Origin of the sequence: Clostridium sp. YIM B02500 (assembly GCF_022324665.1) — a bacterium.
Classification (GTDB): domain Bacteria; phylum Bacillota; class Clostridia; order Clostridiales; family Clostridiaceae; genus Clostridium; species Clostridium beijerinckii.
Genome location: NZ_JAKGTE010000002.1, coordinates 1 through 57671, shown reverse-complemented (window position 1 = coordinate 57671; position 57671 = coordinate 1). Strand labels below are relative to the sequence as shown.

The window sequence follows — 57671 nt, the reverse complement described above, 5'->3', positions numbered from 1 at the left end:
TGAAACTGCTTTATTATTAGTTTATATAGATAAACAATTTAAAAATTCAGCTTATTAGATTAACACACCTACAAGACTGCTAAAACTTTAAGTTCATATCTCCACTAGAAATCATAAATATATTTGTGGAGAAAACATTTGAAAATAAGCTGTTAAAGGTTCTTGCTGTAGGTTGTTCCATTTTAGCTTGTCAAACTGAAAGTTGGAGCATGCTAAAGTGGATACAACCTGCTGCTTAGAACCTTCAGCGATATTTCCATAGCTTTTCGGAATCAAAATATTTATGATTTCGGGAAGTTAACACATAAATATAGGTTTTAAAGTTGGGTATCTATAACATTATTTAAAGCAGTTATAGAATTTTAATTGGAGATGTATCTAAATTATGAATAACATGCTTTTAAGTCCTGAATTTTGGTTTATTGTCGGTATTCCAATTACTTTTTTACTTGGATCATTAGCTCACTTTGCATATGATTGGAGTGGTAAATCTGTTATAGTTGGTATTCTTACTCCTGTTAACGAAAGTATCTGGGAACATTTAAAACTTTCTACCTATCCTACTTTTATTTGGTATATACTAGGCATTTTGATATTTCGAGATAAAGTTAACTTGTATATCTGGGTCATATGCTCTGTTATTTCAGTTATTACTAGCTGTATTGTTATAACTTGTTTTTTCTATACCTACACAGGTGCTCTTGGAATACAATCATTATTTCTTGACATATTTTCATTATTTTTAGGACTTTCGATAGGTCAATGTTTATCTTTGCATATTTATAAATATGCAACATTAACTATGCTTCATTTTTATTTATCTATTATAATAGGTTCTTTAATAGTAATTTGCTTTACTCTTTTTACTTTTCTTCCTCCTAAATTGCCGATTTTTATGGACCCTATTACTAAGCAGTATGGAATTCATTAAAATAAATCTGCTTTATATGGATCAGCTTAATTTTAAACTGAAACTTAATTAATAAACTTATGCCCAAACTCTGATGCTTCCATAGGTTTTCCTATTAAATACCCTTGGATGAAATCACATTTAAGCTCGTTTAAGATTCTAAGCTGTTCTTTTGTTTCAATTCCTTCTGCAACAATTTTAATATCTAAACTATGCCCCATATTTATTATGGATTTGATAATAGTTAGATTTTTATAGTTTGTTTCCAAATTCATTATAAGGGATTTATCAATTTTTATTTTATCAATAGGCAATTTATTTACATAATTAAGAGATGAATAGCCTGTTCCAAAATCATCTAATGATATTTTTATTCCCATACTCTTAAATTGTTCCAATATGTTTATAATTGTTTCAAAATCCTCCATGGCCTCATCTTCAGTAACTTCTAGGTTCAGGTATTCAGGCGGCAGAGAATATGCCTCTAATATATTTTGAACGAGTGATACAAATTCAGGTTGCTTTAATTGAGAATAAGAGGTGTTTACTGATACACTAAATTCATGCGATCCAATTTCATTCCACTTTTTGCACTGTATACAAGCATTTTCTAACATCCAATTATCGATTGGTATTATTTCTCCTACACTTTTAGCTATAGGAATAAATTCTATAGGCGGAATAATTCTATCCCCTTGCTTCCATCTTATAAGCGCTTCTGAATTTAACACTTTCATTGACTTTAAATCCATAATAGGTTGATAATAAACCATAAATTCATTATTTGATAATGCTTTATTTAATTTCATCTTCATTTCTAATTTATCAATTGCTTTATGTTCCATTTTAGGTGAATATATAGCAAAGTCATAACCACCATTTTTCTTAACTTCATACATAGCTAAATCTGCATTGTTAATCAAAGTATCTGAATCTTCTCCATGCTCTTGGAATATACTTATTCCTATACTTGCTCCAAGAATTAAAGATTCTTCATTATAAGTAATTGGCTTTTTCAATTCATTTTGTATTCTTAGAGCGATTTCTTTAATGTATATATCAGACTCTACATTTTTCAATATAATTATAAACTCATCTCCACCAATTCTGCTAATTATATCCTGTGAACCTATAGAATCTTTCAATGTAGATGCTACTTTTTTAAGAACTTTGTCACCAACTTGATGTCCAAAATTATCATTTATATTTTTAAAATCATCTAAATCTATAAAAAGAATTGCAAATTTTTTATCTTTATTTTTTAATAGTTCATTAATATTTTCTAACATCATTTTTCTATTAGGAATTTCTGTGAGAGCATCATAATATACATAATGACGTATTTTTTCTTCTGCAAGTATCTTATCTTTTATTTGATCTACAAGTTTCGAATTTTTTCTTTCCAGTTTTAAAGTATATTTCTTTTCTATTTCTGCTATTCTCTTTCTTTCTGAAATATCATGTATCAAAATTACAATACCTAGTTTATCGTCATACTCATCATATATAACTGTACTTGATAATTCACATACAATGTATCCTTCATCTTTTTGTTGTAAATTAACCTCTACATTTCTCATATAACTATTTTCTATTATAGTATTAAAATCAATATTTTTATAAGATATTAAATCGCTGAACATCTTTCCTTCTAATTCTTTAAATTTATAATCTGTTATATTTGATGACGCTTCATTACAATTTTGGATTGCAAAATTCTCATCTAAAATAAATATTGGGTTCTTAACACTATTAAAAATGTATTCTGATAAATACTTCGAAGTAGTTAACATAAACCTGTGCTTACTTATTGCATAGCAAACACCACCCAAAGCTATAGTTCCACTCAAAACTGCTGAAGGAAAGACAAGAATTCCAAACATAGGTAAAATAATATCTGTTAATACCCCTATGGTAATACTTATAAAACATGTCCATAAAATAATTTTATTTTGCTTTCTTATCCTATTCTTTTTTGAATATCTCCCTCTATTAAATAGCATTACAAGACCTGATACATAAAAAATTATAGAACATATGCTGTATGCAATTTGACCAAATAAATTTGGAGCCACATCAATCCATCCATAAGGTCTTCTAATCATAGCTGAAGATGGTTCAACTATAATATTTAGCATAAATAATAATACTGCAGGAACGTGGGCTAAAATTATTATAATCCGATTGTATTTACTTTCTTTCTCATTATTTAATACAAATGCAAAATACAGCCAATAACCAGAAAAAAAACAATAACCAAAAATTGAAACAGCCCTCCAAAAAAAGGCTATATTCATATTTTCACAAGTCAGCATCATTGCATATCCAAATGCCCAAACAGCACAACACATGCTTAAATTTAAAAATATTTGATTAGCTTTTGATTTTTTGTCCATCCTGTATCCGTAAATACCTATAAACGAATAAAAAACGCAACATAACATTAATGAAATAAATAAACTAATATAAATAAAACCACCTCCGGCATAAAATATTTTAATAGATTTTTACTTTATATAATTATTGAGAAACTATAACTTAAATTTTATACGTTTCTAATAAATAATTTCATATTTCAACATTTTCTGTCATTATATCATTTTATTCTTAATTTCATAAATATTCAAGTTCTGTAAATCTATACACAATAAAAATATTCATCTTTTTACCAATAATTTTCATTTGCATACATAAGCTTCTACTAATGATTAGACTTTTTATTAGTGCATATATAAGTTCTAAATGATACACTCGCAGCTTATAAAACTATCTAACTTGCATCATCTAGTAGTTAAGGTAGGCTTTTATGAATTATACTTTTAAGAATATATTATATTCTTAAAATAAGATTACAATACATTAGATACAATAAATATAGAGGATTCCGATTTTTATAAACTTCAGCATCCTCTATTACTAATTCCATTTCTTAAATAGTATTATTTATCTTCTCAAATATATTTCACATTTTTTATTAGTGACTTGAAAACTCTCGTGAGTTTTTCCTAAACTCTGTTGGAGTCATACCCTTTTTAGCCAAAAATTGTTTTATAAAATATGTATCATATTCAAAGCCAGTGGCACGTGCAATTTCGTTTAAGCTCATATCAGTATGAGTCAATAGACTCTCAGAAACCTTTAAGCGGTATGCTAGTAAGTAGGCCATTGCTGTGCAACCACATATATCCTGAAAATTTTTATTTAGTGACACACGATTCAAATGAGCACATCTTGTTAAATCTTCCAATGTTATTTTATCAGAATAGTTTATATGTATATATTCTAAAACCAAATTAACAGGTGATTCTTCGCTATGGTGGTTTAGCTCTTCAATCAATCCAAGTATTTGTATTAAGTATTTTTTTATTCTACACACCCAAAGCGAGTCACTTTGTGCATATACTTCTGTTCCCATAATAAAAAACCACTCATATAATTTCAAATATATTTTCTCATCTACAGCATATACCCTAGTATGAATTTTATCTTTTCCCAAAAGTAAAAGACCAGTTTTTATTTTTAGATTAGTTGACAGATATCCAGTATTTTCTGAGAAATGAGCTGTATTAAAAAAATCTGGATGGAAACAAAATGATTGCGAAGATACATCTTGTTTTTCAAGAACTTGTATTTTATCCTCCATCGATAAACAAAGAATACTTGGAGCGACAATTTTTGCAGGGCGACCATTTAGTTGTAAATTCAGGCTTCCACTCGTAATAAAAGTTATAGTTAAACGCTCCTTATAAGGAAGACTTACAAAGTTTTCATTTGCAATAAATTCTATATATACAGTTCTATTCTTGTGACGATCCATTTGTGGCATAAGCATTCCTCCATTGGGTACATTAAAATAAATAATAAATTTAAATTACCATTTATATTTTCATTAATCAATAGCAAAATCTAAGACAAATGCTAAAAAAATCCCCATATCAAAAGTCGACGGCTCCACAGTCGCCTTTGAGATTTTGTTCTTGTTCTTTTACAAATAGTATAGTTAAAAGCTTCATTTATGACATTGTATCATATTTTCTAAATGGTAGACTATTATTAAGAATTAAAGAAAGTTATGCAAAATAAGTTTATTAATAACTTACTGTTCATAACTTATATGAAAGGAGAATTATTATGTCTATTAAAAAATTCAATATCCAAGTATCTGATGAGGTACTTAATGATTTAAAATACAGATTGGATCATATACGCTGGCCTGGACAGTTAGAAAACTCAAGTTGGGAACGAGGCACTAATATAAATTATTTAAAATCACTTGTTTCATATTGGAAGGATGAGTTTGACTGGCGTGCACAAGAAAAAGAATTAAACCGTTTTTCTCATTTTCGCTGTAATGTGGATGGGATAGATATTCACTTTATACACGAAAAAGGTAAAGGACCTAACCCTACCCCAATTATACTTACTCATGGATGGCCTGACAGTTTCATACGCTATCAAAAGATCATCACACTCCTTACTGACCCTGCAAGTTATGGTGGTGATCCTAATGATTCTTTTGATGTAATTATCCCTTCACTACCTGGTTTTGGTTTTTCTAGTGCTTCAAAACATAGTGGTATGAATAATTATCGTGTTTCTGAGCTTTGGGCAAAGCTAATGACTGAAAAACTTGGCTACAGTAAGTTTGCTGCTGCAGGTGGAGATATGGGTTCAGGTGTTACAAGATACTTAGCATTAAACCATCCAGAACTTCTAATAGGAATCCATCTAACTGATATTGGAATTATCAGAGATCTTATGATATCAGATGATACAGAGCCCTCAAAAGATGAATTGAATTATAAGAAAATTGCTTCAGAATGGATTTCAAATGAGGGAGGTTATATGTCTATTCAATCTACAAAACCTCAAACCATTGCCTATGGACTTTCTGACTCACCTGTGGGCCTAGCTGCATGGATCATAGAAAAATTTCTCAGTTGGAGTGATTTTAATGGGGATTTTAATAAAATCTTTACAAAAGATGAACTTCTCACTAATATAATGATCTATTGGGTCACAAATACCATAGGCTCATCAGCAAATGCATATTATGAAAATACACATTCATTGCCACCAATGGGACACATAGATGTACCAACAGGCATGGCTTTATTCCCAGCTGATGTATTGCTACCACCAAAAGAATGGGCTATGCGCAATCTAAATATCACCCGCTGGACTACAATGCCTAAAGGAGGACATTTTACGGCTATGGAAGATCCTGAACATTTTGCTGAAGAAATTCGTACATTCTTTAGAACTTATAGATAAGCCTAAACTTATTTAATTTTTCTATTGCTAAACCTCCCCTTATTCAATGATCACAAATGCTAATAAAATAGCTACTATTTTAAATATTAACATCGTGAATAGTAGCTATTTTATATACTTAACCTTATTTTTTCCAAAACTTCAGTAATTTAATACTTATCTTATCCGTCTTTATTGGCCTCTCCTCTAACCTAGTATTAACTAAAGAATAAACCACTGGAACAACTACGAATGTAAGGAAAGTAGCTGATGCAAGTCCAAATATTATGGTTACAGACATAGGTCCAAATAACGCACTTTTTGAAAATGCAAGTGGTATAAGACCTGTAATAGTTGCTACAGAACTTAGTATTATCGGCCTGAATCTTCGACTTACAGCATGCAAGCATGCTTCATCTATAGAAAGACCTTCTTTTCTTCCTTCAATTATATATTCCACAAGCAGAATACCATTTCTTATAACTACTCCAATTAAACTTATTATTCCCATTACAGCAGTTAAAGATAGCTGCATCTTAAATATGAGAAGCCCCGCTGTTACTCCTATTAATGATAGTGGAAGTGCACACATTATTATAAGTGGCTGTACAAAAGATTTAAATTGAACAAATAAAATCACATAAATTATTAGTATACACATAGCTGCAGCTATACCCAGACTTGTAAAATTCAAATCTATTTGATGTTTCTCACCATCATAAATAACATTTACGCCATCTATATCCATCTTATTTATTTCCGGACTTAATGCATTTTCTACGGTAACAGCATTATAACCAGTTTTTATATCGCTATATACTGTTACAGTTTTATCTTTCTTATAATGTTTTATTTGGTCTATCTGTGAATCAAGTTTTATAGTTGCTACTTCTGATAACAATACCTTGTTTTTTGCAAGGCTGGATTTCACTTGTAAGTTTTTTAAGTCTTCAACTGATGTAGCATTACTTTTAACTAGTATATCGTAATCACTTCCATTTTTTCTGTATACAGAAGCAGCATATCCTCTTATAGCAATGCTTATCTGCTTTTCTATATCAGATTTTAATAAACCATGCTGTACTGCCTTAGTACTATCTATATCTACTTCATATTGATAAGTCTTTTTTGCTGCATCATCTCTTACATTTGTAGTTCCTGGAATACCATTTAATTTTTCTTGTATTTGATCTGAAGCCGCATAAAGCTTATCTAAATCATCTCCTGTAAGTCTTATACGAATAGGTGCACCTGTTGGCATTGCTTGTTCCAAGAGTTTTACTGTTGCAGTACCTCCAGATATTTTACTATCTATTTGACTTTGTAAATACTCAGCTAATTCTTGTCTTGTACTGAACTTTTTGGTTTTATTTAGGTCTATATTCATCATAATTTGAGCTTTATCTTTTGCCGGTGCAAGAGGAGGTATAGTAATATAAAATTTAGGCACAGCACCACCTATGGCTGAAGTATAACTTGTAACATCTTCATCTGATTTTACTATATCTTCAACTTGTTTTACTAAATCACTCGTGCTGTCAATATTGTCCACCTTTTCATTAGCAACATCTATATAAAGAATGTCTTTATCTGCATAAGGAAAGAACTTCGTTCCTATTGAATTTAACAAACCTATGGATACTGCAAATAAACATAAACATATTATAATAATCTTTATTTTATTCTTAAGTCCGTAAGTTAAAAGTTTATGGAAAAACCTTTTGACTATACTTTCCTTCTCAACTTTTTTACTTTTTCTAAAAAATACAGATGCCATAGCAGGAGTTACAAACAGCGCTGATAAGTAAGAACATGCAATACATATCATTACTACCTGAGGCAAAGTTCTTAAAAATTCTCCTGCTCCACCAGGTATATTTAAAAGTGGTGAAAAAGCACCAATAATAATCAATGTCGATGTAAATACGGGCACAAATAATTTTTTAATACCATGAAAAGCAGCTTCATCTCCAGACATACCTTCATCAACACCTACCTGCACAACATCGCCTATTACAATGGCATCATCTACTAATATTCCAAGAGCTATAATAAGTGCTGTGGTAGACATTTCCTGGACTTTAATACCAAGAGCATTCATAGCAATAAATGACATAGCTATAGATATCGGAATTACTGCTGATACTACCATTGCATTTCTAAATCCCATTCCTATTAAAACGGTTATAACTACCAGAATTACACCATCTCTAAGGTTCTCCATAAAGAAAGAAACTGATTCATCTACCGCCTTAGGCTGAAAAGTAACTTGATCTATTTTTAAATCTGGTGGCAATTGTTTTTTTATCTCATCTAACTTTTTTGTTATATCCTTACCTATTAAAACTATATTTTTATTATCTTGAAAGTAACCGACAATTAATACGGAATTTTCTCCATTAGTAGTAAATTTATAATTTGAATCATCATCATACCCCATATAAACCTTTGCTATATCTTTAATCCTAATAGTTTGTCCAGTGTCAGTTGAAACATTTACCACTGTATCTTCTATCTCCTTAAGAGATGTAAAACTTCCAGGTGTCTCAACTTTTATTTTTCCTTCTTTTAAATTTAAAGACCCTGATGGAATATCTATATTTTGAGCTTTTAATACTCCACATATGTCTTCAAAAGAAATTGAATATTTGTTTATCTTATTTAAATCAACCTCCACTTTTACCTGATTATCTTGTTTACCCTTTATATCAAATCTTGAAATACCATTAACATTGCTTAGCTGCTTCTTTATATCATCTGCATAATTTCCCAATTGTTCATATGAATAATTATCTCCTGATACACTTAAAATCATACCAGCAGTCTCTGTAAGTTTCGTATTTATCTCACTATCTTGACATCCATCTGGGAGATCTGATTTTAAATCTTTTACCTTATCTCTCATATCACGCCATGCTTTCTCTTTATCAGCATCATTAGTTAAGAAAACAACAACTATTGAAGCATTATTTACAGAGTAAGACTCACAATAATCATAACCATCTATTTCTTCAACTTTTTCTTCAACTTTTTTTGAAACTAAACTTTCTATATCACTAGGAGAACCTCCCGGATAAATTGTTGTAATCATTGCTGCTGGAGATGAAACATCTGGCATTTCCTGCTTAGGAACAATATAATAGCAATAACATCCACTTAAAATAGCCATAGTTATTAGAAATATTACTATTTTTTTATTTTTTATAGCCGCTTTAATCAATCCCATAATTCATCCCCCTTTATTCTGCTGAAACCTGATATCCAGCTTTTATATTTTTCATCCCTTCAGTAATAAGGTTTTCTCCAACTTCTAATCCCTCTATGCATACTTCATTTTCATTTGTATCTCCTAAAGTTACATTTTTCCTAACAGCACGTCCATCTTCCACTGTATAAACATAATCTTGTCCATCATTCAAAATGCTGGTAATTGGAATCCATACACCACTCTTTTCTCCATTATCAATATAAACTTTCACAGATTGGCCTACGTAATATTTATCATTATCTATTGGATTTAAAATTTTGATTTCTGCGCTGTAAGTTCCACTTTGTTTATCAGGTGCTTGAACTATATTCATAATTTCTCCATCAGTAGTAGTGTCATCTATTTTAACTTCTGCTTTTGTTCCTACCTGTATTTTCTTTACATCATCATCAGATATTCCTGCAGTAACCACTTGATTGTCACTTCTAACTAAAATCACTGGATACCCAGCATCCTGCATTTCTCCTTCTTTGCAAAGAACATCTACTATATAACCATCTTCATCTGCTACAAGAGATGCATCTTGAACTAAATTAACCTTTGAATCATAATTAGCTTTTGCAGCATTTACCTGTGCCAATGCTGCTTGCTTATCCTCTTCCCTTGTTCCATTTTGAAGCTGTGTCAATGTTTCCTTTGCTGCATTTAACTGACTTTCACTACCATCTAATTTAATTTTAAGATCGTTAACCTGCTGCTCAGTAGCAGCCTTTATTTGAAATAATCTAACAGTTTTATCATATAAGTCCTTGCAGTAATTATACTCATCCTGAGCGTTTTTCAGTGCTATTTCAGCTTTGTTTATATCTTCAGCTTGTGCCCCATATACTGCTTTGTCATACTGAGCTTGCGCTGCATCCATTTGAGCTTTTGCTGCGTTTTCCGCCAAGTTTAAATCACTTTTATCTAAATCAACAAGGTTGTCTCCTTTTTTCACCTGTTGACCTTTTACAACATATATTTTTGAAATTTTAGCTGGACTTTTGAAGGAAAGCTTTCTTACTTCACTTCCTCCTGTTATACCCTCATATTCTAAATCACTTGAATGGCTTTGATTTTGAAGTTCTACTGTTTTTACTGGATAAGTTTTTGCATCTACTTTTTTATCATTTTTACTGCATCCACTTAATATTGTAAAATTTAAAATTACCAAACAAATAGCTATTATCTTCTTATTCATATATCCTCCTTATATTCACCATATCGTACATGAAACATGATATTTATTGAGTTCATTTTCCTGAATAATTTTTATTTATTGAAAAAATTTATTAGTTGCTTAATATCCATGGCTTTTGAATACTATCTCTCAAGTTATTATGAATATAAACAAGTTTTCTTAAAGAAGTATCCAATTCTTCACTTGCTACAACTTGTTTTTCATAATCATTTTGAAGCATTAAGCCCATATCTACTTGAGCTTTTGCAAATCTAAGTTTAGTATTTGTTGAATTAACCTGTTCCTTTAAGTTATCTATTTTATTTTCAATCTCAAGAAGCGTTGAATAATTTTGTTTTAATATATTTTTAAGATTCTTTTTTGTATCATCTAACTTAACTTTTGATTCATCGTAACTGTATTTACCATCTAGGTAAGCTTCATAATTCTTAAGATCTGCATAATACTTTAATTCTTTTTGTTCATATGCTATTAACGACAAAGCAAGCCCACCAGAATCTAATGTAGAATTACCATTCGCATCAGTTGTAACATAATCGGATTGTTTAGGTGCTATTGGTATCTCTTTATTCATAATGTCTTTTATTCCTTCATCCTTCAAATCTTTCAGATAGTCCTTAGTTAAATCTAATATTTTATCATCATATTCAAAATAGCTGTTAAGCTTATCATCTATATACTCCTCAACTGAACCATCTATTTTAAATTTTTCATAATCCATATCATAATCAAGTATGTAAGTATTCTTTAAATCTAAATCAGTTAACACTTTGAAATAATCTTTAGCATCACTTAAGGCATTTTCCTTTGCTGTTATGTCATCTTGTAGTGATTTTAATTCAACCTCAGCATCAGTAACTTGGTTTTCGGTTGCCATTCCGAGCGACAGCTTTCCTTTTAAATAAGTTAAATCATTTTTCTTCAATTCCAAGTTTCTTTTTGATTTATCTATATCAATTTGCTTTAGAACCATATCATTGTATTTATTGGTGATATCACTCGATATTTGATCCTCCATGAAATCCCTTGATTGTTTTGTCTGCTTTTCCTGCAATTCAAGTTTATCGTAAGGATAATCATATACATCACTGGAGTAATTATCTCCTGCTAAGGATTTATTAAAATCAGTGCTTTTTTCTTGAAGATCCTCTTTATTTCGATAATAGGTTATTTGTTTCGATTTTAAAGCAAATTTATCACTATTACTTATTGCCGCATTTATTGCATCAGTTAGTTTTAAAACTCTCTTATCTACATCATCATGTATACCTTGTCCAACACTTACGTTTCCCCCCCTATTAGTATGATTTTGCGCTTGTTTTGAGATATTTTCACTTTCGGTAGATGTAGATTCTGTTGCAAATACTGGTGCAGTGCTACTATTTATAATACTTACTAAAATTCCAACAGCAATCAGATTTTTTATATTTCGTCTCATTAATATCCACCTCTTCATTATTAAAATATTTAAATATAGTTTTATATTCTACACATGTATACAAACTTTACAGGTGTACAACAAATACTATATACTGTTGTATGAGGGTTATCAAGAAACAATAACCTTAAACTATATAGTTAATCTGCACAATTACATATGTGTAGATTATTTCCTTAGGAGGAACTTATGACCAATAATAAAACTCTTGATTTAAGAATAAGAAGGACACATAAATTATTATTTGATGCTTTAACACTTTTACTTTCTGAAAAAAGCTTCGATAATATCACCATTACTGATATCTGTGAGAAGGCAATGGTCCATAGAACTACCTTTTATAAACATTTTGAAGATAAATATCATTTGCTTGATTCTTTAATTAGTCAATTAGTCCAAAACTTTGAAGAAAAAAGCACTGAACAGACTCCAGTTGATAATCCAAGGCAATACTATGTAAATTTATTTAGACTTCTATTAGAACATATGCAAGAAAATATAAAGATGTATTCAGTCGGCCTATTAAATAATGGTTCCACAATAAAAGTACTTCAAAAAATAGTAGTCGGACGTACAAAATCTAGATTGGAAAGTGACGAAGCTAATGGATTAATATTTTTAATCCCTGCACCAATTCTTTCAGAATTTTATTCTTCTTCAATGGTTAGTTTAGCTATTTGGTGGCTTGAAAACAATATGCCTCTAAGTATTGATGAAATGGTTAAATATGGGGATATGTTGATTGACAAATTAGATACAACTGATAAATAGACAGGAATTCTATCTGCTAAAACAAAATCTTATTTCTTAAATGAAACTTCATCTATTGTGCAAGGCTAAAAAGCTCAAGTTAATTTAATCTTTAAACCTATATGTTTACCCATTTGGGTCTTCAATTATAAGAACATCAATTTAAATTCTAGGAGGTTTTAGTTATGGAATATATTTTACTTAAATTTGAAATTACTAAATAGCTAAAATTCCAAAGCAAAAAATAAGCTGCTTCTTTATCTTATTCCTTTTACCCTTCATTAATAAAAGCGTTCTAGTCTATTAAAAGTGCTTAACACCTTATAGAACTAGAACGCTAATTAGTAACTTATGCTATTATTCTATATTTCCGTACTTATCTTTTGCAAGCTCAATAAATTCTTTTAGTGCTTGAGATACATACCGATTTTTTTGGTATCCAATACCTAATGTGCCATGAGTTTTGTTGTACTTCAGATGATAAAGATTAACTCCAGTAATTGTACTCTTATCGAATATTAGATCCTTATTATTCATTAGAGTTTTTGGATAAAAAGTAATTCCCATCCCTTTAACTGAAAGCGCCAATACTGTTTCAATGCTTTCTGTCTCCAATATAATATTAGGTTTTATTTCTTTTTCATTAAACATTTCATCTGCAATAATTCTAACTCTATTTTTAGTATTAACCATTAGAAATGGGCAATCTTTTAGTAGTATAATGTCCATATCTTTTTCAAGTTTTTGTTTTACTTCCTTATAATTGTTAGGAAAATATTTTACTAATATATTATCTGGAACAACCATAAGAACTTCTTCATTACAAAGCGGAACCATCTCTACATTCTCAACATTAAAAGGTAACATTCCTATTATTAAATCTACGTCACCTTTTAATAACGCAGCATCTAGTTCCTTTGAGTTTCCTTCAAGTAAATGTAGATTAATATTAGGAAACTTTTCATTATAATAAGGAAGAATTTCTGGCAAAAAGGCTCGTCCTCTTGTATGTGAAGCTCCAATAAACAGATCTCCACGTTTGAAATCTTTAATATCTGCCAATTCTTTTACTGACTGCTCTTTTAAATCCAAAATTCTTGCGGCATTTTTCACTAAACTTTTCCCCGCTGGTGTCAATGTTAATGGCACTGTCCGATTAAATAATTCAACTCCCAAATCATTCTCCAATTTTGAAATATGAGAACTTAATGACTGTTGAGAAATAAACAATTTTTTTGCCGCTTTTGTAAAATTCAGCTCTTCCGCTGCTATTAAAAAATACTCTAAATTAAGAAAATTCATCATAACGTAACACTACTCTACCTTGTATTTAATATAAATATATTTCATATATTGCATCTATTTATCATCAAACGTCTTTACTTTCCTATGATACTATCTTCAAACTATATTAGTTAATCTTCTAAAATATTATATTCTTTTAAAGCTCTTTAGGAATTAGTACGCTTAATAACGCTTCTATTTTATCATATACTTCTTTTTCCTTGCAATCCAGTGTTTCCCTATAAATTTATTTAATTTAGTATTCTCCGGTAGAGATTTAAATTTATAAATAAATTTCTGTTTTAACAATTGTTCTTTCGTTCTCTAGCACATCGTTTTAGATATCATCTCTAAGTCATATTTTTTGCTTAAAGATTCTTATATACTTCTGCTAAATGCTTTGTTAACTTTGTATTTTCTTTATAATCAACCTGACAATCAATAATTACTGGCACATCTTGCTTAAAGGCTTCCTCTAAAATTGGTATTAAGTCTTCTGATTTTTCTACTCTATATCCTTTTGCATACATACTTTCCGCCATTTTAACAAAGTCTGGATTTGTGAATTCTACATAGCAGCTCTTACCGTACTGATCCTCTTGTTTCCATTTTATTAACCCATAATTTTTATCGTTAAAAATTAAAACTACAATTGGAGTACCTATACGCAGTGCTGTTTCTATTTCCTGATTATTCATCATAAAGCCGCCATCACCAACAATTGCTAAAACTTTCTTACTAGGATTTATTAATTTTGCTGCAATTGCACCTGGAACTCCTATTCCCATTGTTGCAAAACCATTAGAAATTATACAGGTGTTTGGCTCATAACAGTTATAGTGCCTTGCTATCCACATCTTATGCGCCCCAACATCTGAAACCACAATATCATGGGGTCCCATAACTTTTCTCACATCACTTAAAATTTTCTGAGGTTTCATTGGAAAACTTTCATCATCTGCATAGATTTGATGTTCATTAACCATTTTTTCTTTGATTTTTAGTGCATCAACTGGCTCTTCTTTTCTAGATGTTCTTCTCATTATATTATATAAAGCATCTGAAATATCACCAACTACTTCAACTATTGGCTGATAAAGCTTATTGATGTGTGATGGTCTTGTATCAACATGAACAATTTTAGTATCTCCATTTACATTCCATTTTGCTGGTGCATATTCTACAATATCATAGCCAATTGTAACTACTAAATCAGCATCCTCAATAACTTTATTTACATAATCTTTCTGTGGAATTCCTATTGTCCACATTGAATACAAATTATCAAAAGGAATTATTCCTTTTGCCATCATAGTATTTATTACTGGAATCTTTAAATTACTTGCGAATTCTGTAACTGCTTTTGCAGCATTATTCCGAATCGCTCCACTTCCAGCTAAGATAACTGGATTTCTTGCTTTAAATATCTCACTTGCAGCTTCTTCTATTGATGCTAAGGCTGCATATTCTTTTGGTGGAATTTTCTTTTCTAATGGTTTTTCACAAATACTTACAGGCATCTTTGAAATATTTACAGGTAAGTCTATATGACAGGCTCCAGGTTTTTCGCTTTCAGCATATTTGAAAGCAATTCTTACAATTTCATTTACTGTATCTGGTCTAACAATTTGCTTACTTCTCTTAGTAATTGGTTCAAACATTTTACAAAGATCTAAAAATTGATGCGATGTTATATGCATTCTTTCAGTTCCAACCTGTCCAGTAATTGCAACTACAGGGGCACCATCGCTATGTGCATCTGCTACTCCTGTTACTAAATTGGTTGCCCCTGGACCAAGTGTTGATAAGCATACTCCTGCTTTACCTGTTAACCGTCCATATAAATCAGCCATAAATGCAGCCCCTTGTTCATGACGAGTCGTAATAAACTTAATACTTGACCCTTCAATAGCATTCATTACTTCTAAGTTTTCTTCTCCTGGAATTCCAAAAATATATTCTACTCCTTCTGCTTCCAAGCATTTAACTAACAGCTGTGCTGTATTTAATTGAACCTTTTCATTTTTTTCTGTCCCCATAATAAACATCCTCTAATCTATATATTTTAGTATTATGCTTAATGCATTAATATTTTCTCAAACATCATACTTCAATTAAAAATATTTTTCCAACAACTTTTTTCCTATTTAATTACAATAAAATGGTTGTGATAAAATGAGGAAAATCAAATAATTTATTTAACAGCTGTTTTGTTGTAGTTGTACAATAAAAAATTTGTTTGAATAATATTTAGAATAATGATAAAATTGTTTTGGTAAATATGTTTAATCTTAAATAAATTCTTGAAAAAATTTATTTTTTATGTAAGATTATAATCAAATAGCAAGACAATGGAGTCATTTATTAAAGTGGCTCCTTTTTTATATTTATTCTTTTTAACTTACAGATGTTAATAAAAAACTTAATATAAGAATTATTTTAAGGGGGAATAGCTTATTAATCCCTCCAGATGGCAATCCAATTATTCTTTTAGCCGATAGGCGACAGCTTGGGGATATCCGAAGATCGCTCATGTTGAATCTGTGGATATACAAAAAATAGTTCAGCTGAAACCTAACGCTAAAATTACATTTAAGAAAATCACATTAAAGAAAGATGAAAAACTATATTTAAATAGAAAAAGGCAGATTACTTTGCCATCAGCATCGTAATCTACCTTTAATTTATTTTACTTTAATTAGATTAATCCATTCTTTTGTAGAAAATCTACAGCAACATCTTTAGGATCTTTTTTTAATTCATCTACTTCATAGTTTAATTCGCTCATTACATCATTATTAAGTAAATCTCCTACTTCCTCTACAAGCGGTTGTATTTCAGGATATTTCTTTAATGTCTCAGCTCGTACAACTGGAACCGCATAATATGGAGGGAAGAAGTTTTTATCATCTTTTAAAACACTTAAATCATATTTTTTTAATAATCCATCTGTTGAAAATGCATCTATAACATCACTTTCTTTATTCATTAATGCCGCATACCTAGGACTACCATCTATGCCTACAGTATTCTTAAAATTCAAATTATATTTTTTAGCTAAACCTACTAATCCATCTTCTCTATTAAGAAATTCTAAGGTTGTAGTTGCAGTAATGTCACTTGAAACTTTAGATAGGTCACTTATTGTTTTAAGATTATATTTTTTAGCAGTTTCTTTCGTTACGGCAAGTGTATAGGTATTATTAAATCCCATTTGTTTTAACACTTCTATATTATACTTATCTTTAAAATCTTTTTTTACTGTATTATAAACTTCTTCTACATCTGATATTGGTTTATACTTTAATTCATCTCCATAGGCTGTACCCGTATAATCTACAGACATATCAACATCTCCATTTTGCATAGCTGAAAATATAACCTGAGTACCACCTAATGCAAATTTACGATTAACTGAAATATCTGTTTTTCTTTCGATAAGCTCTGATAATATATTTCCTAAAATCTCTTGTTCAGTAAAGTCCTTGCTTCCAATTGTAATAACTTTTTTATTAGAAATCTTTTTAGATAATCCACTTACTGCAAAAATCCCAATAAGTACACATGCAGTGGCTGCTAATATACACTTTTGTATTTTTCTAGCTCTTATTTTTGCTTCTTTGGATTTATTATTAGCTTTTTGTAAACTGATTGGCGTAACAAGTTTTTCTACAATACTAAATAATCCATCTACCAATAAGGCTAATATACATGCTGGGATTGCTCCTGCTAAAATTTGATAATTGTTAACAGTTCTTATACCAGAAAAGACTAAATATCCTAGACCACCGCCACCAATGAAGGCTGCCATGGTCATAAGTCCTACAGCTGTAACTGCTGAAATTCTTATTCCTGACATTATTACAGGCAGCGCTAATGGAATTTGAACCTTAACTAAAACTTGAAATTTAGTAAGTCCTATTCCCTTAGAAGCCTCTAGCATATCTGGATTAATATTATCAATTCCTGTTGTTGTATTTTTTATTATTGGCAATAATGAGTATAGTACCACCATTACAATTGCTGGTGGTGTACCTATCCCTAAAAACGGTATTGCAAATCCTAGTAACGCCATACTTGGAATTGCTTGTACAACACTAGCTATTCCTAAGATTGGCTTATTTAGTTTTTTCACATAGCTTGTAAGAATTCCTAGTGGCATACCAATTATTATAGCTATCCCAACTGATAATGCTGTAAGCTTAATGTGTTCAAGCAGTAATGTAATTATCTGATCTCTTGATGTAAATATATAATTTAAAAATTCGTTCATACTAATTCACCTCTTCCATATCTAAGAACTGACTGCTTAGAGTTGTTACCAAGCTACTTTTGGTAATTATACCTTTTAAAACTCCAAGGTCATCAAGAACAGGCACTTGTCCTATTTTATGTTCCTTTACAAGTTCAAGAATATCTATAATTGAATCATCAGGCTGTACGTTTATAAATTTATTATTCATTATCTCTTCAACAGGAATATTTCTATCAGTTTTATTTTGAATCTGCTTTGCTGTAATAATTCCTAAAAGATAACTTTCTCTATCTATAACCATTAAACTATCAACTTTTGAACTTCTCATTTTTTCAATACATCTTAAAAGTGATGCATTTTTAAAACAAACAACAGGATGGTCAATCATTATATCCTTAGCTCTTATAAATTCTGGTGAAGACCATATTCTATTCTTTCCTATAAATTCACTTACAAAATCGTTTATAGGATTTTTAAGTATATTTTCAGGCGTATCATATTGCACAATCTCACCTTTATTCATTATACAAATCTTATCTGCTATTTTTATTGCTTCATCCATATCATGAGTTACAAAAACAATAGTTCTTTTTAATTTACTTTGTAAATCAATTAACTCTTCTTGAAGCTGAACTCTAGTGATTGGGTCCAAAGCACTAAAAGGCTCGTCCATTAAAATTATTTCTGGATTAGTAGCAAAGGCTCTTGCAACTCCTACTCTCTGCTGCTGCCCACCACTAAGTTCTGTTGGATATCTATCTAAAAAGTCATTGCTATTTAATCCAACCATATCCATAAGTTCAAGAGTTCTTTTTTCTATACTTGCTTTGTTTAACTTTTCAACTTTAGGAATCATCTCAATATTTTCTCTAATTGTAAGATGCGGAAACAATCCTGTCTGCTGTATTACATATCCAATATTTCGTCTAAGTTTTATCACATCTTTTGATGCAATGTCTTCTCCATTAATAAAAATCTTACCTGACGTTGGCTTAATTAACCTATTTATCATTTTTAAGGTTGTGGTCTTTCCACATCCACTTGATCCTATAATAGCAACAAGCTCTCCTCTATTTATCTTTAGTGTAATATCCTTGAGTATTGTTTTGTTTTTAAAATCTTTGCGAATATTTTTAAATTCTATCAAAAATTCCACTCCCTTTCTGTTAACAACTTTATATCTACACACAAGTTGTTACTTTTTATAGTTTTAGTAACAACTTAATTGTAATATAAGGTTGTTACTTTTGTCAAATTTGAACTTTTTTGCTTTTTGTGTTATAGAGCTTCACGTTGAAAATCTGAGATACTACAAAGAGCGAAATTAGATAAATATTGATAAACTCTTGAATCATAACATTCAATAAGCATTGGAAGTGAGCTGTTATATATTTAATTTTGATTTGGATTAAGATTTTTCACGCTAAAATTATAACGGGTAATATATTAACCATTTTTATAATCTAAATGGTTAATATATTACCCGTTACAAATTAATTCAGAGATATATTATGGATATAAGAATTTATTTACTCTCTCATAGCAGCTTTCATCACCGACAAAATAAAAAATATCATTATCACGTAACACAGCATATGGTCCTGGCGACATTTCTAGGCATCCATTTCTTTTGATACATACAATTGTTGCAGAGGTATTATGCCAAAAATTAATTTCAGCTACATTTTTATCTATGTATGGAGTTTCCTTAGTTATACGTATTTCAAATGGTATGAATGGATTTATAGACTTAAATCTATCAGTTCTATCTAACAAATCAATTATTTGTTCTCTTAATAGATCATTTTCTTTTTTCTGCTCTTCTAATTTATCTAATATATCATTTCTTAAATCATTAACCGTCTTAACATCATTATACTGCTTGATAAATTTCATAGCATTTTCAGTTGATTTTATTATTACACCACTGCCCTTATTGGCATCTACAATATCCACATCTGCAAGTATTGCTATAGCTCTTCTAGCCGTTTCTGCTGAAACTCCATATTGACTTGCAAGTACAGAACGCGCATATATTTTTTCACCAACTTGATAATGTCCACTTGCTATTTTCGAAGCAATATCTGTGGCAATCTGCTGATAAACAGGACTAACTATTCTTATTTTTTTTTCCATCTTTTCTTCTATCCTCTTATTAAAATTAGATTTAAATACCTTTGAAAATATTACGGAATACTTTCAAAGGTATTTTATCATATATTTTTATTTTCTGCTATTCTTCTTAATTTATCATAACCTAACTTCATATAATTTATAAAATACTGAGAATCAAAACCTTATAAATTAAAGCCTATATAAATAACAAAAAATTTTCAAAACTACAATATTAAGTTTTATTTAAAAGTCCTAAATTCATACCCTTGGCTCTTTAAATAATCTATTATTCCTGGTAATGCTTTAGCTGTTTCTTCTTTACCATATGTGTCATGCATTAATAGTACTACTTTTGTCTTGTTTCCAACAGTCTTCTTAACCTCTTCTGTTAATTGATCTGCATTTTTATGAGGACCTTCTGCATCTTTTGATAATGCATTCCAATCTACATAATGATAATCTTTTTCCTTCATTATTTTATCTACTTCTCCAGTATTTTTCCAAGACATATGTCCCCCTGGAAATCTAATAGCCCTTGTAGAAAAATCTTCTCCTAACACTTTCTTTAAAGACTCATTAGTTTTATTAATCTCCGACATGAAGTTATTTGTGTTGACACTTCCATTAGGATATAAGTACTTGTAATTATGTGAATACGAATGATTTCCTATAGCATGTCCTTCTTCAACTTCCTGCTTTAACAAATTTTTATTAGCTTCACTTTGATCTATTGCTTTTCCAAGAACAAAAAAAGTTGCTTTTACATTTTCGTCCTTAAGAGTCTTTAATATTGATGGAGTATTAGTTTCAGATGGTCCGTCATCAAAAGATAAGTAAACGACTTTTTTACCATCAGTATCTTCAATTTTCTGCCCTTTTGCTTGTTGAGTTAAAAATTTCTCTACAGATGCAACATCATCAACATTAGAATCACTTTGTACTTCAGCGTTTGTATCATCTTCTTTGGTTTTATTAGCTTCATCATCTTGCTTTGACACAACAGCCTCATTAGATGCAAGTGCTTGTACATTTTTATCCTTTGAAAAAAATTTATCATCTATTATAGATGTAGCCAAACCTCCTAATGCCACAATTATAATAGTTAAAATTAATATTCTCTTTCTTCGTATGCGAACATTTCTGTTATATCTGCTATATCTGTAATTGTTTCTCATTTCCTTATCCCCTCGTATTTCTTAGTATATTTATTGCAAAAATAATTCTTCATCATAATTCTAAAAATATCACAAAAATTTTAGCTGTAATTATAAGCTATGAACTGTGCATTGTGAATTGCAACATATATAATATCTTTCCATAATTATCATTTAACTACTAAAAATTATACCTCATTATATGAGAAAATTGTATCATATAACAATAATCGCCAAAATATTTTTTATTTCGTGCAAAAACCAACACTTCAATAACTCATATCAATATTTTAATTTAAAATACTTAATTATTTGTAACAAAAATATTACAATTTATTAACTTGGTTATTTGCCGTAATATATTGCAAGAATTTTAACAGTAATTGTGAAATATGTATTGTAAATTTCACCATATAGATATTCAAAACAAAGCTTAGACTTGTGCAATAACTTACCGAGAGGAAAGGTACTCTGTTGTTTCGGTTACTGAGAATATGCTGAGGCTTTCTAACATCATAAGTTGCACCATTTCAGCATGTTCCCGAGCAAGCTCGTGACAAGCAAAACAGGAACAAATTTGCATCTAATTTCTAGTATAATTCACAAAGATTAAAGTGTAGGGATATCTATATATTACTAAAATAAGAAAAAAAGCTGGAATAAACTATTATTTTTTAGATTATTCCAACCATAAATGAGTAATATACTTTTGTGGAATGTTTCATTGGTAATTTTGATGGATGTGATTCTTTGGCTATAAGTTGTTCCAAATGTGCTAGTTCATAGCTTGTTCTTTGAGGCTAGCACTTTGGGTGCAACTTTATAGCCTTAGAATCACCCATCAGAATTACCTAGAAACTGGAACAAAAGTATGTTATTCATTTCGGTGAGTATACGCATAAGTATAGATTGTAGTTGGGTTATTTATAATTCAAAGTACCGCTACTACTATTAGTTACTGCTAAGTACCCAAGGTTTTTCAATACTATTTTTCAATATATTGTAAGTATTGATAAGATTCATTAGTGAATTATCTAAATCCTTACTCTTTAAAAGTTCAGCTTTAAAGTCATTTTCAGTTATTATTCCTAAATCTACTTTTGCTTTTAGAGACCTAAGCTTTGTATTATTAGATATAATCTGTTCATTTAATCTCTTTATTTGATTTTCCAAGTCACACAATGTTGAATAATTCTCTTTTAAGACATTTTTAAGACTTTTCTTTGAATCATCTAATTTAACCTTAGCTTCCGCTAAACTGTATCTACCTTCTAAATAGGACTGATAATTATTAAATGCATTTAAGTATTGCTGCACATAGCTAACAATGGCTAAACAATATTCCTGAGTATTAAAAGTTTTGTTGCCATCGCCATCAATCTCGTAATAATCATTTTTATTAATCTTCACTACTTTATTTTCATAGTAACTAAGTTTATTCATATCCTCTTCTCGTAGCTCATGCATATAATCATCAGTAAGTTTAATAATTTCATCATTATACTTTAAATAACTATCTATTTTATCATCTAAATATTCATCTAGCGAGACATCTATTTTTAATGTTTTATAACTAATACTTGAGTCCAATGTATAATCTGATAAATTTAGATTTGTTAATACTCCTAAATAATCTAAATTATTTTTTAATGAGTTTTCTTTAGCCTTTATCTCATCTTGTGCCTTATTCAATTCAATCTGCTTGTCCTCTAACTGATTAGGAATCGCAAGCCCTACTGAAACTTTCATTTTTAAAGCATCTAAATCATTATTTTTGATTTCTAAACCTGTTTTCAATTTGTCTATATCAATCTTTTTTAAGATGATTGCATTATACCTCTTTGTAACATCATTTGTTATTTGATCATGCAAAAAAGCTTCAGACTGAGCCGTTTGTTTCTTTTGAAGTTTAAGCTTATCAGATGGAAAGTCATCTACTGTATCATTGCCGGTCTTTAAATTGTTATCATCCGAGAAATCATCTTTTTCATCCTGAAGGTCCAACTTATCATCATACAGTTTCAATTCTTTTTCTTTCAAAGCTAACTTATCACTATTATCAACAGCACATTTTATAAGCTCATCTAAAGTGATTACTTTCTTTGTTTTAGTAGTTTGTTCATCTAAAGTATTTGTATTTTCACCTGATGTACTTGAATTTAATACAATAGAATTACTTTTATCTGTCACCGCTTTCGTATTTTCAGCTGCAAAAGTAGGAATAATCGCTCCATTAATCATGCTAACTGTAATCCCAGCCGCAATTACTTTATTTATCTTCTTATTCATTATTATTCACCCACTTAATTAATAATTTGATTTGTTACTCTTTCATATTTCTTGTACTCAATTTTTTCATGTCTATAGCTTGCCCAGAAGCACTCATTAATGAGTTAAATATTTAGAATTAGAAATATCCCAAACAATGAAATTTGATACACATAAGTTTACTTCTCATTGAATAAAACTATAGGGTTCCATATTCATAACAATACATATCCACTGGTTCAATTTCCTGAATAACAACGATATTACAATTTCATAAGTTTGAATATCATTGACGAACTCCATATATAGATACACTATTTAAGAATTTGATTTATTAGATGAACATATTTACAAAGTTGCTAAAACTTTAAGTTTATATCTTCACTAGAAATCATAAATATATTTGTGAAGAAAACATTTGAAAATGAGCTGTTAAGGGATCTTAGCTGTAGGTTGTTCCATTTTAGCTTGTCACACTGAAAGTTGGAGCATGCTAAAGTGGATACAACCTGCTGCTTAGAACCTTCAGCGATATTTTCATAGCTTTTTGTCTACTTTGTACCAAGAAGCATAAATAACTGGAAGTACAAACAAGGTTAAGATAGTTGCAACAAATAGTCCTCCACTCATTGCCACTGCCATAGGACCCCAAAAAGTATTTTTAATTAATGGTAACATCCCTAAAATTGCAGCTACAGCAGTTAAGATAATTGGCCTAAATCTTAAGATAGTTGAATCTATAATGGCTTCACGGATAGATTCTCCAGTCTTAATATGATTTGCAATTTGATCAACCAAGATGACAGAATTTCTTATGATTATACCCATTAGTGCTAAAATACCTAACACTACGACAAACCCCATTGGACTGTTAAGCATAAGTAAAGCTAATGTTACCCCAATTATTCCAAGTGGTGCTGTAAGTAAGGTCATTATCATCTTTGGTACGTTTTGGAGTTGAAGCATCAAAAGAATTACCATTAAAACTATCATAATAGGAACAACATCTCTAACCTGAGCTAATCCTTTATTACTTCTTTCAAGAGCTCCACCCATATCTATGCTGTATCCTGAAGGGAGGGTCTTTCGTAAATCTTCAAGCTGATTGTATATATTTGTTTCTGCATCATTTCCTGTTATGCCTGGTAATACTTCTGCTTGAACTGTTATAGTGGGTTTCAAATCTCTTCTTACTATATAGCCATCTTCAGCATCATAATTTATTTTAGCAATTTGATCCATTGGTATAAAACCGCCGCTTGGTATTGGAATATTTATATTCTTTATATAACCAAGATCATTAATATTAACTGAATCCATTTTAACTACTATATCTACGGTCTTATCATCTTGTCTAAATTGAGATACTGTAGTGCCGGATAATTGTCCTTGCAAGAATAGTGAAATTTGTTGACTGTCTAAACCAAGTGCCCTAGCTTTATCCTGGTCCACTTCAATATTAATTTCTTTTGTTTTTTCAAACCAGTCGAAATTAATATTGTATAATTTCTGATTAGATGCCATGGCATCTCGTACTTTTCCTGCAATTTCACGTACTTTGTCGTTATCATAACCTGTAACACGAAACATGACAGGATAATTACTAGGAGGACCATTTTGGATAACCTTTATATGACTTTGAATATTTTCAAACCCGCTATCAAGCAATTGCTGAACATTCTTATTTACCCTTTCTCTTGATGCAATATCTTTCGTCAATATAACAAACTGTGCGAAATTGCTATTCTGCGATGCAGGCTCTAAAGATAAAACAAATCGTGGAGCACCTCTTCCAACATAATAAGAATAATTAACGATGTCTTTATTTCCTTTTAAAGCTTCTGATAGACGATCTGCAGCTTCTTGAGTTGCACTAATTGATGAACCTTGTGGTAAAGTCATATCTACTAAAAGTTCAGGCCTTGTTGCCGCTGGGAAGAACTCTTTTTGAACATAATGTGAAAGTGCATAACCAGAAGTACAAAACAATATTACTGTTGTTGTTATTACTAATCTTCTATGATTTAAGCACCAATTTAAAACGCCACGAAATTTATTATAAAACTTGCTGTCATATACATCAGATTTTTTATTTTCATTATTTTTAATCTTTATTAAGTCAAAACCTAATACTGGAACAAAGCAAACTGAAACAACCCATGAGAAAAGTAATGATATAGTAACTACAGTAACCACGCTTCCAGTGTATTCAGATGCACTTCCCTTGGAAAAGCCTATTGGTGTAAATGCAGAACAAGTGATCAATGTACCTGTAAGCATAGGAAAAGCTGTTGATGTAAATGCGAAACAACCTGCTCTAAACCTATCCCATCCTTCCTCAAGTTTAACTGACATCATTTCAATTGCTATAATTGCATCATCAACCAATAGTCCCAGTGCAATTATTAAAGCTCCAAGTGATACTTTGTGAAGCGGGATCCCTAAAAAGTACATTCCAACAAACACTCCTGCAATAACCAGTGGAATCGATATTGCAACTACTAATCCTGTCCTGAAACCTAAGCTTACAAAACTTACTACCATTACAATAACAAGCGCTAAAACAAAAGTTTCTAAGAAATCATTAATAGAATCTGTAACAGCCTCAGGCTGATTAGCTACCTGATCTATATTTAAGCCAAGAGGTAAATCGTTTTTAATCTCATCTAGTGTTTTATCTAAATTTTTACCTAAGTTTAAAACATTTCCTCCCTTTTCCATGGAAACTGCAATTCCTATTGATTCCTTTCCATTAAAAAACATTTTAGGATCTGGCGGATCAGAATAACCTCGTGTAATACTTGCTATATCTCCTAAACGAAATGTTTGATTACCTGCTTTAATTGGTAGGTTTGAGATATTGTCAACATTATCAAACATTCCACTTACTCTAAGATAAACATTATCTGTTGATGTCTGAATCATTCCAGATGGTATAACAGAATTCTGTGTCTGTAGAGCACTGCTGATTGTATTCGGACTAATACCAAGCTGCGCCATTTTAGTATTTTCTATCTGAATAGATATTTTTTCTGTTTGAACACCTATTAAGTCAACTTTTTTAACATCTTTTACATTTAATAAAGTCCTACGAATATTTTCAGCTTTTTCTCTCATTTCTTCATAAGTATAGCCATCAGATGTTAATGCATAAACACAACCATACACATCATCATATCTATCATTGAAATTAGGGCCAACTATATTAGATGGCAAACTACCTTTCATATCATTAATATCATTACGAACTTCAACCCAAGTGTCTCTAATTTTATCTGAAACCACGTCATCTTTTAAATCAATGAAAATAGCTGATCTTCCAGGAAAAGAATAACTTTTTATATAGTCCTTATTAGGTATATCTTGAAGTCTTCTCTCTATTTTATCTGTAACCTGCTCCTCAACCTGACTTGCAGTTGAACCTGGCCAAACGACAGTTATGTACATCTCACGAATAGTAAATTCAGGATCTTCATTTCTTCCAAGTTTAGGATAAACAAAAATCCCAGACACAATTATTGTAATAGCTAAAAAATAAACCAGTTGTTTTCTATTAAGACACCACTCTGTCAGATTGAAACCCTTCATTAATTATCACTCCCTACTCTTACGTCCTGACCTTCGCGTAGTTTGGTAATGCCAGCTGTCACCACTACATCTCCTTCGCTTAAGCCATCACTTACTGTAACCTGATCACTACCAAAATCCTTTACTGTAATATTTTTCAGGGTGACTGCATTATCTTTAACAACCCAAACAGCTGGAGATGAATCTGGCTGATATACTGCTCCAAGCGGTATCCATATTTGACTTGATGAGTTATTTTCATTAATAGACACACTAGAAGACATTCCTATTTTTATGCTAGGAGGTGGATCTATAAGATTTATTCTAACTCTGTAAGTACGTGATGCATCATTAGCTACTGGAGAAATTTCTCCTAAAGAGCCTTTCAATTTAACATCTGATAAAGCCGAAAAGCTCATATTGATTTCTTTAGCACTTTTTAATTGATCAATTCTATTTTCAGGAACATTAATTTCTACTTCTAATTGATTATTCTGAACTAGTGTTATAATCTTCTGCCCAGGTGTGACAACTTGTCCTTCTTCAGCGTCAACACTGCTAATTACTCCAGATTTATCAGCACATAATTTACAATAATCCAGTTGATTCAAACTTTGAGTATGCAATGCATTGGCCTGTTCTAATGCATCCTTTGCTGTTTCATCAGCATTTACATAATTATCATATTCTGCCTGAGATATAAATTTAGATTGATAAAGTGGCTCATATCGTTTCAAATTATCTTCAGCCAGTTTATATTTGGCTTCTGCTAGTGAAACTGCCGCTTCAGAATTTTTTACTGCTTGTTCAATATCTCTAGAATCAAGTTCCATTAGAACTGCTCCTTGTTCTACATTATCTCCAACTGACACATTTTTTTTAATAATCTTTCCTCCTACTTGGAATGCCAGTTGACTTTTATAATGAGGTTGGACTACTCCTGAATAAACATATTCTGAATCCTTATTGGATGTTGAGATCGTTAGAGTTTTTACCATAGGAGGTGGCAAAACTGTTTCCTCTTTCTTTGAATTTGTTTTCACTACCTTAAAAACAAAAAAACAAATAGCCACTATTCCAATAACCAGTAAAAACTTTTTTATCATCTTAATTTTCATTGTAAAGCACCCCTTTTAAATTTTCTTGATTGCATCTTCAATCTTTCAATCAAATTACATCTTTAATCACACAACATGGTGTTGTATAATTAAATTATAACTGATATGAAACTTTCATCAATCAACAAAATATACCCAAGTGTTGGAAAAAAGGAGATAATATGAATAAACAACCTGAAATTACCGAACAAACAAAAAGAAATATTATAGAGGCGTTTTGGAAGATTTTAAAAAAGAAAAGATTAGATAAGATAACAGTAAAAGAAATAGCCGATGTAGCCGGCTATAATCGAAGTACATTCTATGCTTATTTCACAAGTGTAAGTGATATACTTGAACAAGAAGAAAATATTTTACTTCATTATATACATGATAATGCAAGCAAAATATTGTTTCCTCACTTAATTAAAGGTTTAAGACCTAAAGCTTCTGATCTATATTTCTTTGCTAAAAGTGAACATTTGAAAATTTTGCTCAGTGAAAATGGCGATCCTAAGTTTAAAGGAAAACTAAAAAAGACAATTATTCCAATTGCCTTTAATGCATTTAACTTACCTAAGGATAATATTTACGCTGAATATCTTTGTGAATTTTGTTTTTCTGCAGTAATATCAACCATAATCCATTGGTATGACAATCAAGAAATAAGAATAGATGAATTATTCGATATACTTTGGACAATGGTTACAAAGGGCGTACTATTTGAATATAAAAAATTAATATAACGCAGACATACTTAGCTAAAACATTATACTTAATAAACTATGCATAATTTCTTCTACTTCTAAAGAAACTATGCACAGTTTTCACTTTACATTGATCATTCCTATTCTTAAACATAGAGTGTTAAAATTGTAGCCAAAATTAAAACTCTTCAATAATATTAAAGCATTTTTTTATATCACGCTCTCCTTTTGCTATCACATCACTTAGCAGCCAGGTATTTTCCTCTGCTTTTTGAAACTTCCAATATTGTTCAAACTCCTTAACTTTATTGTTTCCAAAGAGAATCTCTCCATCTGTTTCATCTACAACATAATCCTTTGCATTATATTTAATGACGAACCAGACTATATCTTTATAGCTATCATGATGATGAATAATTCCAACTGGCTCTGCTTCTATAAATTCACGTTCTTCAATTATCCTTCCAATATTCTCAAAAGAGTATCTTTTACATTGTGATTGCAGCCCATCATAAAACTCGGTACTCATATATTTTTGGCACATTTCAAAATTCATGCGTTCCAATGACTCAATTACCTTAGAAAATGCTTCTTTTACAGTGCTTCTAAGAAAAGCATAAGAAATATTTTTAGGATCTTTCTTTATTGTATTTATAAATTCATTTGTTTTCTTCTTTTTCTTATTCATCTCGTTATTGTATATAAGATTATTAATGCAATAATCATCCAGCTTTAAAATATGAATAATAATTATTACAAAACTTAAACCAACTAAAAAAGCAGATTTTATTGGAAATTCTCCCCCATTATGATACCACTTAATAATATCAGGCAATCCTAACTTATTTAAAAGTGCTATTAACGTAATCATCACAATAAGAATTTTAGTCTTAAAAAAGAATAGATCCGTCATAGCTTCTCTATCATATCTATTACGCTTATCAGTAGCCATATTTAAATAATACAAAGTCTCAGAGTCATTTAACATCTGAACTATCTTCTTAACATATTTACTGCGCTTATTTGGCTCTTTAAATATTTCCCACATATTATTCCCCCTGAATATATATAAGTTTATAAATTCCAAAATACTATCTTCATTAAGGAACTTCTTATTAAAATAAAATTCATTTTTTATTAGCTTCTAAAAATGCTGCTTCAGCTGTTTTTTATCCTCAAAATATAATAAATTCATATAGTTTTGTTATTGGGGACAACCCAATATAAATACTAGACAAAGCTCATCCATTTTTTCTTCCAAATTCACATTTGTGTAAGCACATTATCGTATTCTCAATTACACTATTTTCATATAATAATTATAATATTAATTCCAATATTATGTATATAGCTAAACAAATATAGGGTATATTCATTTAAAATCTATTATTTCTTATAGCCTCAATATACTACATTCCATAAAGTAATGTGGTTCTTGTTTAATATAAATTATTATATTGTTAAATTTCTTTATTTGTAACTTTTTAATTTTTTTCATTGTTAAAAAGTTTTATTGGAAAAAGAAAATATCCTACATTATCAAGTTACATATAAAGATACTTGTAACTCGTAAACTTAAATGTTATAATTCATATATAAGTTACACATTTTATATTTTGTAACTCACAACTTTTAACTATGATAACATATTCAACTTGAAAGGTGGAATTTAACATGCGTATTTTTGTTACAGGTGCTACAGGATTTATAGGGTCTAAAATCGTTAAAGAGTTACTTGATGCAGGACATAATGTAATAGGACTTGCTAGGTCAGATGCATCAGCTACATCACTTACTGCTATTGGAGCTACAGCTCATCGTGGCTCTTTGGAGGATCTTGACAGCCTTCGCAGTGGGGCTTCTTCAGCAGACGGAGTAATTCATGCAGCCTTTGATCATGATAATTTTATTACTAATTTTGCAGCTTGCTGCGAGACTGATCGTAATGCTATTGAAGCACTAGGCTCTGCACTTGCAGGAACTAATAAGCCATTAGTAATTACATTTGGAACTGCAGGCATCAAGATTGGTGATGTCGTAACTGAAAATGATAAAGCTAGCAATAGTTTAACTGCAGGAACTAGAGCGGCTTCAGAAGCACTGGCACTTTCGCTAGCATCTAAAGGCGTGCGTGTGTCAGTAGTTCGTCCTGCACCAATAGTATATGGTGATGGTGAAAAATATGGCTTGGTTACTATACTTATTGAAATAGCTCGCAGTAAAGGCTTCTCTGCTTATGTAGGCGATGGCTTTAACCGCTGGCCAGCTGTTAACAGACTTGATGCTGCAAAACTTTATAGACTAGCACTAGAAAAAGCATTAACCGGATCAATATTTCATGCAGTAGCTAACGAAGGTGTACCTATGCGCGAAATTGCAGAAGCTATCGGCCGTCGTCTTAGTGTACCAACCAAATCAATATCTCTAGAAGAGGCAACTAACCATTTTGGAGCTCTAGGACAGCTTATTGCTGCAGATATTCCAGCATCCAATGCTTTAACTCAAGAAAGACTTGGATGGAAGCCAGAACATTTAGGACTAATTAAGGACATTGATAGAGCTTAGTTCTTTATATATTTTTTAAATATCCTCTCAATTAGAGATAAAATAAAGAGCCAAGTAAAAACAATAGTTAAAATTGTTTTTTGCTTGGCTCTTAAATAATTTATTCCATTTTAATCCAATTCTTATTCAAATACAGCCGCTACATCATTTAAGCATTTTGTAATTTCTATATGTTGTGGACAATGTCCTTCACATTGCTTACATCCTATGCAATCAGAAGCCTTTCCATGCTCTTGAGTTAAATTATTATAGTAGACCTGTGAAATCCCAGGGCCAAATTGTTTATAGTTATTATATAGAGAGAAATATTTTGGTATTTGAATATTCTTTGGACATCCATCTACACAATACTGACATGCAGTACATGGAACTGCAATGCTACTATTAATAATATCTGTAGCTTTTTTAATAATTTCTTTTTCTTCATCATTTAAAGGCACAAAATCCTGCATATAACTTGTATTATCAAGAAGTTGTTCCATATTTGACATTCCACTTAATACCATCATTATTCCTTCATGACTTGCTACAAATCTTATTGCCCATGATGGCACAGACATATCTTTATGGTATTCTTTAAACAATTTTTCTGCTTCTTCTGGTACATTTGCAAGAGTCCCGCCTTTAATTGGTTCCATAACAACAACTTGCTTATTATGTTTTCTTGCAACTTCATAGCATTTTCTAGATTGAATACTTTCATTGTCCCAATCAATATAATTAATTTGTAATTGAACAAAATCTACTTCTGGATGAGCAGTTAAGATTTCATCTAATAAATCTGCATTATCATGAAAAGAAAATCCCATATTTTTTACTCTTCCTTCTTCTTTCTTTTTTTGAACAAATGCAAAGCTATCGAACTTTTGAGCATTTTTATAATTTGATACACCTAAGTTGTGAAGGAGATAATAATCAAAATAATCCACACCGCATTTTTCTAATTGCTCGTCAAAAATTCTTTCTTGATCTCCCTCTTTTTTCAAAAACATAGTTGGTAGTTTTGATGCTACTGTAAAACTATCTCTCTTATGACGTTTTACTAAAGATTCTCTCAAAGCGATTTCACTCTTAAATGCATGATACATATACGCTGTATCAAAATAAGTAAAGCCCCTTTCCAAAAAAGTATCTACCATTTTATTTAACATTTCAAAATCGATACTTTCTTGATTTTCTTGATCTTTTAGCGGAAGACGCATAAATCCAAATCCTAATTTTTTCTTTTCCATCTCTTCGTTTCTCCTTAACTCTTTTAAAATAGTAAATTAAATTGTAATTTTCATGCCCTCATTCATAAATTGAATTAAATATTTAAGTAATTCTTATTACAAACTAAATTCTACTACTTTGAGTGGACTCTAAGTCAAGTATTTTTTCACTCTCCCCCTAAAATGAAAAAGTAACTTCTTGATTGCAATACTAAGTTCATTTTACGCGAAGTTGGCGTTGAATTTTACGGACTTTCAAGAATCAAAGCCTACTTATTTACTTAACGTTTTATTTAGAATTATATTCCTTCACGCTTATTAAGTATTATTCACCCCAACTATTTTTGCATATCTTATATATTTCATATATTTCTTCATCAGTATACTTTTCAAAAACATGTTGATTCCAATCCCATCTACTATTTTGCACTCTATAATTTCCACAACAACTTATTTTAGGATGCTCCATTACATTTAAATTTGGGTCCGTTCCTTTAACTAAAGAAATTAAATCTTTTTTATCTAAATCAAGCTTCAAATCCATATCTCCTTTGATTTCATTACTTAATTATATTCCTAATAAATTATTATATTCACTTATCTTTTAGTATCATTTTTTATACTATGTTACAGAAAAGTGCGCTCTTATATAAACTGGTTGATTATGTTATAAATATATTATAGAAATATCAATTTAACTTTCTCCGCAAGGAATAAAATAAAATATATGAATTAAGGGGGACCTTTAAAATGACAAGACAATCTTTATTAATAAAACGTTATGATAAGTTAAGCACAAAGGTAATTGAGGCTTTGAAAAAGCGTCATTTTGATGCTTTTTATTGCAAGACTAAGGACGAAGCAGTTCAGCAAATTTTGGATTTGATTCCAGAAAACCATGTTGTGTCTTGGGGTGGCTCTGAAACCTTAACTGAAATTGGCATAAAAGAACTTGTAAAAGAAAAATGCTATCAAGTTATAGATAGAGATACTGGAAAGAGTCCTGAAGAACGAACAGAACTTATGAGAAAAGCACTTTTATGTGATACATTTTTAATGAGCAGCAATGCTATAAGCGAAGACGGTCAGCTATTTAATATCGATGGAAATGGGAATCGTGTAGCAGCCATGATTTTTGGACCTAAAAGCGTCATAGTTGTAGCTGGAATGAATAAAGTTGTGAAAACTCTTGATGATGCAATTCAAAGAGCTAGAACAATTGCTGCACCATCAAATATGCAGCATTTTCAAGATATGAAGACTCCATGCTATATAAATGGCAGCTGTGGAGACTGTCTAAGCCCAGATTGTATTTGTTCGCAAATGGTAACAACAAGAACTAGCAGGCCCGCAAAAAAGATAAAGGTTATACTAATTGGAGAAGACCTTGGCTTTTAAGCGAACGTATGTAAGTCGAGTTTCCTTTTAAAATTTCTCTAGAGATCAATAAATATGTTTGCTTGGAATGGCTATAAAAATATCGCTGAAGATAGTGAACTCACGGTTGTGGTCACTTAAACATGCTCCCGCCTTGGGTGTGACAAGTCAAAGTGTAACAACCATAAGCTAAATATCTTTAGCAGCTCATTTTTAAATTCCATTCTCCATATTATGACCCTTGTGGCTACAAAAATATTTATTCGTTACGATATAGATAATTGTTTTGTTAAAGAAATTATTAACTATGTTACAATTTTTTATGCATACGGAAATCGATAATGTTTTCCAATTATTCTGTGGTCGTACTTCGAACTATATGTATATTTTAGTCTGTATTTTAAATTAGTGTTGAAAGTTTACAGTTAGCTTATCTATATAAAGGCATAAAAAATAACAAGTTCCCTACAATTGTAGAAAACTTGTTATCTTTATATAGTTTATTTAAATAGGTTTAATTCACAATCTGAAAATAGTAAATCAGTATGCAGGTGATTTATTATTTTCTCATGTGCCTAATGTGAGGGCATTTTAATTAGTCTTTTTCATATAGTTTATTTAAATAGGTTTAATTCACAATCTGAAAATAATAAATCAGTATGCAGGTTGATTTATTATTTTCTCATGTGCCTAATGTGAGGGCATTTTAACTAGTTTTTTATGATATTATCTAAGCATCCATCCTGAAAGCACCATCATTTGAACTTCTGATGTTCCTTCATAGATTTCTGTTATCTTAGCATCACGCATCATTCTTTCAATTGGATAATCACTTGTGTATCCATAACCACCAAATAATTGTAAACAACGATTTGTTACATCTGTAGCATTTCTAGCAGCAAATAATTTTGCCATAGCAGCTAAATGTGTGAATTTTTGATGATCATCTTTTGCACATGCAGCTTGATATACTAAAAGTTTTGCAGCTTCTGTATTTGCACGCATTTGAGCAAGTTCAAATTGTGTATTTTGGAATTGAGCAATAGATTTTCCAAATTGAACACGTTCTTTAACATATTTTACAGTTTCTTCTATTGCACCTTCTGCAATACCAAGAGCTTGTGCAGCGATACCAATACGGCCTCCATCAAGAGTTGCCATTGCAATACCAAATCCTTTTCCTTCTTCTCCTAAAAGATTTTCCTTTGGAACTATACAGTTATCAAAGAATAATTCACATGTAGAAGATGCACGAATTCCCATCTTTAATTCATGGCTTCCAACTGAAAATCCTGGGAAGTCTTTTTCAACGATAAATGCTGAAATACCTTTTGTTCCTTTACTCTTATCTGTCATAGCAAATACAATATATGTGTCTGCATATCCTGCATTAGTAATGAAGATTTTGCTTCCATTTAATATATAATTGTCTCCATCTAATACTGCTGTTGTCTTTTGCATTGAAGCATCAGTTCCAGCTACTGGTTCAGTTAATCCAAAGGCACCTAATTTTTCACCTGAAGCAAGTGGTTTTAAATATTTTTCTTTTTGAGCATCTGTACCAAATGTGTAAATTGGTGTTGCACAAAGGCTTGTATGTGCTGAAACTATAACACCTGTTGTTCCACAACATTTAGATAATTCTTCTACACATTGTATATAACTTAATGTGTCCATTCCAGCTCCGCCGTATTCTTCAGGAAATGGAATTCCAAGCAAGCCCATTTCAGCCATTTTTGCTACATTTTCTTCTGGAAATCGCATACTTTCATCGATTTCTTTTGCAATTGGTTTTACCTCATTTTCTGCAAATTCACGATACATTTCTAGTAATTGTTGGTGATTTTCATCTTGTTTAAAATCCATTTTAATTTCCTACCTTTCTTTTTTTCATCTTTTCCTTTTTTATTTCATGGGATGTTAATATATATATAAATTTTTTAATTATGAGCTTAATTTTCTATCGGACAACATACCTTACCTGGATTCATAATAGAATTTGGATCGAATACTTCCTTAATACCTTTCATTAATTCCATATTTATTTCTCCAACGCTATCAGCTAAATAAGCCATCTTTCCACTACCAATTCCATGTTCGCCTGAAACAAGTCCACCGCATTTGATTGCTTCTTCGTAAATAATCTTAAAGAATTTGTCAACTCTTGTCTTGAATTCTTCTTCTTCTAAATCGTTACTACATTGGTATATGTGAAGATTTCCATCTCCTGCATGTCCAAAACTCTTAATAGTTAATCCACACTCTTCACCAGTTTTATTTACAAAAGCAAGATAAGGAGCGATTTTATTTACTGGAACTACAACATCACATTCATCTAATAATTTTGTTTCTGCCATAATAGCTTCTAAGAAACTTGAACGCGCTGCCCATGCATCCTTTATTTTTGCAGGTGTATCAGCTACAAGAACATCAATTGCTCCTGCTTCTAATACTATTTCACTTGCTTGCTCAATAAGATTATTTAATTCATCTTCATTACCTGCATCTATAGTAACGAGTAAATAAGCATTTGCAGTAACTCCATCAATTACTTGTGGGAATACACTCTTTCCAATATATCTTTCACTAGATAAAACAATTTCTCTTTCCATGAATTCTATCGCTTGTGGATTCATGTGTTCCATTCTAAATTTTGGAACAGTAGAAATACAATCATCTAAATTTTCAAAAGGAATAATTAAACTTGCTACTACCTTTGGCGCTGGCATTACTTTCAATGTTAGTTCTGTAATAATTCCAAGTGTACCTTCTGAACCAATCATTAGATTTAAAAGGCTATAACCTGAGCTTGTTTTTGATACTGTAGCACCAAATTTAGTAATTTCTCCTGTTGGAAGAACAACTGTCATTGCACGTACATAATCACGTGTCGCACCGTATTTAACGGCTCTCATTCCACCAGCATTTGTTGCAACATTTCCACCGAGGCATGCAAATTTTTCACCTGGATCTGGAGCATATAATAATCCTTGTTTTAAACAATCCTCTGCAAGGTCATTTAATAGAACTCCAGCTTCTACATTAACAACAAAGTTTTCTAAATCATAAGAAATTATTTTGTTCATTTTTGTAATATCGATTAAAACTCCTCCAAGTAGTGGAACTGCTCCACCTGTAAGTCCTGTTCCTGCTCCTCTTGGAGTTACTGGTATTTTATTTTCATTACATATTTTTACCACTGCAGCAACTTCTTCTGTAGAATGTGCCATAAACACAACTTGTGGAGCTACTTTTCCGTAGATAGGCATTTCATCGTGACTATAGTCATCGTTTATATCAGCTCCTGTTAAAATATGCCCTGGTGCTGCCTCCTGTAATTTTGAGATTATCTCCTCTGTCAATTGATTATACTCAGCCATAATATTCATTCCTTTCTAAGATATTAGATGTAAAATTCACTTTATCTTTCTTTAGCAAATTACTACGCCGAACTAATTCAGTTTACATTTTATACCCTAAGGGTATAAAATGTAGGCTTTTGAATAAAGTTCCTTAATTTTCTAAAAACTACTGAATTTTCCTGGTAAACTTTAAACGGTCACCTGTAATATATATCAACTGCCTTAAAGTGTTCCAACAAAACATACTATTCCAGCTATAACTACATAACACACAAAGTATTTAAATACGCTTTTTAAAATTTTACTTTCCGAACCTGATTGATTAATTGCACTTGCACCAATTGCAATACTTTGAGGGCAAATCATCTTTCCTATACCTGCTCCAAGAGTATTTGCTGCTGCCATCCATGCACCAGAAAGTCCAAGATTTTGTGCGGTTTGTACTTGTAATCCTCCAAATAAAACACTGGTTGATGTACCTGATCCAGTTACAAATCCTCCAATTGCTCCAATTAATGGAGAAATTAATGGGTATGCTCCTCCAGTTACTACAACTAAAAGACTTGCAATATCTGAAATCATTCCACTATACCCCATTACCTTTGCTGTTGACATAACTGCACAAATTGTAACGATTGTTTTCCAGTTTGCTTTTAATGTGCTACGCAGTACATCAAGTATTGTTGATATTTTTGCGCCTTGAACGAGACCGCCAATGACTGCTGCAACAAGAATGATAACACCTGGTGTATTAATCCAGCTGAAAGTTAGAGTATTTCCACCTTTACCAGCATATACGCTTGTACTAGTTTTAAATACTGCAATTGCATCATGAACTGGTGCACATAATGTTGATGTAGCCATTAACATTACGAATATTAAGATAAATGGACACCATGCTTGTACTGCTTTACCAAATGATAAAGCTGTTTCTTCTTTTTTCTTGTTAATTTGAATGCAATACTCGTCTTGAGGCTTTTTATTAAAGATTTTTGCTGCTACAACCGTACATACCATACAACAGATAGATCCTACTATATCTGGAAGTTCTGCTCCAACTGCTGTTGCTGTAATATAAGCAGGTACTGTAAATGATAATGCAGCGACTAATGTAACAAGAAATGCCCCCTTCAATGCCTTTATCCCTCCACCTACGATGCATACCATAATAAATGGACTTATAAAACAAAGAATTCCTTCAATTATTACTGTATTTACTGCCAATGTGTTTGATCCAACTCCGGTTACTGCTGAAAGTGTCACGAGTGGTATTCCTACTGAACCAAATGCTGTTGGTGTACTGTTAGCAACCAAACATGCTAGAACTGCTGAAAATGGATTTAATCCAACACCAGCAAGCATAGATGCTGGAATAGCAACTGCTGTTCCAAACCCAGCCATTCCTTCCATGAAATTACCGAATCCCCATCCAATAATTAATGTTAAAACCCTTTTATCCATAGAAACTCCGGCCAACATTTCCTTTATGAAATCCATTGCACCTGTACGTAAAATTAAATTATACGTAAACAAAGCTGCAACGATAACTAAACAGATTGGCCACAATGCGTTGAGTACTCCTTCAAATACTCCTGTCACAGTATAAACCACATTTAATTTCCAGAAAAAAATAGCTAAAAACATTGTAAGAACAAGTGCAATAGAGCAAGCTTTATAACCTGGCATTTTTAATCCACTGAGTGCAACTATAAGCCAAATGATAGGTAATATCGCCATTAAGAATTTAAAAAACAACATTCTTTTATCCTCCTCATACAATTTTTAAATGGTATAACCTTTTAAAAATTGTTATTACTATTTTGGTCTTAATTACATAGCTTCCCACTTGTTGATTCAATACTATTTTTACATATATTCGGATTTAGTTGTTTTTTATATGCTGCGTCTCTTATTCAATTATGTTTTTTAATAATTCTCCAAGTATACAAGTGTGAAATTTATACATAATTTCATTTTCTTGTGAATTGAGATTTATTTTTTTGGTTATCCCACCAACTTTTTGGTGGGATAACCATTTATCTTATCTGGAAAAAGTATTTATTCTGCTTTTGCTTTTTTCATTTCTTCAATCATAATTGGAAGGATTTCATTTACATTTCCAACAATTGCTACGTTAGCAACTTCAAAGATTGGAGCTTCTTCATCTTTATTAATTGCCACAATATAATTGGAACCTGTCATTCCTGATGTATGCTGTGTTGCTCCAGAAATACCGCATGCAATATAAAGTTTTGGTGCTACGATTTTTCCTGATTGTCCAACTTGGTGTGCACGAGAAATCCAACCGTCTTCAATTGCTGGTCTTGTTGCGCCTACTACGCCTCCAAGTACACGTGCTAATTCTTCAACTAGTTTGAAGTTTTCTGCACTTCCCATTCCACGTCCACCAGAAACAATAACTTCAGCTTCTTCCAAATTAACAGATTCAGAAATTTCTTTTACTGTATTAATAATTTTTGCCTTAATAGCATCAGCTGGAATTTCTATTTTCTTTCCTGTAACGTCTGCATTTGAAGTGGCTTCTGGCTTAGGGAAACTTCCATTTCTAACTGTTACTACAGCTGTTCCCTCTACTTCAATATGTTCTAAGATTGTACCGCCATAAGCTGGTCTAGTATATATAACTTTATCATCAGCTTTACTCATTCCTATTACGTCACTTACGCATCCCAAATTCATACGACCTGCAATACGTGGTGCAACATCTTTAGCAAGTGTTGTATTAGCTAATAAAACAATATCTGGATTTTCTTCCTTAACAGTTTCTGATAATAATTCTGTCAAAGTATCACAATCTGTAGCTGTATCAGTAAAAATAACTGGAATTCCAAATGCTGCTATTGTATCTGCAATAGCTTTATTTCCCACTACAAGAGCTGTTCCTTCTGCATCTAATGCTTTTGCTGCGTTAATAAGTTCAATACTTCCACCTAATGCCTTTTCTCCATCTGTTTCAATGAATAATAATGCTTTCATACTTTCGTTTCCTCCTTAATTAGATTGCCTTATCTTTTTTCATTTGCTCCATAACAGCACTTACTGCTAAAGTAGCATCCTTCTCTTGAATCTTGATACCAGCCTCTTTCTTAGGAGGTGCAACATATTCTATGCAACGTACTTTTGCTTGTTTTGCCTCTCCAATTTCTGCTGCTGAATAAGTTGGGATTACTGCCTTACGGCTTGCCATCTTACTTTTTATAGTAGGATAACGTGGATCATAATCTGGCTTGCTTACTGTTACTACAGCTGGACATTCTAGTGAAACTAAATTATATCCTTCTTCAGTTTCTTGATGAATTTCCATAGAATTATCTTTTAAATCGATTTCAATAGCGCTGCTGACATAGCCTGTCTTTAATTTTTCTGCGAGCATAGCTCCAACTTGACCAGTAATTTCATCTGTAGATTCTTTTCCACAAAGAATCAAATCAAATTTTTCACCTTTATCTGCTTCAATCTTATGAATAGCATCTGCCAAAACATCAGCTGTCCCCATAGCATCTAAATCTGCATATAAGTCATCTTTTACAAAAAATGCTTCTTTAGCTCCTACAGCAAGGCAATTTTTTAATGTGTTTAAAGAATCATCTGCTCCAACTGTTAATACACTAACTTTTCCTCCATGAGCCTCAGTAAAACGAACCGCTAGCTCTAATGCATATGTATCAAATGCATTTGCAACCAAACTGACTCCATTTAATTTAGGTTTTTTCTTTTCATTATCCAAATGGATTTCAATTGAATCATCTGGAACCTGCTTTACACATAACAGAATCTGCATACTTTCCCTCTCCTTTATCCTTTTAAATTGCTAAATTGTTTTTTGATAAAACCATTCTGTATCTTGGTGGTAAAAATCACCATCAAATAAATACTATCGCTAATTTATTTTCTGTATACGATATCGTAAATTGGTCTTACCAATTCACAAGTAAATTCTAACACACAGTGCCATATATTTCAATCCCTAATATAAAAATTTTTTTAAGAATATATTTTAGGTTATATTGACTTAGGCTGATGATAAATTTACTATTATTGATTAGCTATATTTATTGCTAAAACTAAGATTGCTGCGCATTCATCTCATTACTAAATGATAATTTGCATAAATAAATTTTAGAAGATCAAATTGATTTAAAAGATTTTACTAAACGAAAAGCAGGCAGAATATTTCTTAAGATCTCGCCGTTCCATAAGAAATTACAAAACTGAACCTGTATCAAAGGAAAAATTAGCAAAATTAATTGATATTGCAAGATTAGCTCCTACTGCAAGTAATAGTCAAGGCATATCCTTTATTGTAGTTCAAAATAAGCAATTACTTGAACAAGCTTTAGAAATAACTGTCCAAATTATAGAAAATTCACCTTTAAGATATTTAGTAGAAGAAGCTATAAAAAGTTATAGAGAAGATGGCTATGATTCAGTCTTCCGTGGTGCTCCAAATTTAATAATTGCAACATCAGATAAGAATTTTTCAAACGGTCGTAATAATGCTATTTCCTGTTTAACTTATCTTGAATTATTCGCCCCTTCCCTAGGACTTGGATCATGCTGGGCTGGAATTTTTGAGCATTGCATAGCCATTGAAGACTCACCACTGCTTAAATTATTCAATATTCCTAAAGATAAAAAAGTCGTAGGTGCCGTTATGGTTGGATATCCAAAGTATAGTTATAATAGATTAGTTGATAGAAACCCATTAGATGCTACTTTTATAGAATAATTAATAATTACACTGAAAAAAGCTATCCTGTAAAAGATAGCTTTTTTCTTTCTATTAAAATTTCAGAACTATATATAAATGCGTACTAAACATTTTCTCCATTTTTCTTTTTTGCTTTAAGTATGTTGTAAATAATACCAAGGACTATAAACCATACAGGTGTTACAAATAAAGCAACACGAGTTTCATTATTAAGTGCCAATACAACTAAAATAAAAGCAAAAAATGCTAGAATTATATAGTTTATTATTGGATAAAGTGGCATTTTGAATTTGCTCTTTGCAGCAAGTTCAGGATTAGTTTTGCGATACCTCATGTGGCAAATAACTATGACTGCCCAAATATAGATAAAACAAAATGTTGATATACTTGTTATAAGCACAAATACTCCTTCAGGCATAACAAAATTTAGAATAACTGAAATCAAAATAACAATTGCTGAAAACATTGTAGCATTTGAAGGTACTTGACTAGAAGTCAGCTTTTTCATTGATTCAGGTGCATTTTCTTCTTTAGCAAGTGAATAAACCATACGGCTTGTACTGAAGATAGCACTATTACAAGCAGATGCTGCTGATGTTAATACAACAAAGTTTACAATACTTGCTGCTGCTGCAATTCCTACTGCTGCAAACACCTGAACAAATGGACTTTTATCCGGATTAATTGAATTCCAAGGATATATGCTCATGATAACAATAAGTGCCCCTATGTAGAATATAATGATTCTAATTGGAATATTGTTAATAGCTTTTGGAATAACATGCTCTGGTCTTTCAGTTTCTCCAGCTGTAAGGCCAACTAATTCAATTCCAGCAAAAGCAAACACTACCATTTGGAATGAAAGAATAAAACCATTTATTCCATTTGGAAATAACCCGCCGTGGCTCCAAAGATTTGCAAAGCTAGATGCACCAGCATCTGTTGAAAATCCTGTAATAATCATAAATATACCAATTACAATTAGTGCTAAGATTGCAACAACTTTAATTAAAGCAAACCAAAATTCCATTTCACCAAATAATTTTACTGCTGTAAGATTCATAATTAGTAAAATTACAAGAACAATAAGACTTGGAAGCCATTGAGGTATATTAGGAAGCCAGTATTGTATGTATAACCCGGCAGCAGTCAAATCAGCCATTCCAACTGAAATCCAACAAAACCAATATGTCCATCCAGTAATAAATGCCGCTCCGTTCCCTAAATAATCATATACAAAGTCTACAAATGAATGGTAATTTAAATTAGATAGTAATAATTCCCCGAGAGCACGCATAACAAAGAAGCATATTATTCCTGTTATTATGTAAGCAAATAAGATAGATGGACCAGCTAAGTGAATTGATCTTCCTGAACCAAGGAATAGTCCTGTTCCAATTGCACCCCCTATAGCAAGTAACTGAACATGCCGATTTTTTAGCCCTCTCGATAAATTCTGATTTTCTGATGTTGACTTATCCATTTTTTTCCTCCATATTCACTAAAGCATCTATATAAATGCTTTTTTATAAGTATTTTATAATCATGCGAATTTTTGTAGCTATTATTTCCCCAATATATTCCTCTAAAAATTTAATTTTCACTGTTAAATACTAATACATTTTTGACAAAGTTGCAATGATTTCTTGCTTTTTATAGCAAATTTATATAAATATAAATATTATTTTGTCATAATACTTTCATTATAGCCTTTATCACAGAAAAAAACACATATTTTCCACAAAATTAAATTTATCAAAATCTATCGTAAACTTATGTTAGAAATCAATTAGAAATCATATTATTTTTATCAAGCCCATTTTCTACAAGAATCGCATATAAAGTACCATCTGCCTTCATCTCTTTTATTTTTTCATTTAATGCATTTAATAAAGCTTTATCATTTTTTCTAACTGCTATAGCTATATTCCCACTTAATTCAGGTGTATAATCCTTTAATATTCTTAAAGGTATATTTTTATTTTTTAGCAGAGAATATTTCACTATAACAGAGTCTACTAACCCTGCATCTATCTTTCTTTTATATATAGCATCCAATAATTCAGTTGAATTTTCAAAGATTGTTATATCTTTTATTATTTTATCATTTTTCCACCTTTCACCCATGCTCTCATATACTGTACCCTTTTCTACTCCCACTACTGCGTTTTTTAGATCGCTTTTAAAATTTATATTTGAAAAGGTTGGAACTACAACAGCTTCTGTGGCTTTATATATTGGCTGTGTAAAGGCTACTATCTTTTCACGTTCCGGAGTTATAAATATTCCACCTGACGCGATATCCATACTGTCATCAGTATTTAATTTATCTAATAAATTTACAAATGGTGAGTTGCTAGTTTCAATTTTACTAATTCCAAGTCTGCTTCCAATTTCGGTTATTATATCAGCCTCAGTTCCCTCTAACTTTTTTGTACTTGGATCTATATAAAAATATGAAACATCATTTTGTGGTGAAACAACAGTTATCTCTCCTTTTTCTTTTATCAACTGTAATCTATCCTTTTGTTCTGATACGTTAGTTACTATTGCTCTAATATCATATCTTCCAGCACTACCTTCAAAAATCATTACAAAAAAATTTATAATAGTAATTAAGATTAATATTTTTTTCGATAATTTCTTCATGTTGCCCTCCTTTAGATGTCATTTAAATTTATAAAATACTATTGAGTCATATCCTACAAGTTGTATCAAATAAAATGAAACCTCTATGTTTAATGTACTATTATTATTTTGTTATAAAATAGCAAATTTTAAACATAGAATTCAATTTTTAAACAAAAATAAGAGTTTACTTAACATAAACTCTTATTACTTATCTTTCTCATTAAATAATTGAAACTTCTGCTTCATCCTTAAGGAATAATGGTATTATTTCTAATGGCGCACTATAGTCTATTACTTGTCCGCCATTAAATATCTTCCCTGAATTTACATCTTTCCAATTTGCACCTTTTGGCAGATATACTTTTCTTGACCTATGTCCTTTATGAAGTACTGGTGCAACAAGAACATCTGTCCCAAACATATACTCATCTGTAATATCCCAACAAATCTCATCTTCTGAGAAATCATAAAATAACGGTCTTATAACTGGAGTTCCTTTTTCATGTGCTTCCTCCATGATTTTAGTAATATAAGGTTTCATCCTTTCCCGGATAAACATATATTTCTTAAATATTTCATATGCTTCGTCTCCATAACTCCATACTTCATTAGCTGCACCGCTTGCACATAGTCCACCACCGCTAGCTCCAAGTGGCTTTGAATGTGGTTCACGATCACCATGTAACCTAAATACAGGACAGAATGCTCCATATTCAAACCATCTGATTATGCATTCTCTAAAGTCTGGATCATCTGGATTTCCACCATGGAATCCTCCTATATCAGTTGTCCACCATGGTATACCTGCAATTCCCATGTTAAGACCAGCTGCAAATTGATTTCTTAAAGATTCAAAACTAGAATCAATGTCCCCTGACCATACAAGTGCTCCATAACGTTGGCTTCCTGCCCATGCACATCTAAGAAGATTAATTATATTTTCCTGACCTTCTTTCTTCATGCCATCAAAAAACGTTTTTGCGTACATAGCTGGATATATATTACCTATTTGTACATTTGGACCTAAGTGATACCTATAATTCTCGAAGTCATAAACCGAGTATTCTGGTTCAGCTTCATCAAGCCAAAATATTTTTATGCCTTTATCATAGTAGTTTTTCTTAGCAGTTTTCCATACAAACTCACGCGCTTCTGGATTTGTTGGATCATAGAAAACAGTATCTCCCAAAAAGTCCATAGTTGTTCTAATTCCCCTATCAACTCTTACTAAATAACCTTTTTTAAGCATCTTATCATAATTTTCACTTGTCTTATCTACTGTTGGCCAAATAGAAACCATTAACTCAATGCCCATTTCCTTAAGTTCTTTAATCATAGCATCAGGATTAGGCCAATAATCTAAATCAAATTTCCATTCTCCCTGTTTTGGCCAATGAAAAAAGTCAACCACTATAACTGAAATTGGAAGGTTTCTTTTTTTATATTCACGTGCAATGCTTAATAACTCTTCTTGGGTTTGATATCTCAATTTGCATTGCCAAAAACCCATAGCATAATCCGGCATCATTGGCACTGTTCCAGTTGCCTTTGCATAAGATTCCTCTATTTCTGCTGGCGTATCACCTGCTGTTATAAAATAATCTAATTGCTTAGTAGAATTCGCTACCCACTCTGTAATATTTTTTCCGAAAGTAACTTTTCCAATGGCTGGGTTATTCCAGAGCATTCCATACCCTAAACTTGATAATACAAATGGAACACTAGCTTGGGAATTTCTATGCGCAAGTTCAAGTACACAATTTTTCAGATCTAAATTTGGCTGTTGATATTGTCCCATGCCAAATAACTTTTCCTTTGGATTTGATTCAAATCTCATGGTTAAAGTATAATCCCCACCAAGAATAGGCTTAAATTCACGTGCTTCTATCTCTAAAGCACTGCAAAATCTATTAACATTTTTCCTATTTCTTACATACTCTTCTAAAAGAACATCATCTTTATCATTATAAAATGTGATTTTTCCTTCCTTATCAATCCTTGCATGAATTTTTCCATTCTCTATATCTGCTTCATTATTTTCAATTTTAATCTTAATTTCGCAACTTTCTTGTGGCAATAAAGCCCAATCATTATTCATAAATTCTGCTTGCTTAGTGCTACGTATACGTAAACTATTTTTTCCCCAAGGCTCAATTCGTAACGTTTCACAATCGTATTTACGAATCAATACATTTCCATAAGCTTCAAAAACACTATCATCTAAATTAAATTTCTTATTCGATTCCATAATATGAACTCTCCAATCTTTGAATAATTAAATTCATGCTTAGCCTTTAACAGCACCATTTGTTAATCCTCCAATTATATATTTTTGAAGGAATATGAATATTAAAACAACAGGTAAAACTAAAAGTACTCCATAAGCCATTATAGAATTCCACTGTATTCCATACTTACCCATAAAGTTATATATACTAGCTGTCATAGTTCTCTTTTCAGGGCTGGTTAAAAATGTTAGTGAATACGCTAAATCGCCCCAAGCATATAAGAAGGAAAAGGCTCCTGTCATTATAAGTCCTGGATAAGATATTGGAAGCATTATTTTTGTAAATGCTGTAAATGTATTGCATCCATCAATCTTTGCTGAATCTTCAAGTTCTTTTGGTAAAGCAAGAAAATAAGTTCTAAGAATAAGAACTACAAATGGAACAGATATTGTTGCATCTGATAATATTGGAGCCCAAAGAGTATCTAGTAGATGTAAATTTTTATAAACTAAAAACATTGGTGTAAGTAATAATGCTACTGGGAGCATCTGAGTTACTAGGAAGATCAATATAAATACCTTTTTCCCTCTCATCCTGAATCTTGCCAAACCATATGCAGCTGGAATAGCTAATACACATGCTAAGATCATTGAAGCTAATGCAACCTTACAGCTATTAGCTAGTGTTACTATTATGCTGCTCTTTCCTGTAAATTGGTCTGTATAACTACTTAATGTAAAATCTTTAGGTATAAAAGTTGGAGGTGATGCAAAGATTTCGGCATTAGTTTTAAATGAACTTACTATAATCCAATATATTGGAAAAAGCATAATACAAGCTACGCAAATTGATACACAGCATAATATTATATTTTTTTGTTTATCCTTAAGAACAACCTTCTTCATTACCCAATCACCTCATCTTCCTTTATCAATTTGAGGTATCCTAAACTTACGCAGAATAAAATAGCAAACAATACATTGGCGACAGTAGCACCTTTACTAAATGAAAATTGCGTAAATGAAAGTTTATATGCAAAAGTTGACATTAGTTCAGTACTATTAACTGGACCTCCATTTGTCATAACAAATACTAAATCAAAAACTTTAAATGTATAAATAAATCCAAGAACTAATACAGATAAAATCGCTGGTCTTAATGATGGCAGAGTTATTTTAAAGAATCTCTGAATTACATTAGCCCCATCAACTTTAGCTGCCTCATATAAATCATACGGAATATTACTTAACCCAGTTGTTAATAACAACATATTAAATGGAATTCCAACCCATGAGTTTGTTAATATAACTGAAAACATTGAGGTTTTACTGTCTATAATCCAGCCTATTGGCTGTGATATCAGATGAAATTTCATAAGTAATTCGTTTATTATACCTCCGCTTGTACTATACATAAATTTGAACAATAATGCGGTTACTGTCATCGGTACAAGATAACTAACTACCATAAGTCCTCTAAGAGGTTCTGAAAGCTTAAATTTTAAACTGAAAAGCAAAGCTAGTCCAAGTCCTATAATGAATTGAATTGATATACTTCCAATAGTGAAAACTAAAGTATTCCAAATACTTATTGGCATTGCCGGATCTTTAAATACTTCAATATAGTTTTCTATACCAACAAATGGTTTAACAGGCTGACTAAAAGTCGTTACATTTACATCATGAAGACTTAAAATAAAATTATATATAATCGGATATCCCACAAAAGCCAGCATAAATATTAGTGCTGGGAGCACAAATATGTACCCTTTTCTTTCTTCCTTAATAAATTCACCGCTATATTTATTTTTCAAAATTATTTTCACCTACCTTGTTTCAATTTAAAGGTCTCCTTCACTAAATTTTAGGCACCTTTAGATTTTTTATAGATTTCCAATATAAAGAATTTGACTTACACTTAGAATATATTGATATACCAGAAAAATATTTATGATTTCTAGTGAAGATATGAACTTAAAGTTTTAGCACCTCTACACATATATTCATCTAACAAATCTAATTCTTAAATCGCTTATCTATATATAGATACCCCAACTATAAGTGAGATTTACACTATGAAATATATCCCAACTAGAAATAAGAATTATGCTTTTGTGAAATGTTTCATTAGGAATTTGATGGCTCTGATTCTTAGATTGAAAGTTGTTCCAAGTATGCTAGTTCAAAGCTCGCCTTTGAGGCTAGCATCTTGGGCGCAACTTGTAATCTTAGAATCATCCATCATAATTTCCTTAGAAACTGGAACAACATCATAATTCTCATTTCGGCGAGATATATGCACAAGTTTAGGTCTTAGTTGGGTATCTATAAATTTATTTTAATACTGCATCAACCTTAACCTGTGCATCTTTTGCTGCTTGCTCTGGTGTCTTTGCATTTGTAAAACTTTCCTGCATTGCAGTAGACATTGCATCTGATATTTCAGGCCATTTTGGATGTGGGCCTCTTGGCATAGCGTATTGCAATTCATCTAGGAATACGCTCATAACTTGGTCTTTAGTAATTTTATCATCACTTTCTGCAACATCTTTTCTAGATGGAATGTAACCAAAATCAGCACAATATTCAGTCATATTATCTTTTTGCTGAGTGTATTTAATAAAATCCCAAGCTTCAGCTTCATGATGGCCTTTAATTATACCCCAGTTTTCTCCACCTAAATCCGATGCAAATACTTTATCTTTAGGAATTTTTACAACTCCCCAATTTAGGTTTGGTGCATCCTTCTTAACTGTATCTATAATCCATGGACCATCTGTAATCATGGCTGCTTTATTAGTTACAAATTGTTTTTCTAAATCATTTTGTGTCCAGTTTATAACTTCTTTACTCATTGATCCATTTTTTATAAGATCAGTGAGATATTGAAGTGAACTTATTCCCGCCTCACTTCCAATTTCATTAAATTTAGCTCCTGTTGAAATAAGCCATGGAAGATATTGAAATGTTCCTTCCTCATTCTTTGGTGCAGCTATAGCTAAACCATAGGTATCTCCTTTAGTCAATTTCTTAGCTGCAGTCTTTAATTCATCAAAAGTTGTAGGCGGCTCAACTCCTGCTGCACTTAACATGTCCTTATTATAAAACAAAGCTAAATCATTGCTTCCAAGTGGGATTCCATAGTATTTTCCATCTAACTGACATGATGAAATCGGACCTTGGTAAAATTGATCTTTACCATCATAGGAATTCATCTTATCTGTAATATCTGCAAATAATCCCATCGCCGAAAATGAAGCCATATCTGGATTATCAACTAAACCTATGTCAGGTAGTTTGTCAGCAACAAGTCCTATTGTAAACTGCTTAGTAAGTTCAGCTCTTGGTACAAATTCCACTTGAACTTCTACCTTATCTTGAGATTTATTATATTTATCAGCAAGATTTTGCATTGCATTTTGTTGTTGCTGCCCATCAAAATAGTGCCACACTGTAATCGTTGTCTTTCCTGACGGATCTGCTTTAGTTTGAGTTGTGCCCCCACCACTGCTTCCACATCCAATAAATATAGTCGCCGACATTGCAATAGCCGTCAAACAAGCCAGTAACTTTTTAGTTTTTTTCATATTATTTACCTCCTAAATTTTTATGAATAATAACGTTTTCTATAACTTAATATTACATCTTCTAAATTACTTCTAATATTCTATTATCATGAAAAAAGTGTAAAATCATGATATTAATTTTACACTTTGTATTTAAGACTATAAAATAACAAACATTCGGACTTATTATCGCTTATCATTTCTTAATAAAATTTCATATATTCCTTTGGGGACATTCCTGTTGATTCTTTAAAAACTTTGCAAAAGTACTTGGAATCACTATAGCCGACCTTCTCTGCAATTTCATAAATTTTTAGTTTATTACTTCCTAATAATTCCTTTGCTTTATGAATTCTAAATTCTTTTAAATAATCTGAAAAACTTTTTCCAAGTTCCTTTGTAAATAACCTGCTTAAATATTCTGGAGTTATATTCATTCCACTTGCTATTTCCTCAAGAGAAATTTTATCACTATAATACTCTTTTATATAATTTATAGCTTTTCTTACAATCAATGAATTTACTTTAGTCTCGTCATCATTTCTTTCACACATCTTACGAACTACATAATTTAGCCGCTTTTCTAAATCATCAAATGTAAAACTATTTTTAATTGAATCTAAAACTCCTTCATTATTAAACTCAGTATAAAGATTGCTATTACAGCTTTTAGCCACAGTTAAAATTGAAAAAATATACTTGCTGCTAACATCGATTATCTCGCATGGGTCGTAGATGTTTTCTTTCAAATATGATATAAATTTTTTATTAATATCAGCCAACTTTTTCTGATCATTGTTTTTTATGGCTTTTAACACTTCCTTTTCAAGCTCTCTTGGATAATTACAATGATTTATTTTTAATTTAGATATTAGTTCTTCATAAATCACTTCATTATTTCCAAATGAAATATGCCATCTAGACAATCTTTGTAGCTTTTTAAATGAACTTTTAATTTCAGATAGTTCGTTTAGATTAATAATACTAATAGTAGTATTTAAGAATCCCTTCTGCCTAAGTGAAAATAATATCTTATGCTTTAGCATTTTTATAAATTCTACGTAAGGTGTTTTAGTAATTACTAAAATAGGCAAATAATTGTACTCTTTTAAGATAGAGTAATAGAAATTTACAATATTATAATTCTTCATAGCTTCATAAATCTCTTTTATTATAAGTTCGACCTTATCTTCGTATTTATCTCTAAGATGCAAATTAACAACATATATATTTTCATTTTGCTTTACTTTACTTTCAATTATTTTGTAAAAATGCTCTAAATTTTGTCCTTTATTTAGTAGTACTTGTCCCAATATTTCTTCCTTAAGTATACCTTCTTCTAGAAGTGCATCTTTTTCCTTACTTAAATTAAGCTTTTTTTCAATATCCTCCATGGTATTTTTTAAAGCAGTATAAGTTATAGGTTTCAATAAGTACTCTTTCACTCCAAGTTTTATTCCTTTTTGTGCATACTTAAAGTCTGAATATCCACTAAGTATAATAATATATGGATCTTGACCACAATCCTTAATCTTTTGGAGCATATCTAATCCATTTATTTTCGGCATTTCAATATCTGTAAAAATAAGATCTGGTTTATGCTCTTTAGCTAAAAGGAACCCTTGCTCTCCATCCGAAGCTTTTCCACAAACGATGTAGCTTTCATTAATCTTTCCTAATAAGTTCCCCAGTCCTTCTCTGGCATTAATCTCATCTTCTACAATTAAAATTTTCATAAATATCCCCCTTAAAATATCAATGAAATAATCAAAGTTATTGTAGTTCCTTGCCATTTAACACTTTCAATATTAAACTTAGCATCTTCACCATAATAAATCTTTATCCTGTCATATACATTTTTTATGCCTATATTTTCATCTTCATCTTTTCCTGATTTTATATTATTAATTATCTCTTCAAGCTTTCTATCTTCAATACCCAATCCATTATCTTTTACTATGATTTTTACATAGTTATTTTTAAATATATTTATGCTAACTTTTAATACTCTTTCACTATCATATCCTTTAAATCCATGGATAATTGAATTTTCAATTAAGGGCTGTAATATTAACTTATGAATTCTAGCCCCTAAGACATTTTCATCTACATCTAAATCCAATACGAAGCTATTATTAAATCTAAGCTGCTGCAAATATACATATTTCTTCAACCATTCAACTTCATCATAAATAGTCACTTCCTTATTAATATCGCCTATGCTATATCTTAGTATTTGAGCAAAGTTTCCAATAGTATCACTCACTTCATAATTTTCATTTTTAATCGCCATCCAGTTTATGCAATCTAAAGTATTATACAAAAAGTGAGGATTAATTTGAGCAACAATTGCCTTTATCTCAGCTTCTCGTCTTTTATTTGATAACTCAACAATAAAATTACTTTGATCTTTTATATCTCTTATCAAGATATTTATTGTAGATAACATTTCATTAAATTCGTCTCCTATAAATGACATTTCATCTTCTGTGCTTAGCTTTATTTTTACATTGAAGTTTCCTTTTTTAGCTTCCTTCATTCCACTGACAATGATTTTAACTGACTCATACAATTTATTTGAGAATATTATAATAACTAATGTTAAGATTATAAGTATCAATCCTAAAAATACGAAAGTTAAATTTCTTAATAACTTAACTTCATAAAATAAATTATCTTTATCAACAACATTAATTACTTTCCAGCCAACACTATCTATGGGAATACTGCTAACTGATATATTTCTATTCTTAAAGCTTGGCATTGAATATATTAATTGATTTAGTGTTTCCATATTATCCGTATCATTAATCTCACTGCTAGAATAATCTTTTACATATGTTCCAATAAACTTCTTATCTTCAAATGATATAACTCTCCCCTCATTATCAACTATTACAGAGCACATATTAAGCTTGTCTTCCTCAAAATCCTCCTTATCCATCTGAACATTGCAAACATCAAATAGAATTTGTTCATCAAAACTCATAATAATTATCCCGATTTCATTTTTAGTTCTGATATCTCTAACTTTTAGTCCTATGTGAAACATATACTCAGATTTTCCATGAATAAAGCTATTACAAGTTGTAGGTAATATTACAGGAATATTACTATTTAAGATTTCAGAATAAATTTTACTTTTATCAGAATTGCTGTATTCTTCCCATATTCTATTATTAATCCCTTGATTACCTTTATCATAATATACATTTCTTCCATTGTTTCCAACAAAGGTTATAGCCCTAATTTGATTTCTTGAATACGAATAAGATCCAAAGGCATCTCTGATTTTATTGATCGAAGCTGCCTTTTCAAATTCATCTCCGTCATTAAACATTTTCTCTAATTCCAAACAATCATTATCTGCTGCAATCCTATATAAAATATCCTTATAATAATTCATATCAGTTTCTATGTTAGTTTTTATGTAAAATAAATTTCTATCCGTAAGATTTGTAATCTTCTTTTCCAGGTAATGTTGTGACAGCTTATATAAAAACACTTGACTAATAACCATTGGTATAATTGAAATAATTATAAATATGCTTAACAATTTTGCTTTTATACTATAACGTTTCCAATTTAAAAAATATCTAATTGTATTCGTACTATTGTAAAAAAATTTCATTATTTATAATTTCACCACTCTTTAAACACATGAAAATAAATAACGAGTCCAAAGTTGATGAAAATAGACTGCAAATGAGCTTTTTATTTATTTGATTGTGCCTTATTATTTTAACTTAATACATACATTATATTCCATTATTTTACTATCAAGCAACCGTACAACTTAAAATTCTTCTCACAAGAAGTTAAGAATATACAAAGGTAACAATGTAACTTTTTATATTCTTAACTTTTTTCCTTTTTTAATTTTAAAGAATGTTTATTGGTATCAATTTAACTTTTTTACTTCTTTCAAACGTATATTTTTTTAGCTATATATAAGTTATAGAAAGCTTAATTCATGAAGACTTATCATAATCTATCAGATTAAATACTACTGTAGAAAAGGTGGTATTAAAAGAAGAACAAAAGCAAAACTGCTAGCTACTTAACAAAAATTTCGTAACTAGCATTCTTATTTAGCTTATTAAAGATAATCATTTAACTTTTGGTGGGTTTACATCATCAAAACTTCCAATAACAAAATATGAAGCCTGAGCCTGCACAAGGAGCTTCTCATGCTCATCAAATATTTTGCATGCACACCTCATTATATTTTCACCATCACTTACAACCTCACCCACTGCCATAATTGTGCTTCCTGCATTTACGTTTTTTATATAGCTAATACTTAAATCTGTAGTTACTATACGTTTCCCTAGAGTTGTGCAAGAAACTCCCATTACAACATCTGCAATTGAAGCCAAGGTTCCTCCGTGTATGTATCCATATATATTACAATGCCTATCTATAATTTTCATTTCGTATATAACTTTTCCCTCTATGACTTCAACAATTTGAGGATCAAGAAAATTTTCAAGTATAGATTTATTATAATTTTCCTCTAAATAACTTTTTAACCAAACAAGATGTTCTTTTGACATAATAACTCCTCCTTCACTTTCACGCATTGCTTAAAATATCTTTCTTAATAACCTGTAAAGCAATTACTAGTTTTACGCAAATATATATTATTTTCACTCAATCTTTTATTACGTATATGATTATAAATATCCCACTAAGACCTTGATTCATGCATATAGCTCGCCGAGATACGGATTATGCTTTCGTTCCAGTTTCTAAGCAAACATTTCATATTATGACCCTTGTGGTTATAAAAGCATAATTCTTATTTCTAGTTAGTATATCTTTCATAGCATAAATCTGACTTATGATTAGTTTATCTATATTATAGCAAACAAATTAAATATATCCTAACTTAGAACCAATCCCTAGAATTGAAATACAATGTTCTTCATATTATTTAGCTTACACAAAAATCCAAGTTGAATATAATTTGGATTATTATTGATTTTTATAGAAATATTATATAAAATGAATTAGTAGAGTAATTGATAACAATATTCAATTAATAATCAAGAGGTGAATGATTTGAATATAAGAAGAAACAAGCTACTTTTTATATATAGTTTAATAACATTAATTAATTATACTTTCAATACTAAGGCTTTTGCTGCAGTAAAAAACAGTATAAGTGAAGACGCTCCTTTATACACTTTCATAAATTTTGCTAGTTATATTTATAATAATTACAAAACTTTCATATTCATTATTTTAGGTATTATTTGTATATCATTATTAGATGCCTTTTACTGTCTTGTTGTTAAAGCAAGAGAACAGTCAAAATATCTAAAAGACTTAGATTTAGAACGCGAAAGATATTTTATAGTTGTTGAACAATTAAATGATATTATCTTTGATTTTGATATAACTGAGAAAAAAATCTTAAGTTCATCTAAATTTGAAGAAACTTTTGGATGGACATTAAATATTCAAGATTATAATAAAAGTTTTTTAAATGAATTGAAAATACATCCTGATGATAAGATATTAATTAATAAAATTACCGATGACATGAAAGCTTTAAACAAACAGTCCATTATAAAACAAATACGACTAATGAAGAGCAATGGGGACTATCTTTGGTGTGAGCTAAAACTAAACTATATACAAAGAGATAATAAGATTGTCAGAGTAATAGGTAAAATTACTGATATAGATCATATTGTAAAAGAACATTCTATACTAAAGCTAAGATCTGAATATGACCAGCTAACACAGGTATATAATAAATCTACATTCTATGAAAAAGTTAAAAATTATATTATAGATAATAAAAATGATAACTGTATGCTTATTTTTATAGATTTAGATAATTTTAAAGCTATAAATGATAATTTAGGACATATGGTTGGTGATGAAGTTCTAAAGGATACCGCAAATAAAATTTCTGACGTCTTTAACGGTACAGACGTTATTATTTCCCGATTTGGCGGAGATGAATTTTGTGTATTTAAACCAAGTCACTCTATTTCATTTATAAAAGATAAAATTAACATTTTATGCAATAACCTCAATGCTACATATATTGGCAACAACACTGAAATAACTGTATCTGCAAGTATCGGTGTTTCCTTTTACCCTAAACATGGAGATACTTTGGAATCCTTAATTCATAAATCAGATATAGCATTATACAGTTCTAAAGAAAATGGAAAAAATCAATTTACCATATACAACAAAAAGCTTGAAATTGAATGTTAAGTTAAAACAAAATTAAGAAATCATCGAAATTATTATCGAGGATTTCTTAATTTTTAGTTTGAAATATCGAATAAATATATATTAATTAGTTGATGAAGATCCAAATATAATAAATGTATTATATTTCAAATCATATATTGACTAATAGTGTGCCCCCATCATTCCAATAGGGCATCAAAATAGTTTGACCATTCAGTATTCCATCCAACTAATAGCCGCTTTTTTATGTTGCTCCAAAGTGCTTTCTGCGCTATCATTCTGCATTATAATATAATTAATTACAATACCATTCTTAATAAATTTCTAGAAAACAAAAAATAAGCTCTAGATAAACTAGAACTTATTTTTCAACTTGGTGACTCCTAGGGGAATTGAACCCCTGTTACCACCGTGAAAGGGTGGTGTCTTAACCGCTTGACCAAGGAGCCATATTAAGTTTTATTTAAATGGAGCTGGCAATAGGAATCGAACCTACAACCTGCTGATTACAAGTCAGCTGCTCTACCGTTGAGCCATG

At 30.7% G+C, this 57671-nt stretch carries 40 protein-coding genes, 1 tRNA gene and 1 pseudogene; 10 read left to right on the top strand and 32 right to left on the bottom strand.

Features of this window, described 5'->3' with window-relative positions; translation table 11 throughout:
- Positions 1–385 precede the first annotated feature (385 nt).
- Entirely contained in the window at positions 386–931 is a 546-nt protein-coding gene (locus L1S46_RS01480) for a DUF6512 family protein (RefSeq protein WP_236897688.1), read from the top strand.
- A gap of 44 nt (positions 932–975) precedes the next feature.
- On the opposite strand, the gene L1S46_RS01475 is transcribed toward L1S46_RS01480, so the two are convergent.
- Together L1S46_RS01475 and L1S46_RS01470 are read right to left on the bottom strand one after the other, a co-directional pair.
- Positions 976–3354, bottom strand: coding sequence for an EAL domain-containing protein (locus L1S46_RS01475; protein WP_236897686.1), 2379 nt, complete (start codon positions 3352–3354; stop codon positions 976–978).
- Between the two features lie 530 nt (positions 3355–3884).
- Positions 3885–4736: an AraC family transcriptional regulator gene (locus L1S46_RS01470; protein WP_238898951.1), complete on the bottom strand. Its 852-nt coding sequence runs from the start codon at positions 4734–4736 to the stop codon at positions 3885–3887.
- 305 nt (positions 4737–5041) lie between these two features.
- Between L1S46_RS01470 and L1S46_RS01465 the strand changes: the two genes are divergently transcribed.
- Entirely contained in the window at positions 5042–6184 is a 1143-nt protein-coding gene (locus tag L1S46_RS01465; protein WP_236897682.1) for an epoxide hydrolase family protein, read from the top strand.
- A 124-nt stretch (positions 6185–6308) separates the two neighbouring features.
- Here L1S46_RS01465 and L1S46_RS01460 read toward each other — a convergent pair whose 3' ends face one another.
- The 3 genes from L1S46_RS01460 to L1S46_RS01450 all read right to left on the bottom strand — a co-directional run bounded on the left by L1S46_RS01460 (position 6309) and on the right by L1S46_RS01450 (position 12049).
- On the bottom strand, positions 6309–9389 hold the full coding sequence (locus tag L1S46_RS01460) for an efflux RND transporter permease subunit (RefSeq protein ID WP_236897680.1): 3081 nt from the start codon (positions 9387–9389) through the stop codon (positions 6309–6311).
- Positions 9390–9402: 13 nt separating this feature from the next.
- Positions 9403–10611, bottom strand: a complete 1209-nt coding sequence (locus L1S46_RS01455) for a biotin/lipoyl-binding protein (RefSeq protein ID WP_236897677.1) — start codon at positions 10609–10611, stop codon at positions 9403–9405.
- Positions 10612–10702: 91 nt separating this feature from the next.
- Positions 10703–12049 (bottom strand): TolC family protein, encoded by a 1347-nt coding sequence (locus L1S46_RS01450; protein ID WP_236897669.1) that lies wholly within the window; start codon positions 12047–12049, stop codon positions 10703–10705.
- Between the two features lie 189 nt (positions 12050–12238).
- Between L1S46_RS01450 and L1S46_RS01445 the strand changes: the two genes are divergently transcribed.
- The gene (locus tag L1S46_RS01445; protein ID WP_077856203.1) at positions 12239–12820 is read left to right on the top strand and encodes a TetR/AcrR family transcriptional regulator; all 582 of its coding nucleotides are present in this window, start codon (positions 12239–12241) and stop codon (positions 12818–12820) included.
- 336 nt (positions 12821–13156) lie between these two features.
- Here L1S46_RS01445 and L1S46_RS01440 read toward each other — a convergent pair whose 3' ends face one another.
- Complete coding sequence (locus L1S46_RS01440; RefSeq protein WP_236897667.1) at positions 13157–14104, bottom strand: LysR family transcriptional regulator; 948 nt, start codon at positions 14102–14104, stop codon at positions 13157–13159.
- A 347-nt stretch (positions 14105–14451) separates the two neighbouring features.
- Entirely contained in the window at positions 14452–16122 is a 1671-nt protein-coding gene (locus L1S46_RS01435; protein ID WP_236897665.1) for an acetolactate synthase large subunit, read from the bottom strand.
- Between the two features lie 412 nt (positions 16123–16534).
- Here L1S46_RS01435 and L1S46_RS01430 point away from each other — a divergent pair.
- Positions 16535–16755: pseudogene (locus tag L1S46_RS01430) on the top strand (KipI antagonist); the annotation flags it as partial.
- A 26-nt stretch (positions 16756–16781) separates the two neighbouring features.
- Here L1S46_RS01430 and L1S46_RS01425 read toward each other — a convergent pair.
- From L1S46_RS01425 to L1S46_RS01395, 7 genes are all read right to left on the bottom strand, one after another.
- On the bottom strand, positions 16782–18356 hold the full coding sequence (locus L1S46_RS01425; RefSeq protein WP_236897662.1) for a glycine betaine ABC transporter substrate-binding protein: 1575 nt from the start codon (positions 18354–18356) through the stop codon (positions 16782–16784).
- A 1-nt stretch (position 18357) separates the two neighbouring features.
- Positions 18358–19485 carry an ABC transporter ATP-binding protein gene (locus tag L1S46_RS01420; protein ID WP_236897660.1) on the bottom strand — a complete coding sequence of 376 codons (1128 nt, stop codon included), beginning with the start codon at positions 19483–19485 and terminating at the stop codon, positions 18358–18360.
- 362 nt (positions 19486–19847) lie between these two features.
- Positions 19848–20474 carry a GntR family transcriptional regulator gene (locus tag L1S46_RS01415; protein ID WP_017212945.1) on the bottom strand — a complete coding sequence of 209 codons (627 nt, stop codon included), beginning with the start codon at positions 20472–20474 and terminating at the stop codon, positions 19848–19850.
- A 218-nt stretch (positions 20475–20692) separates the two neighbouring features.
- Positions 20693–21628, bottom strand: a complete 936-nt coding sequence (locus L1S46_RS01410) for a polysaccharide deacetylase family protein (protein WP_236897658.1) — start codon at positions 21626–21628, stop codon at positions 20693–20695.
- Between the two features lie 930 nt (positions 21629–22558).
- Positions 22559–23896 carry a hypothetical protein gene (locus tag L1S46_RS01405; RefSeq protein WP_238898949.1) on the bottom strand — a complete coding sequence of 446 codons (1338 nt, stop codon included), beginning with the start codon at positions 23894–23896 and terminating at the stop codon, positions 22559–22561.
- Between the two features lie 516 nt (positions 23897–24412).
- Positions 24413–27463: an efflux RND transporter permease subunit gene (locus L1S46_RS01400; RefSeq protein ID WP_238898947.1), complete on the bottom strand. Its 3051-nt coding sequence runs from the start codon at positions 27461–27463 to the stop codon at positions 24413–24415.
- A complete protein-coding gene (locus L1S46_RS01395) occupies positions 27463–28560 on the bottom strand; it encodes an efflux RND transporter periplasmic adaptor subunit (protein WP_238898945.1) in 1098 nt (365 codons plus the stop codon). The genes L1S46_RS01400 and L1S46_RS01395 overlap by 1 nt, the downstream gene beginning before the upstream one ends.
- Positions 28561–28721: 161 nt before the next feature.
- Here L1S46_RS01395 and L1S46_RS01390 point away from each other — a divergent pair, with 161 nt between their 5' ends.
- Positions 28722–29285 (top strand): TetR/AcrR family transcriptional regulator, encoded by a 564-nt coding sequence (locus L1S46_RS01390; RefSeq protein ID WP_077831022.1) that lies wholly within the window; start codon positions 28722–28724, stop codon positions 29283–29285.
- Between the two features lie 139 nt (positions 29286–29424).
- On the opposite strand, the gene L1S46_RS01385 is transcribed toward L1S46_RS01390, so the two are convergent.
- Positions 29425–30294 (bottom strand): Tim44-like domain-containing protein, encoded by an 870-nt coding sequence (locus L1S46_RS01385; RefSeq protein WP_077831021.1) that lies wholly within the window; start codon positions 30292–30294, stop codon positions 29425–29427.
- Positions 30295–30920: 626 nt separating this feature from the next.
- On the opposite strand from L1S46_RS01385, the gene L1S46_RS01380 reads away from it, so the two are divergent.
- On the top strand, positions 30921–31811 hold the full coding sequence (locus L1S46_RS01380) for an SDR family oxidoreductase (protein WP_236897640.1): 891 nt from the start codon (positions 30921–30923) through the stop codon (positions 31809–31811).
- A gap of 122 nt (positions 31812–31933) precedes the next feature.
- Here the strand turns inward: L1S46_RS01380 and L1S46_RS01375 are convergent, their stop codons facing one another.
- Together L1S46_RS01375 and L1S46_RS01370 are read right to left on the bottom strand one after the other, a co-directional pair.
- Entirely contained in the window at positions 31934–33043 is a 1110-nt protein-coding gene (locus L1S46_RS01375; RefSeq protein ID WP_039768772.1) for an aldo/keto reductase, read from the bottom strand.
- 304 nt (positions 33044–33347) lie between these two features.
- On the bottom strand, positions 33348–33560 hold the full coding sequence (locus L1S46_RS01370) for a hypothetical protein (protein ID WP_017212936.1): 213 nt from the start codon (positions 33558–33560) through the stop codon (positions 33348–33350).
- A gap of 212 nt (positions 33561–33772) precedes the next feature.
- Between L1S46_RS01370 and L1S46_RS01365 the strand changes: the two genes are divergently transcribed.
- Complete coding sequence (locus tag L1S46_RS01365) at positions 33773–34420, top strand: lactate utilization protein (RefSeq protein ID WP_023975401.1); 648 nt, start codon at positions 33773–33775, stop codon at positions 34418–34420.
- A gap of 705 nt (positions 34421–35125) precedes the next feature.
- On the opposite strand, the gene L1S46_RS01360 is transcribed toward L1S46_RS01365, so the two are convergent.
- From L1S46_RS01360 to L1S46_RS01340, 5 genes are all read right to left on the bottom strand, one after another.
- Complete coding sequence (locus tag L1S46_RS01360) at positions 35126–36265, bottom strand: acyl-CoA dehydrogenase (protein ID WP_012059083.1); 1140 nt, start codon at positions 36263–36265, stop codon at positions 35126–35128.
- Positions 36266–36351: 86 nt separating this feature from the next.
- Complete coding sequence (locus tag L1S46_RS01355) at positions 36352–37779, bottom strand: FAD-binding oxidoreductase (protein ID WP_012059084.1); 1428 nt, start codon at positions 37777–37779, stop codon at positions 36352–36354.
- A 204-nt stretch (positions 37780–37983) separates the two neighbouring features.
- Positions 37984–39519 (bottom strand): L-lactate permease, encoded by a 1536-nt coding sequence (locus L1S46_RS01350; protein WP_038457654.1) that lies wholly within the window; start codon positions 39517–39519, stop codon positions 37984–37986.
- Between the two features lie 300 nt (positions 39520–39819).
- Positions 39820–40758 carry an electron transfer flavoprotein subunit alpha/FixB family protein gene (locus tag L1S46_RS01345; protein WP_236897638.1) on the bottom strand — a complete coding sequence of 313 codons (939 nt, stop codon included), beginning with the start codon at positions 40756–40758 and terminating at the stop codon, positions 39820–39822.
- A gap of 19 nt (positions 40759–40777) precedes the next feature.
- Complete coding sequence (locus L1S46_RS01340) at positions 40778–41563, bottom strand: electron transfer flavoprotein subunit beta/FixA family protein (protein WP_077831019.1); 786 nt, start codon at positions 41561–41563, stop codon at positions 40778–40780.
- A 363-nt stretch (positions 41564–41926) separates the two neighbouring features.
- On the opposite strand from L1S46_RS01340, the gene L1S46_RS01335 reads away from it, so the two are divergent.
- Positions 41927–42511 (top strand): nitroreductase family protein, encoded by a 585-nt coding sequence (locus tag L1S46_RS01335; RefSeq protein WP_207652453.1) that lies wholly within the window; start codon positions 41927–41929, stop codon positions 42509–42511.
- A gap of 85 nt (positions 42512–42596) precedes the next feature.
- Here L1S46_RS01335 and L1S46_RS01330 read toward each other — a convergent pair whose 3' ends face one another.
- The 5 genes from L1S46_RS01330 to L1S46_RS01310 all read right to left on the bottom strand — a co-directional run bounded on the left by L1S46_RS01330 (position 42597) and on the right by L1S46_RS01310 (position 49165).
- Positions 42597–43976, bottom strand: a complete 1380-nt coding sequence (locus L1S46_RS01330; RefSeq protein WP_077831018.1) for an amino acid permease — start codon at positions 43974–43976, stop codon at positions 42597–42599.
- A gap of 302 nt (positions 43977–44278) precedes the next feature.
- Positions 44279–45142, bottom strand: a complete 864-nt coding sequence (locus tag L1S46_RS01325; protein WP_236897628.1) for an ABC transporter substrate-binding protein — start codon at positions 45140–45142, stop codon at positions 44279–44281.
- Between the two features lie 202 nt (positions 45143–45344).
- Positions 45345–47372, bottom strand: coding sequence for a glycoside hydrolase family 31 protein (locus tag L1S46_RS01320; RefSeq protein WP_077831016.1), 2028 nt, complete (start codon positions 47370–47372; stop codon positions 45345–45347).
- A gap of 39 nt (positions 47373–47411) precedes the next feature.
- Positions 47412–48257 carry a carbohydrate ABC transporter permease gene (locus L1S46_RS01315; protein WP_077831015.1) on the bottom strand — a complete coding sequence of 282 codons (846 nt, stop codon included), beginning with the start codon at positions 48255–48257 and terminating at the stop codon, positions 47412–47414.
- Positions 48257–49165: a sugar ABC transporter permease gene (locus L1S46_RS01310; protein WP_077831014.1), complete on the bottom strand. Its 909-nt coding sequence runs from the start codon at positions 49163–49165 to the stop codon at positions 48257–48259. The genes L1S46_RS01315 and L1S46_RS01310 overlap by 1 nt, the downstream gene beginning before the upstream one ends.
- 261 nt (positions 49166–49426) lie before the next feature.
- On the opposite strand from L1S46_RS01310, the gene L1S46_RS01305 reads away from it, so the two are divergent.
- Positions 49427–49627 (top strand): hypothetical protein, encoded by a 201-nt coding sequence (locus L1S46_RS01305; RefSeq protein ID WP_173707036.1) that lies wholly within the window; start codon positions 49427–49429, stop codon positions 49625–49627.
- 57 nt (positions 49628–49684) lie between these two features.
- Here L1S46_RS01305 and L1S46_RS01300 read toward each other — a convergent pair whose 3' ends face one another.
- The 4 genes from L1S46_RS01300 to L1S46_RS01285 all read right to left on the bottom strand — a co-directional run bounded on the left by L1S46_RS01300 (position 49685) and on the right by L1S46_RS01285 (position 55500).
- Positions 49685–50938 (bottom strand): ABC transporter substrate-binding protein, encoded by a 1254-nt coding sequence (locus tag L1S46_RS01300; protein ID WP_077831659.1) that lies wholly within the window; start codon positions 50936–50938, stop codon positions 49685–49687.
- A 182-nt stretch (positions 50939–51120) separates the two neighbouring features.
- Positions 51121–52653, bottom strand: a complete 1533-nt coding sequence (locus L1S46_RS01295; protein WP_077831660.1) for a response regulator — start codon at positions 52651–52653, stop codon at positions 51121–51123.
- Between the two features lie 11 nt (positions 52654–52664).
- A complete protein-coding gene (locus tag L1S46_RS01290; RefSeq protein WP_238898943.1) occupies positions 52665–54323 on the bottom strand; it encodes a histidine kinase in 1659 nt (552 codons plus the stop codon).
- 703 nt (positions 54324–55026) lie between these two features.
- The gene (locus L1S46_RS01285; protein WP_236897623.1) at positions 55027–55500 is read right to left on the bottom strand and encodes a PaaI family thioesterase; all 474 of its coding nucleotides are present in this window, start codon (positions 55498–55500) and stop codon (positions 55027–55029) included.
- A gap of 481 nt (positions 55501–55981) precedes the next feature.
- Between L1S46_RS01285 and L1S46_RS01280 the strand changes: the two genes are divergently transcribed.
- The gene (locus tag L1S46_RS01280; RefSeq protein WP_238898941.1) at positions 55982–57154 is read left to right on the top strand and encodes a sensor domain-containing diguanylate cyclase; all 1173 of its coding nucleotides are present in this window, start codon (positions 55982–55984) and stop codon (positions 57152–57154) included.
- 353 nt (positions 57155–57507) lie between these two features.
- Here the strand turns inward: L1S46_RS01280 and L1S46_RS01275 are convergent.
- A tRNA-Glu gene (locus L1S46_RS01275) sits at positions 57508–57582 on the bottom strand.
- Between the last annotated feature and the right edge of the window lie 89 nt (positions 57583–57671).

Coding starts and splice junctions, on each gene's coding strand:
- L1S46_RS01480 (WP_236897688.1), top strand. CDS start 386: ATGAATAACATGCTTTTAAGTCCTGAATTTTGGTTTATTGTCGGTATT.
- L1S46_RS01475 (WP_236897686.1), bottom strand. CDS start 3,354: ATGTTATGTTGCGTTTTTTATTCGTTTATAGGTATTTACGGATACAGG.
- L1S46_RS01470 (WP_238898951.1), bottom strand. CDS start 4,736: ATGCCACAAATGGATCGTCACAAGAATAGAACTGTATATATAGAATTT.
- L1S46_RS01465 (WP_236897682.1), top strand. CDS start 5,042: ATGTCTATTAAAAAATTCAATATCCAAGTATCTGATGAGGTACTTAAT.
- L1S46_RS01460 (WP_236897680.1), bottom strand. CDS start 9,389: ATGGGATTGATTAAAGCGGCTATAAAAAATAAAAAAATAGTAATATTT.
- L1S46_RS01455 (WP_236897677.1), bottom strand. CDS start 10,611: ATGAATAAGAAGATAATAGCTATTTGTTTGGTAATTTTAAATTTTACA.
- L1S46_RS01450 (WP_236897669.1), bottom strand. CDS start 12,049: ATGAGACGAAATATAAAAAATCTGATTGCTGTTGGAATTTTAGTAAGT.
- L1S46_RS01445 (WP_077856203.1), top strand. CDS start 12,239: ATGACCAATAATAAAACTCTTGATTTAAGAATAAGAAGGACACATAAA.
- L1S46_RS01440 (WP_236897667.1), bottom strand. CDS start 14,104: ATGATGAATTTTCTTAATTTAGAGTATTTTTTAATAGCAGCGGAAGAG.
- L1S46_RS01435 (WP_236897665.1), bottom strand. CDS start 16,122: ATGGGGACAGAAAAAAATGAAAAGGTTCAATTAAATACAGCACAGCTG.
- L1S46_RS01425 (WP_236897662.1), bottom strand. CDS start 18,356: ATGAACGAATTTTTAAATTATATATTTACATCAAGAGATCAGATAATT.
- L1S46_RS01415 (WP_017212945.1), bottom strand. CDS start 20,474: ATGGAAAAAAAAATAAGAATAGTTAGTCCTGTTTATCAGCAGATTGCC.
- L1S46_RS01410 (WP_236897658.1), bottom strand. CDS start 21,628: ATGAGAAACAATTACAGATATAGCAGATATAACAGAAATGTTCGCATA.
- L1S46_RS01405 (WP_238898949.1), bottom strand. CDS start 23,896: ATGAATAAGAAGATAAATAAAGTAATTGCGGCTGGGATTACAGTTAGC.
- L1S46_RS01400 (WP_238898947.1), bottom strand. CDS start 27,463: ATGAAGGGTTTCAATCTGACAGAGTGGTGTCTTAATAGAAAACAACTG.
- L1S46_RS01395 (WP_238898945.1), bottom strand. CDS start 28,560: ATGAAAATTAAGATGATAAAAAAGTTTTTACTGGTTATTGGAATAGTG.
- L1S46_RS01390 (WP_077831022.1), top strand. CDS start 28,722: ATGAATAAACAACCTGAAATTACCGAACAAACAAAAAGAAATATTATA.
- L1S46_RS01385 (WP_077831021.1), bottom strand. CDS start 30,294: ATGTGGGAAATATTTAAAGAGCCAAATAAGCGCAGTAAATATGTTAAG.
- L1S46_RS01380 (WP_236897640.1), top strand. CDS start 30,921: ATGCGTATTTTTGTTACAGGTGCTACAGGATTTATAGGGTCTAAAATC.
- L1S46_RS01375 (WP_039768772.1), bottom strand. CDS start 33,043: ATGGAAAAGAAAAAATTAGGATTTGGATTTATGCGTCTTCCGCTAAAA.
- L1S46_RS01365 (WP_023975401.1), top strand. CDS start 33,773: ATGACAAGACAATCTTTATTAATAAAACGTTATGATAAGTTAAGCACA.
- L1S46_RS01360 (WP_012059083.1), bottom strand. CDS start 36,265: ATGGATTTTAAACAAGATGAAAATCACCAACAATTACTAGAAATGTAT.
- L1S46_RS01355 (WP_012059084.1), bottom strand. CDS start 37,779: ATGGCTGAGTATAATCAATTGACAGAGGAGATAATCTCAAAATTACAG.
- L1S46_RS01350 (WP_038457654.1), bottom strand. CDS start 39,519: ATGTTGTTTTTTAAATTCTTAATGGCGATATTACCTATCATTTGGCTT.
- L1S46_RS01345 (WP_236897638.1), bottom strand. CDS start 40,758: ATGAAAGCATTATTATTCATTGAAACAGATGGAGAAAAGGCATTAGGT.
- L1S46_RS01340 (WP_077831019.1), bottom strand. CDS start 41,563: ATGCAGATTCTGTTATGTGTAAAGCAGGTTCCAGATGATTCAATTGAA.
- L1S46_RS01330 (WP_077831018.1), bottom strand. CDS start 43,976: ATGGATAAGTCAACATCAGAAAATCAGAATTTATCGAGAGGGCTAAAA.
- L1S46_RS01325 (WP_236897628.1), bottom strand. CDS start 45,142: ATGAAGAAATTATCGAAAAAAATATTAATCTTAATTACTATTATAAAT.
- L1S46_RS01320 (WP_077831016.1), bottom strand. CDS start 47,372: ATGGAATCGAATAAGAAATTTAATTTAGATGATAGTGTTTTTGAAGCT.
- L1S46_RS01315 (WP_077831015.1), bottom strand. CDS start 48,257: ATGAAGAAGGTTGTTCTTAAGGATAAACAAAAAAATATAATATTATGC.
- L1S46_RS01305 (WP_173707036.1), top strand. CDS start 49,427: ATGAAATATATCCCAACTAGAAATAAGAATTATGCTTTTGTGAAATGT.
- L1S46_RS01300 (WP_077831659.1), bottom strand. CDS start 50,938: ATGAAAAAAACTAAAAAGTTACTGGCTTGTTTGACGGCTATTGCAATG.
- L1S46_RS01295 (WP_077831660.1), bottom strand. CDS start 52,653: ATGAAAATTTTAATTGTAGAAGATGAGATTAATGCCAGAGAAGGACTG.
- L1S46_RS01290 (WP_238898943.1), bottom strand. CDS start 54,323: ATGAATTATTATAAGGATATTTTATATAGGATTGCAGCAGATAATGAT.
- L1S46_RS01285 (WP_236897623.1), bottom strand. CDS start 55,500: ATGCGTGAAAGTGAAGGAGGAGTTATTATGTCAAAAGAACATCTTGTT.